54 protein-coding genes and 1 pseudogene (2 of these 55 only partly in view) are annotated in these 57,671 nt (G+C 49.1%); 34 read left to right on the top strand and 21 right to left on the bottom strand.

Annotation, left to right across the window (positions count from 1 at the left end; all coding sequences use genetic code 11):
• Positions 1-64, top strand: the final stretch of a protein-coding gene (locus COW20_04615) for a hypothetical protein (GenBank protein ID PIW49937.1). 1,967 nt of this gene lie to the left of the window's left edge; the window shows 64 of its 2,031 coding nt (coding positions 1,968-2,031); its start codon lies beyond the left edge, outside the window; its stop codon occupies positions 62-64.
• 46 nt (positions 65-110) lie between these two features.
• Positions 111-1,043 (top strand): hypothetical protein, encoded by a 933-nt coding sequence (locus COW20_04610; GenBank protein ID PIW49936.1) that lies wholly within the window; start codon positions 111-113, stop codon positions 1,041-1,043.
• A gap of 24 nt (positions 1,044-1,067) precedes the next feature.
• Here COW20_04610 and COW20_04605 read toward each other — a convergent pair whose 3' ends face one another.
• On the bottom strand, positions 1,068-3,689 hold the full coding sequence (locus tag COW20_04605; protein ID PIW49935.1) for a hypothetical protein: 2,622 nt from the start codon (positions 3,687-3,689) through the stop codon (positions 1,068-1,070).
• A gap of 187 nt (positions 3,690-3,876) precedes the next feature.
• A complete protein-coding gene (locus tag COW20_04600; GenBank protein PIW49934.1) occupies positions 3,877-5,337 on the bottom strand; it encodes a hypothetical protein in 1,461 nt (486 codons plus the stop codon).
• A 15-nt stretch (positions 5,338-5,352) separates the two neighbouring features.
• On the opposite strand from COW20_04600, the gene COW20_04595 reads away from it, so the two are divergent.
• Together COW20_04595 and COW20_04590 are read left to right on the top strand one after the other, a co-directional pair.
• Positions 5,353-7,605: a hypothetical protein gene (locus tag COW20_04595; GenBank protein ID PIW49933.1), complete on the top strand. Its 2,253-nt coding sequence runs from the start codon at positions 5,353-5,355 to the stop codon at positions 7,603-7,605.
• 160 nt (positions 7,606-7,765) lie between these two features.
• Positions 7,766-9,367 (top strand): hypothetical protein, encoded by a 1,602-nt coding sequence (locus COW20_04590; GenBank protein ID PIW49932.1) that lies wholly within the window; start codon positions 7,766-7,768, stop codon positions 9,365-9,367.
• Here COW20_04590 and COW20_04585 read toward each other — a convergent pair.
• Complete coding sequence (locus COW20_04585; protein PIW49931.1) at positions 9,334-10,107, bottom strand: hypothetical protein; 774 nt, start codon at positions 10,105-10,107, stop codon at positions 9,334-9,336. The two genes, COW20_04590 and COW20_04585, sit on opposite strands and share 34 nt — an antisense overlap.
• Entirely contained in the window at positions 10,100-10,549 is a 450-nt protein-coding gene (locus tag COW20_04580) for a bleomycin resistance protein (GenBank protein PIW49930.1), read from the bottom strand. Before COW20_04580 ends, COW20_04585 begins: the two co-directional genes overlap by 8 nt.
• 60 nt (positions 10,550-10,609) lie before the next feature.
• Here COW20_04580 and COW20_04575 point away from each other — a divergent pair, with 60 nt between their 5' ends.
• From COW20_04575 to COW20_04545, 7 genes are all read left to right on the top strand, one after another.
• Complete coding sequence (locus COW20_04575) at positions 10,610-10,795, top strand: hypothetical protein (GenBank protein ID PIW49929.1); 186 nt, start codon at positions 10,610-10,612, stop codon at positions 10,793-10,795.
• Positions 10,796-10,797: 2 nt separating this feature from the next.
• Complete coding sequence (locus COW20_04570; protein ID PIW49928.1) at positions 10,798-11,409, top strand: RNA polymerase subunit sigma; 612 nt, start codon at positions 10,798-10,800, stop codon at positions 11,407-11,409.
• Entirely contained in the window at positions 11,409-12,395 is a 987-nt protein-coding gene (locus COW20_04565) for a hypothetical protein (protein ID PIW49927.1), read from the top strand. Before COW20_04570 ends, COW20_04565 begins: the two co-directional genes overlap by 1 nt.
• Positions 12,396-12,405: 10 nt before the next feature.
• Complete coding sequence (locus tag COW20_04560) at positions 12,406-12,837, top strand: hypothetical protein (protein PIW49926.1); 432 nt, start codon at positions 12,406-12,408, stop codon at positions 12,835-12,837.
• A gap of 194 nt (positions 12,838-13,031) precedes the next feature.
• Complete coding sequence (locus COW20_04555; GenBank protein PIW49925.1) at positions 13,032-13,874, top strand: hypothetical protein; 843 nt, start codon at positions 13,032-13,034, stop codon at positions 13,872-13,874.
• Complete coding sequence (locus tag COW20_04550) at positions 13,871-14,350, top strand: hypothetical protein (protein ID PIW49924.1); 480 nt, start codon at positions 13,871-13,873, stop codon at positions 14,348-14,350. The genes COW20_04555 and COW20_04550 overlap by 4 nt, the downstream gene beginning before the upstream one ends.
• Positions 14,229-14,921, top strand: a complete 693-nt coding sequence (locus tag COW20_04545; protein PIW49923.1) for an RNA 2',3'-cyclic phosphodiesterase — start codon at positions 14,229-14,231, stop codon at positions 14,919-14,921. The genes COW20_04550 and COW20_04545 overlap by 122 nt, the downstream gene beginning before the upstream one ends.
• Here COW20_04545 and COW20_04540 read toward each other — a convergent pair.
• The 8 genes from COW20_04540 to COW20_04505 all read right to left on the bottom strand — a co-directional run bounded on the left by COW20_04540 (position 14,918) and on the right by COW20_04505 (position 26,142).
• Positions 14,918-15,400, bottom strand: coding sequence for a hypothetical protein (locus COW20_04540; GenBank protein PIW49922.1), 483 nt, complete (start codon positions 15,398-15,400; stop codon positions 14,918-14,920). The genes COW20_04545 and COW20_04540 overlap by 4 nt on opposite strands.
• Before the next feature lie 50 nt (positions 15,401-15,450).
• A complete protein-coding gene (locus COW20_04535) occupies positions 15,451-16,182 on the bottom strand; it encodes a hypothetical protein (GenBank protein ID PIW49921.1) in 732 nt (243 codons plus the stop codon).
• Positions 16,183-18,768 (bottom strand): hypothetical protein, encoded by a 2,586-nt coding sequence (locus COW20_04530; GenBank protein PIW49920.1) that lies wholly within the window; start codon positions 18,766-18,768, stop codon positions 16,183-16,185.
• The gene (locus tag COW20_04525) at positions 18,761-19,705 is read right to left on the bottom strand and encodes a hypothetical protein (GenBank protein PIW49919.1); all 945 of its coding nucleotides are present in this window, start codon (positions 19,703-19,705) and stop codon (positions 18,761-18,763) included. Before COW20_04525 ends, COW20_04530 begins: the two co-directional genes overlap by 8 nt.
• Before the next feature lie 2 nt (positions 19,706-19,707).
• Complete coding sequence (locus COW20_04520; protein PIW49918.1) at positions 19,708-20,595, bottom strand: hypothetical protein; 888 nt, start codon at positions 20,593-20,595, stop codon at positions 19,708-19,710.
• Positions 20,596-20,725: 130 nt separating this feature from the next.
• Positions 20,726-21,934, bottom strand: a complete 1,209-nt coding sequence (locus tag COW20_04515) for a methionine adenosyltransferase (protein ID PIW49917.1) — start codon at positions 21,932-21,934, stop codon at positions 20,726-20,728.
• A gap of 159 nt (positions 21,935-22,093) precedes the next feature.
• Positions 22,094-24,712 (bottom strand): hypothetical protein, encoded by a 2,619-nt coding sequence (locus tag COW20_04510; protein ID PIW49916.1) that lies wholly within the window; start codon positions 24,710-24,712, stop codon positions 22,094-22,096.
• Between the two features lie 116 nt (positions 24,713-24,828).
• A complete protein-coding gene (locus COW20_04505; protein PIW49915.1) occupies positions 24,829-26,142 on the bottom strand; it encodes an AAA family ATPase in 1,314 nt (437 codons plus the stop codon).
• 155 nt (positions 26,143-26,297) lie between these two features.
• Between COW20_04505 and COW20_04500 the strand changes: the two genes are divergently transcribed.
• From COW20_04500 to COW20_04490, 3 genes are all read left to right on the top strand, one after another.
• Complete coding sequence (locus tag COW20_04500; GenBank protein PIW49914.1) at positions 26,298-27,053, top strand: electron transfer flavoprotein subunit beta; 756 nt, start codon at positions 26,298-26,300, stop codon at positions 27,051-27,053.
• A gap of 20 nt (positions 27,054-27,073) precedes the next feature.
• A complete protein-coding gene (locus COW20_04495; protein PIW49913.1) occupies positions 27,074-28,048 on the top strand; it encodes an electron transfer flavoprotein subunit alpha in 975 nt (324 codons plus the stop codon).
• 134 nt (positions 28,049-28,182) lie between these two features.
• Positions 28,183-28,848 carry a hypothetical protein gene (locus tag COW20_04490; GenBank protein ID PIW49912.1) on the top strand — a complete coding sequence of 222 codons (666 nt, stop codon included), beginning with the start codon at positions 28,183-28,185 and terminating at the stop codon, positions 28,846-28,848.
• Between the two features lie 105 nt (positions 28,849-28,953).
• Here the strand turns inward: COW20_04490 and COW20_04485 are convergent, their stop codons facing one another.
• Both COW20_04485 and COW20_04480 read right to left on the bottom strand, forming a co-directional pair.
• Positions 28,954-29,628: a uracil-DNA glycosylase gene (locus tag COW20_04485; GenBank protein PIW49948.1), complete on the bottom strand. Its 675-nt coding sequence runs from the start codon at positions 29,626-29,628 to the stop codon at positions 28,954-28,956.
• A 2-nt stretch (positions 29,629-29,630) separates the two neighbouring features.
• Positions 29,631-30,674 (bottom strand): ferrochelatase, encoded by a 1,044-nt coding sequence (locus COW20_04480; protein ID PIW49911.1) that lies wholly within the window; start codon positions 30,672-30,674, stop codon positions 29,631-29,633.
• 123 nt (positions 30,675-30,797) lie between these two features.
• Here COW20_04480 and COW20_04475 point away from each other — a divergent pair, with 123 nt between their 5' ends.
• Positions 30,798-32,078 (top strand): hypothetical protein, encoded by a 1,281-nt coding sequence (locus tag COW20_04475; GenBank protein ID PIW49910.1) that lies wholly within the window; start codon positions 30,798-30,800, stop codon positions 32,076-32,078.
• A 51-nt stretch (positions 32,079-32,129) separates the two neighbouring features.
• Here COW20_04475 and COW20_04470 read toward each other — a convergent pair whose 3' ends face one another.
• Positions 32,130-33,215, bottom strand: a complete 1,086-nt coding sequence (locus COW20_04470) for a cytochrome-c peroxidase (protein ID PIW49909.1) — start codon at positions 33,213-33,215, stop codon at positions 32,130-32,132.
• Entirely contained in the window at positions 33,212-33,781 is a 570-nt protein-coding gene (locus COW20_04465) for a hypothetical protein (protein ID PIW49908.1), read from the bottom strand. The genes COW20_04470 and COW20_04465 overlap by 4 nt, the downstream gene beginning before the upstream one ends.
• Positions 33,782-34,028: 247 nt before the next feature.
• Here COW20_04465 and rpiB point away from each other — a divergent pair, with 247 nt between their 5' ends.
• From rpiB to COW20_04395, 14 genes are all read left to right on the top strand, one after another.
• A complete protein-coding gene (gene rpiB / locus COW20_04460; GenBank protein PIW49907.1) occupies positions 34,029-34,487 on the top strand; it encodes a ribose 5-phosphate isomerase B in 459 nt (152 codons plus the stop codon).
• Positions 34,488-35,207: 720 nt separating this feature from the next.
• The gene (gene deoC / locus COW20_04455) at positions 35,208-35,891 is read left to right on the top strand and encodes a deoxyribose-phosphate aldolase (GenBank protein PIW49947.1); all 684 of its coding nucleotides are present in this window, start codon (positions 35,208-35,210) and stop codon (positions 35,889-35,891) included.
• Positions 35,891-36,388 (top strand): hypothetical protein, encoded by a 498-nt coding sequence (locus COW20_04450; protein ID PIW49906.1) that lies wholly within the window; start codon positions 35,891-35,893, stop codon positions 36,386-36,388. The genes deoC and COW20_04450 overlap by 1 nt, the downstream gene beginning before the upstream one ends.
• Positions 36,378-37,154, top strand: coding sequence for a 23S rRNA (guanosine(2251)-2'-O)-methyltransferase RlmB (locus COW20_04445; GenBank protein PIW49905.1), 777 nt, complete (start codon positions 36,378-36,380; stop codon positions 37,152-37,154). The genes COW20_04450 and COW20_04445 overlap by 11 nt, the downstream gene beginning before the upstream one ends.
• 74 nt (positions 37,155-37,228) lie before the next feature.
• The gene (locus COW20_04440) at positions 37,229-39,166 is read left to right on the top strand and encodes a hypothetical protein (GenBank protein ID PIW49904.1); all 1,938 of its coding nucleotides are present in this window, start codon (positions 37,229-37,231) and stop codon (positions 39,164-39,166) included.
• A 144-nt stretch (positions 39,167-39,310) separates the two neighbouring features.
• Positions 39,311-41,248 carry a hypothetical protein gene (locus COW20_04435; protein PIW49903.1) on the top strand — a complete coding sequence of 646 codons (1,938 nt, stop codon included), beginning with the start codon at positions 39,311-39,313 and terminating at the stop codon, positions 41,246-41,248.
• Between the two features lie 199 nt (positions 41,249-41,447).
• A complete protein-coding gene (locus COW20_04430) occupies positions 41,448-41,915 on the top strand; it encodes a hypothetical protein (GenBank protein PIW49902.1) in 468 nt (155 codons plus the stop codon).
• A complete protein-coding gene (locus tag COW20_04425; GenBank protein PIW49901.1) occupies positions 41,912-42,400 on the top strand; it encodes a hypothetical protein in 489 nt (162 codons plus the stop codon). The genes COW20_04430 and COW20_04425 overlap by 4 nt, the downstream gene beginning before the upstream one ends.
• On the top strand, positions 42,397-42,930 hold the full coding sequence (locus tag COW20_04420; protein PIW49900.1) for a hypothetical protein: 534 nt from the start codon (positions 42,397-42,399) through the stop codon (positions 42,928-42,930). The genes COW20_04425 and COW20_04420 overlap by 4 nt, the downstream gene beginning before the upstream one ends.
• A 37-nt stretch (positions 42,931-42,967) precedes the next feature.
• The gene (locus tag COW20_04415; protein PIW49899.1) at positions 42,968-44,482 is read left to right on the top strand and encodes a F0F1 ATP synthase subunit alpha; all 1,515 of its coding nucleotides are present in this window, start codon (positions 42,968-42,970) and stop codon (positions 44,480-44,482) included.
• A gap of 9 nt (positions 44,483-44,491) precedes the next feature.
• The gene (locus tag COW20_04410) at positions 44,492-45,361 is read left to right on the top strand and encodes a F0F1 ATP synthase subunit gamma (GenBank protein ID PIW49898.1); all 870 of its coding nucleotides are present in this window, start codon (positions 44,492-44,494) and stop codon (positions 45,359-45,361) included.
• A gap of 29 nt (positions 45,362-45,390) precedes the next feature.
• Complete coding sequence (gene atpD, locus COW20_04405) at positions 45,391-46,806, top strand: F0F1 ATP synthase subunit beta (GenBank protein PIW49897.1); 1,416 nt, start codon at positions 45,391-45,393, stop codon at positions 46,804-46,806.
• A gap of 11 nt (positions 46,807-46,817) precedes the next feature.
• Positions 46,818-47,258 carry an ATP synthase F1 subunit epsilon gene (gene atpC, locus COW20_04400; protein ID PIW49896.1) on the top strand — a complete coding sequence of 147 codons (441 nt, stop codon included), beginning with the start codon at positions 46,818-46,820 and terminating at the stop codon, positions 47,256-47,258.
• Positions 47,258-47,782, top strand: a complete 525-nt coding sequence (locus COW20_04395) for a hypothetical protein (protein ID PIW49895.1) — start codon at positions 47,258-47,260, stop codon at positions 47,780-47,782. The genes atpC and COW20_04395 overlap by 1 nt, the downstream gene beginning before the upstream one ends.
• A gap of 363 nt (positions 47,783-48,145) precedes the next feature.
• Here the strand turns inward: COW20_04395 and COW20_04390 are convergent, their stop codons facing one another.
• The 5 genes from COW20_04390 to COW20_04370 form a co-directional block, all read right to left on the bottom strand.
• Positions 48,146-51,325, bottom strand: a complete 3,180-nt coding sequence (locus tag COW20_04390; GenBank protein ID PIW49894.1) for a hypothetical protein — start codon at positions 51,323-51,325, stop codon at positions 48,146-48,148.
• A gap of 387 nt (positions 51,326-51,712) precedes the next feature.
• Positions 51,713-52,021: a hypothetical protein gene (locus COW20_04385; protein PIW49893.1), complete on the bottom strand. Its 309-nt coding sequence runs from the start codon at positions 52,019-52,021 to the stop codon at positions 51,713-51,715.
• Positions 52,022-52,045: 24 nt separating this feature from the next.
• The gene (locus COW20_04380) at positions 52,046-52,270 is read right to left on the bottom strand and encodes a hypothetical protein (GenBank protein ID PIW49892.1); all 225 of its coding nucleotides are present in this window, start codon (positions 52,268-52,270) and stop codon (positions 52,046-52,048) included.
• 183 nt (positions 52,271-52,453) lie between these two features.
• Positions 52,454-53,596 (bottom strand): hypothetical protein, encoded by a 1,143-nt coding sequence (locus COW20_04375; GenBank protein ID PIW49891.1) that lies wholly within the window; start codon positions 53,594-53,596, stop codon positions 52,454-52,456.
• Positions 53,593-54,102, bottom strand: coding sequence for a hypothetical protein (locus COW20_04370; protein PIW49890.1), 510 nt, complete (start codon positions 54,100-54,102; stop codon positions 53,593-53,595). Before COW20_04370 ends, COW20_04375 begins: the two co-directional genes overlap by 4 nt.
• Positions 54,103-54,275: 173 nt before the next feature.
• Between COW20_04370 and COW20_04365 the strand changes: the two genes are divergently transcribed.
• From COW20_04365 to COW20_04345, 5 genes and pseudogenes are all read left to right on the top strand, one after another.
• Positions 54,276-55,088, top strand: a complete 813-nt coding sequence (locus COW20_04365; GenBank protein PIW49889.1) for a mechanosensitive ion channel protein MscS — start codon at positions 54,276-54,278, stop codon at positions 55,086-55,088.
• Between the two features lie 78 nt (positions 55,089-55,166).
• The gene (locus COW20_04360; protein PIW49888.1) at positions 55,167-55,664 is read left to right on the top strand and encodes a hypothetical protein; all 498 of its coding nucleotides are present in this window, start codon (positions 55,167-55,169) and stop codon (positions 55,662-55,664) included.
• A gap of 91 nt (positions 55,665-55,755) precedes the next feature.
• Positions 55,756-56,331, top strand: a complete 576-nt coding sequence (gene def, locus COW20_04355) for a peptide deformylase (protein ID PIW49887.1) — start codon at positions 55,756-55,758, stop codon at positions 56,329-56,331.
• 17 nt (positions 56,332-56,348) lie between these two features.
• Positions 56,349-57,296 carry a methionyl-tRNA formyltransferase gene (locus COW20_04350; GenBank protein PIW49946.1) on the top strand — a complete coding sequence of 316 codons (948 nt, stop codon included), beginning with the start codon at positions 56,349-56,351 and terminating at the stop codon, positions 57,294-57,296.
• Between the two features lie 233 nt (positions 57,297-57,529).
• A pseudogene (locus COW20_04345) lies at positions 57,530-57,671 on the top strand (translation initiation factor IF-2) (it continues 338 nt past the right edge of the window).

The following is a 57,671-nucleotide window of genomic DNA, read 5'->3' as shown; positions in this document are numbered from 1 at the left end:
TTTACGCGACTTAGAGCAAATTTTACAAGTGGAATTAAGCAAAAAATACGCAAGTTTTTGTTAAATGGTTTCTATATTCAGGTTAAGCTAAAGTAAAATCGAGGTGTCTCATGGCTGACCTGCGTGTTCATGGATCCAATCCCTTCAATTCAGTTCCTTCTTCACGTCCTTCTTCCCGTCCCATTATTCCAGATGCTCCTGCTCACAACGCAGATCCGTTCCGTGACAGTTTCAAGAGTGATTCCCGCCGGGGTTCAGTTCCTTCGCAGGGCGTTCAATTTGGCTCTGATCCCTTTAGTAAGCCCAGTCAGAAACCTGATTTCAGTCAGCCCGTGATTCCCAACGATCGTCCCTGGGGCAATGATCCTTTCAATAAACCCCACCAGCCCAACTATCCTGGCAATACGATCGGCCATGACCCTTTCAATAAACCTCATCAGCCTGTCTATCCCAAACCTCCTGTCATGCCCCATGACCCCTTTGGCCACGACCCCTTTAATAATCACAATCCCTATGGCCAAGATCCCTTTGACCAGGATCCCTTTGACAACCACAACTCCCTTCCCTGGGGCAGTGATCCCTATCATTCAGGGGATTGGGAAGTTCGCGAAGCCTATAGCCGTTTGCTGAGTGCTGAAGCCGATAGTATTGATGCCCGTCAGAATCTTGAGCTGATCCGTTCTGCCCGCCGCTCTGGCGAATCGCTCTCTGAAGTCACCGATGCCTTTTTACAGGTTTTGCGTGCAGAAGGCGGTCGGGGCCGATCCTATGAGGCCCGTACCAGTTTCAATATGATTGATAACAGTCTGCGTCGCAATGAATCGCGCAGCAATGCCACAGATACCTATGTGAATCTTCTGCGGGCTGAAAGAGACAGTACCCAGGATGCGCGCAGTGATTACCGTTTGATTGACAATCTGATGAAACCCTACGACAGTCGCTGGTCAGAAACTGAAACCTTTACCCGTCTTTTGCGTTCTGAGGGGGGAAGTTCTTATACCTCTGACGCTCAGCGCGCCTACCGCCGTCTGAAAGACTGGTAAGAACTGTCAGTCGCTGGCAAGAGCCTAAGGCAGGCCCCCGATCTTCAAAGAGAGGGGGCCTGTATTGCGTTTGCGGATCCAATGTTTTTTTGCCAAAGGCAACCACTTTAAAGCTTCTTCATGCTGTGGATCTTTTTCAAGCACTTTTTCAAAGGCGCTGATGGCGCCCTGCCAGTCTTCCTGGCTATAGCAGAGATGACCCAACCAATAATAGGTATTTGAGCAATCGGGCTCGCAGGCGATGGCTTCTTTGCAATGTTGCAGGGCTTCTTCAGTATTGCCCATATCAAAGCAGGTATATGATAAATTCAAATGCACGACGCAATACTCAGGGTCCAGTGAAAGTGCCTTTTGAAAGGCGGCAATGGCTTTGGCATGATACCCCAGTGATCTGAAGATACTGCCCATATAGTTATAGGCTCCAGCGTGATCGGGGTTTAGACTGATCACCTCCTGGAATAACTCCAGGGCTTGCCGCCAGCGGTCCTGGCGAAAATTCAAGAGGGCAACTTGATACAGAATTTCGGGGTCATTGCGTTGAATTTTTAAGGCCATGCGACTGTATTTTTGACTTTTTTCAGCTTCGCCCTTGAGATGATAGGCATTGGCCAGCGCGATATAGGCGTGGGCGGCCTGCAGATCAGAGGCGATTACATCGCGGTAACAGGCAATGGCTTTGTCGAGTTCCTGGCGGTTCAACCAGAGATTGCCCAAATGCAGGGAGGCGTCACTGTGGGTTTGATCAGGTGCATGCGCTATCGCGGCTTCAAAGGCTTCGATGGCTTTGTCACTTTTGCTTTGATTGCTAAGATAGGCCAGCCCGATCAGATAATACAGTTCACTGGCTTCCTGGGGCAATTGTTTCAGCGCCAGGCGATAGGTGGCAATGGCATCATCCAATTTGCGGGCGCGGGCATAGGCCAGTCCAAGAATGACATAGAGGCTGGGGGTTTGACCTGATTTATCGAGGGCCTGACGGTAACAGGCAATCGCCTTGTCCAGCAGATTGAGGTTATCGTAGGTAAAACCCAGATTGATATAGGCTTCGATATGCTCAGGGTCATGTTCGAGGGTTTTTTGATACCATTTCAAGGCCTGTTTAAAGTCGCGCTGTTCGGTAAAAACCAGCGCGAGATTGTACATGGCGCGGGTATAGGTCGGGGACAGCGCCAAGGCCCGATAATAAAACTTGATAGCTTTGAGATATTCTTTGCGGTTTTGCCAGACATAGCCCAAGGCATTATAAACCGGGTAAAAATCGGGCTTAATTTCCAGTGCCTGGCGGTAGGCATCCAGAGCCTGATCCAATTGATTCAACTGATGAGAAGCCAGCCCGAGATAGTAATAGACCTTTTCGCTTTGATAGCCCTGCTTGAGGATCTTTTGATAACTCTCAGCTGCAGCTTGTGCTTCACCCTGTTCAAAATAGAGATGGGCTTGGGTGAGTTGGGCGTTGAGAAAATCAGGTTTGGCTTTGAGAGCTGTTTCGCAGGCTTGCAAGGCTTGGGGATAATTTTTCATGGCGTGCAGGGTCAAGGCCTGATTGTGGTGAATTTCAGCTGTCAGATCAGCATTCTCAGAGCTTTCCTCGGTGCCCTTCAGGGCCCGTTGATAGCTCGCAAGGGCTTTTTCAAACTGTTGCTGGTGACTTAAAACCAAGCCCAGATGGTTGTGAGCCAAACTGTTTTCTGGATTGAGATCCAAGCTTTTTTGTAAACAGCGACGCGCTTCATCCAGATTTTGCTGGCGCAGATTGAGAAGCCCAAGATTGTACCAGGCATCGGCGCAGTAGGGGAAATATTTCAGATAATTGCGGTAAGAAACAAGGGCGTCCTTTTCCTGGGCACCGTCTTCCTGGGCCAGGGCCAGGCTGAAATAGAGGTCTACCTGGGAAGGGTCTGTTTTGAGGGCTTTTTGGAACCATTCAATGGCCTGCGTATAATTTTTTTGTGCATAGAGACTGGTGGCAATACTGGCCATATAACTGCTGTTGTCGGGCTCTAGCGCCAGTGCTGCTTGATAATATTCAAGTGATTTCGTGGTATTTCCCTGACTGTAATAAGAAAAACCCAAAGCGTAGTAGGGTTTGCTATAACCCGGATCCATGGCGATGGCCGTGCGAAAAAACTGATGGGCTTCGCGTGGGCGCTGCAGGGCGGCCAGGGTCAGGCCCAGATTATACAGAATTTGAAGATCTTCAGGGGCTTTATCAAAGAGAAATTGATAGTGTTGCAGCGCTTTTGCATAACTTTCTCTCACATAATAAAGCTGGGCCAGGGCCAGGTGGGCGGGGATATAATCGGGAAACTCTTTCAAGCATTTGCGCAAATACTTCAGCGCTTCTTTGTGGTCACCCATTTGCAGGGCGACCTGGCCTTGGCCATACCAACCGTCTACTTGATTGGGAAAGTGTTTGCCCAGCAGTTGATAAAAACGCATGGCGGCAGGAAAATCTTCTTTTTCAAGATGTTCAAGAGCTTGTTGGCGAAGCTCGTCAAACCAGAATGTGCGCAAAGAACGCTGACAGATAAACCAATAGCGGTTGACTTTCTGAGCATTGAGTTGATTGTTGTGAATCAGCCGATAAATTTTACTGACGGCACATTGGAGGTAATCGGCAGCCTGTTCGACTTTGATTACATCCATATTGCATTTACGCAGTACGTGTTTTTAAAAGATAAATAGCTCTCCTGTACGCTCACTTATCCCGTTCCCTGCTTTTTTCTTGCTGCACTCTGATTCTTCGATTCTACAAAAACGGAGCCTTGAAAAGCAAGCAGTCTGAATGAATTCATATGTTTTGAACAAGATTTATATGCTTGTCCAACCCATTTTAAATACCTGAAATAGAGGAGCAAACAGGGATCACTTTGGGGCGGGGGTAATAGCCCAGGCCCTTTTGACCAAAGAGCAGGGTGATATTGATGCGTCGATTCAAATAGCCGGATTGAAACTGGATTTCGTCACTGGTGTGAAACAAGCGGGACTTAAACAAGACCGCCCGATTACAGCGGTAGGGAATCCGTACTGGTTCTTGCGGATGGGCTTTCAGCCAGGTCTCAATCCCTGCCTGATCCATGCGCAGGGTTTCAAAATCCCATTCTTGAGGGGGTTCCTGGGGGTAAATCAGCAGGCCCCCTGTTTCAGGATTGAGATTGGCGCTGTCGGGTGTAATCCAAAAATTGAGATTGATACTGGCGCTGTCATTGTGAAGGGCAACGCCTTGCCCTCTGCTGTCGCATTTAAAAGCCCAGAGATAAACCAGGGGATAGGCCTTTAGCAGTTCAGGAAAACGATGGCGAAGTTCATCGGCAATTTGAAAAAGCAAGGGACACTGAAAGCCATCATCTACTGTGCTGGCCAGATATCCCGCCTGGCGGCTGCCATCATGCCAGAACGTGCTTTCCCAGCAAAATCTTTGCAGTTCTGCCAGGCTGGCGGGGCTTAAAAAATCATCCCACCAAATCTGCTGGTTGGCTTGAAAATTTTGGCTGAGGCTTTGCCAGTTTTGGACTTTCAGACAGGGGCTTGACTGCCGGGGAGGCAGATAGAGGTGCAGATTGTGCCCCCAGTTTTTGAGCAAAGGATCTTCGGGTGTGAGCTGCACAAAGACCGGTGCTGTGGGATCTGCTTCCAGTTTTGTGAGCCAATTTCTGAGGTGAAGCCATTGAGTAGTGAAGCTTTCAGGCAAGTGCTGCTGCTCCAGCAGATAATGCAACTGTTCTTCTTCATGGTTTAATTTTAAGCGGTTGAAGCGGGGGAGAGACTGACTTTGTTCCCAGTCAATTTCGGCTGCTCCCTGCTGTTTGGGGTCTCCTCGCCGAATCTGATAGGCCTTTTGAAAGGCGTGACCTGCTTCCTGGTATTTTTCTTCAGCCAAATAACAGAAACCCAGACCGTTCCAAGCTTCAATCTGATTGCTAACCTGTTGAAGCACTCTTTGGTAATGGTCTTTGGCTTTGGGCCAATTTCCCTGATCGGCGTATAAATGGGCAAGGGCCAGCAGGCAGGGTGAATACCAGGGGTTGAGCTTGTGTGCAAGGCTCAGATACTTCAGGGCTGTTTGGATTTGTGCCGCATAGGCGTAAGCTTTGCCCTTTTGAGTATAACCATTGACAAATCCTTTCCAGGCCAGATAGAGCAAGGCCCCTGCCAGCAGCCAGATTTCTGAATGCGTCCATAAAATAAACAGAGCGGCTCCTGTGCCTACCCAGCCCAGAGTAAGCGGCCAAGAATGTTTGGGGGCCAAAGTGGGTGTTTCTGACTGAAAATCGATGAGGGTTGAAGTACGCATTGTTTTCAGGTTAGCATGGCAAAACCGATGCTGGCTTTCATGCCTTTCATGCTCTGGGTTACAATTCTAATTATAATTTGTGAATATGCAGGCAAACCAAACATGAATCAAGTGACTCCTCCCAGGCCCAGTTTTAAATTGGGTGAATTGTTGGTCAAAGAAGGCTATCTCACGACAGATGCTTTGGCGAAGGTTTTGGAAATTCAAAAAGAGCAGAAATTTATTTCTCAATCCGGCAAAACCTATAAACCTTTTGGTCAGATTTGTGTGGAGCTGAAACTGATCAGCCCTGAAGAGCTTCAGCGCTTTTTGCGCAAATACAATAAGCGGATTCTTTTGGGTGAACTTTTGGTCAATATGAAAGTGGTACGGCCCGCGCATGTGGAGCAAGCCGTTCAAATTCAGGAAAAAATCAAAGGCAAAAAACTGGGTCAGATTTTGCTTGAAATGCAGGCCTTGAATGAAAATCAATTGGTGGATGCGCTGAGCGTTCAATTGGACGTGCCCCGCATTATACCCTCTTTGGAATTGATTGATTTGTCTCTTTTAGAGAAGTTGGAGCTTCAGTTCCTGACCGAGAAAAGTGTTCTGCCCGTGCATATGCAGGATGAACGCATGACCGTGGTCATGGAAGACCCCTTGGATGAAGCCACGATTCGCCACATAGAAAAACAGTTCCGCTGTCGTGTTTTGCCTGCCATCGCCCCTGCTTCAGCTTTGCAGGGCACTTTACAGGAATATCTGCTGCGCAAACAGCCTGTCGCTGCTCCACCGCCCCCTCCCGAACCGCCTCCGATTCAGGCTGAATTGCCTGAAAACCATGCGCCTTCTCCCTTGGCCAGCATCAGTCTCTATGATGCAGAAGTGCCTGACCTGTATGATACTGAAACCTCAGAAAAAACAGTTTCAGCACCGGCAGCACCTGTTTCGTCTCCACCCGCTGCGGGGGTAGATTCAAGTGCTGAATCTACGCTGACCGTGGGCGGTGTTAGCCTCTATGCCAGCGATGCCCAGCGCCGCCAGGAAGAAACCGTCGTTAATTTTCTGTTTAAAAACGCGCTCAAGGATCGGGCTTCCGATATCCATATTGAACCCCAGGAGAAATATCTGCGCATTCGCTACCGGATTGACGGGGTTTTGCACCATAAAACAGATTTGCCGCAGGAATTGGCGGGCCCAATGATGACTCGCTTGAAACAACTCTGCGCCCTGAATCCTCAGAATGTTCTGACCCATCAACGCAACCGGGTCAAAGCCACTTTGATGGATAAACAGTTGGAGCTGGGGGTGGCGACCTATCCCAGCCTCTGGGGAGAAACCATGGTGCTGAATCTTCAAGAGCGTCAGGGAACACAGCAGGAATTGCTCCTGAACCTTGAGCGCACAGGCTTTTCTCCGCTTTGCCTGCACCGTTACCAAAAGCTTTTGAATACACCAGGTGGCTTGATTATTCTCACCGGGCCTGCGCGTTCAGGCAAAACCTCTACGCTTTATGCTTCTATGAATTATCTCAATGAGCAGAACCGTTCGATTATTACTGCTGAAAACCCAATTGAGCTTACGGTTCCTGGAACCGTACAAGGCGGTTGGAGTCAGGAGCGAGGTGACAGTTTTGCTGAAATGATTCGCTCCATGAGCTATCTGGATCCCGATATCCTGATGGTTAGTGAATTGGATGCTCCTGAAACCTTGGCTGCAACCGTAGAACTGGCCTTGAGCGGTGCCAAGGTCTTGACCTCCTATGCGGCCTTTGATGCCACAGGCGCGCTTTTGCGCTTGGCCTCGCAGGGTTTAGAGGCCTATTTGATTGCCTCCAGCCATGTGGCTGTGCTGTCACAACGTTTGGTGCGCCGTTTGTGCCCCCATTGTAAACAATCTGAAGTGCCCACCCGTGAAACCTTGGATTTGCTTGGCTTGGTAACTGTTGAACCCGATGCGCTTCCGCTTTGGAAGCCTGTCGGCTGTGCTGAGTGTAGTCAGCATGGCTATAAAGGCCAGGTGGCTATTCATGAGCTGATGGTGATTAACGAAGCCATTCGTGAAGCTGTATTAGAGCGCAAACCGGCGGCGACAATTCGAGGCATTGCCCGAACCGAAGCCAAACTGGTTTCTATGGCTGAGGATGGCTATTTTAAAGCTACGCAAGGCTTGACTTCGCTGGCGGAGGTCAAACGGGTGGCCTTTGTGAATGAATACGATTCACAAACTCCCTGGGAAGCAGAAGAAATTCTGGCCATCGCCCGGGGCGAAGAAAGCGAATTTCTCTAGTTCGCTATCTCGCCCCAAGGGAACTTTTTTCATCAGCGTTACGACTTAAAAAACGTAACGTATCTTGTAAAGCATAAGGAGCCTTGCTGACGCCAGCCATGAAAATCGCACGCTAAAACCAGAGTTTTTATGAATACCTATTCTGGAGCGTGATGTATTAATGACTGCGAGTATCTTGACTCTTTCTGAACTTTCTTTTACTTGGCCAGGTTCAACGGACTGGCTTTTTCAGGGACTTCATCTTGAAGTGTTTGCGGGTTCCCGGATGGGAATTGTGGGGGTAAACGGCGCGGGAAAATCGACGCTGTTTCAGCTTTTGCGAGGGGAACTCGAAGCAGATCTGGGTGAGATCACTGTTTCTGGCGTATCCTATCTTGTTCCTCAAACCTCACCGCTTGAGTCTGACACCCCTTTGCTTGTTTATCTTTTGGCAGACCAGGAAGCGTGTCTTTGGCTGGCCATTTGCCAGGCTGAAGCCGCTGGATTTCCTGAGCCTCTGGCCTATGCTGAAAATTTGGCAGACTTTGTTGCCTTGGATGGTTATACCAAATTGGCCCAGGCTCAGGTGATGGCAGAAGTCTTTGGTTTTCAGCCTGAAGACTATGAGCGACCTTTTCATTCCTTTTCGGGAGGAGAGAAGCGTTTGCTGGTTTTGGCAAAGGCCTTTGTTTCTGGGGCTGACTTGCTGCTCTTGGATGAACCCACCCATGATCTCGATCAGGTGGGCTTAAACTATCTTTTGAATGCCTTGGCGCTCAGCAGGGCTGCTGTTTGCGTGATTTCGCACGACCGTTGGTTTTTGGATCAGGCCGTGAATCAAATTTTCTATCTGGAAAGGGGAGCGGGCAAACTTTATGCTGGCAATTATTCCTGTTTTTCAGCCACCCGCCAAGCGGAGTTTTTGGAGCGTCTACGCGAGAAGCAAAGGATCGAGCGGGAACTTGAGCATTTAAAAAGCTTGCGCCGGAATTATCGGGATTGGGGGGCTGAGCGTGAGCGGGGGAAACATGCCGCTGTAGATTCTGGCTTTGAAGGGGCTCGTGCAGCCCGCTTGCAGAAACGAGCTGTGCAGGCCCGTGAGCGGATGGACACCCGCATAGAAAGACTACAGGAAGTCAAGCCCTGGGTTGATAAAACCTATCGCATGCATTTTCCCGAGCCCCGTAAACTTCAGGGCGTTTGCCTGGACGTGCGCGAACTGATCTTAGCTCACAGTGATTTTGCTCCCCTTTCCTTCCAAATTTTGGGCGGGCAAAAATGGGCCTTGCAAGCGCCCAATGGTGCAGGCAAGAGCACCTTGCTCAAAACGCTGAGTGGAGAGCTGAAACCGCTGTCCGGGCAGATTTATCGCGCCAGAGGTTTGCGTTTGGGTTATTTGCCCCAACAGTTTTCTGCTGAGCAATTGTCGCTTGCTCCGCGCGAAATTTTTAAGCAGGAACAGGCAGCTGAAGCGCGCAGGCTTTTGGGCGCGTGGGGAATCAGCGGTGATTATTACGCGCAGGCGCTGGGCTTACTCAGCGAAGGGCAACAACGCAAGCTTTGGTTGATTCATCTTCTGCTTCAAGCTCCTGACCTTTTGCTTTTGGATGAACCTTCCAACCATTTGGATTATGAGGCCATTGAAGCCTTGGAAATGCTCATCTCTCAGTATGCCGGCAGTGTTTTACTGACCAGTCATGATCAGCGTTTGCTTGAAAAATTTGCAGATTCTGTCTGGCACTTGCCTTTTCAGGGCAAGAATCGACCATCTCGCCGGATTTGAGCGCGAGAAACAGGCAGGTGGGGATCTTGGGGGCGAAGGGTTTCGCGTGGGCTTGATTTCTCAATCAATTCGATGGCCTTGACCAAGCTGGAAGCCAATTCATACCCATTGGCCGGCTGATCTCCCTGAAAGCGCCCTTGGCTATTGAGAGTGAGGATCCCCTGTTCTAAGAGGCTTTCAACCGCGGGTCGTGCCCAATGCTGAGCTGGGATATCTGTGGCGAATGGAGGCAGGGCAGAGGTTTCTGTTTTCAGGGGCTCTAAATTGAGCCAGTTTAAAAAACGGTAAATTTGTGCTGCCAGGGCATAGCGGTTGACTTTGAGCGGGCCTTGGAATTTATTGTCTTCAGCACTGATCAAACCATGGGCGAAAAGTTCTTGAATTGCTCCAATCGCCCAATGGCGTTTGGGCAGGTCGCCCCCGTTTTCCTGCAAAAGAATGCGGTAGGCGCCGAACTGAAGCAAGGGGGTTTCAATTTGAATTTTTTTGGATGCTTGCAAATAGCGCAACATTTGAAAACTGGCCTGAGCCAATTGGTAACGCGTAAATGGAGCTTCTCCCCGAAAGGTTTGATCGGGATAGGCTTCAAAAAGTTGATAGCGCTGGATGGCCTTTTGAACTGCCGGTGCAGCAGGATGCCCTTCAGGGAGATCCACCAGGTGCAGTGCTTGAACGGGCAAGCAAATCTGTACGAGCAGTGCCGTGCTGAGCGCTAAATTGAAAAGCTGGTTTCTAGGCATGGGCTTCTCTGCGAAGCATAATCATCTGGCCATAACTGATTTCTACCAGATTTTGATCGGGATCTTTCAGTGCGCAGATATATCCTACCACTGGGCCTGCATCTTGGGGTGGCAGGGCCAGAATACCCTCAGACTGTGCGATTTTTGCCAAATGATCGACATCATCTTTGCTGGCTACTTCAAATCCGAGGTGATGAAAACTCCCTTTGGGACAGCTCTCAGGTTGATTTTGCATCAGAACCAAGACAAAACCCGGTAGACGATCGGGATTTCCCAGCCAAATCACCTCTACATCTTCACCCATTTCCTGATCCATCCGTCGGTGTAAAATTTTGAGATTGCAATAACGGGTATAAAATGCAGCGCTTTGGGAGGGTGAGGCCGCGCGAAGTGCAATATGTGTTAGAGAAATTGTCTGAATGGGGCTGGCTGGATTTTGCATACTTCTATTGTGACGCTATTTTTGCTAAAAATCCAGAGAAATTGAGATCGAAATTTCAGTTTGTTTTTCTTTTCTGAGGCCAATTTGAGAACCCAAGACTTTGCTTTTGAAAACAGGGGTATTTTATGCTTAGATAGGGTCTTTGCGAGAAGCTGTCTTTTTTTTGTTAAAAAACTTGAGGAATACGGGAACCTTTCTGCCATGATCCACGTCACATTAAATACCAGAAAGGACATTGCGAAGTGAGTATGATAAACAGTGCCCTGAAGGAACAACAGGAACAGCTCATCCGGCAGTGCCAGGAGGGCGATCGCCAAGCCTTTATGGAATTGGTGAAAGCTTACCAAGGCATGGTGTTCGCCGTGCTTTACCGGCTCTTGCAGGATAAAGAAGAAATTGAAGACGTGGCCCAGGAAGTCTGGGTAAAGGTCTATCAATCAATTCGGAAGCTGAAGTCTCCTGCTGCCTTTCGGAGTTGGTTACATCGTATTGTCGTCAATGCTTTTCGGGATCGGATGCGCCAAAAAGGCAATCAGATTGCTTTTTCGTTGGATGATGATCTGCGTCTTGAAGACGGAGACAGTATTCAGATGGAAATGGAGGCCCCAGGTCTCTTGCCTGAAGAAGAACTCTTACGTACCGAGTGGCAGGAACATCTTGAAGATGCGATACGTGAATTGCCGCCTTCTCACCGCGCTGTGATTATTATGCGTGAGATTCAAGGCATGTCCTATGAAGAAATCGCCTATGCCATGGATATTTCTTTGGGTACGGTCAAGTCACGGATTGCCCGTGCACGTGAAAAATTGATTTCTAAATTGTCTGTTTATCTGAAAGAAAAGGAGGAAAGAAAAGTCTGATGTTAAACAACGATGGTTTGCCCTTTGATGATCTTTCCGCCTATCTGGATCAAGAACTGACTGGATCCCAGATTGAAGAGGTTCAGAATTGTTTAGGAGAGCACTTTCCTGCTCTGGTAGATGTACGCAATATGGAGTCGCTTTCACGGGCCTGTAAGAATCTTGCGACCCCCCCTATGGATTTTGAATCTGGAATCTTTGCCCGCCTCGATACCTTGGGGTGGGAACAGGAAGAGCCCAGCGAAGATTTTGAAAATCTTTCAGCCTTTTCTGACAGTGAGTGGGCTCCTGAAGAACCCGGTTTTTCTGAAACTGCTCAGACCCATCTTCACAATTTCACTGTTTTGTCTCAAGCGATTCAAGCTCTTCCAACTCCCGCAGATTTTTCTTCTGACTTTGTAACGCGCGTGATGTCTGCTCTACCAGAATCCGCTGAACCAGAAACTCAATCCGAAAGCTCTCATTTTGACAGTTTGTCGCGTGCACTGCAGGCTTTGCCTGTACCCGAAGCCTCTGAAACATTTTTCAGTGCGCTCGAAGCTCGCCTGGATCAGGTGGATGCGGTTACGGCTCAGAACGAAAAGGTTCTGGAACGTGCGCTGCAGGCCTTGCCTGTACCCGAAGCCTCTGAAACATTTTTCAGTGCGCTCGAAGCCCGTCTGGATCAAGCCGATATTCTGGTCTTTCCTCAGCCTGAGGAGATTCAGGTTCGTAAACAGAAAGTTTTTGCAATTCCGATGTTTTTACGCGGCCGTTATGCACGCATGGTGGCTGGGATTGCTTTCTTTGGTCTTTTGGTTTCTTTCTCCCAGCATATGCTGGATACTCAAACGTCTTCCACTCAGGAAGCAGGAATTTCAGCAGTCGTTCCCACAGATCATGTGATTCAATTGGAAAATCAGCCGGAAGATATATTATTTGCAAATTCCGATGATTCTCTGGATAATTTGAGCGTTGACGACTATACTAATTTAATAGGAGGGTAGGTGAGAGGTTATGAACAATACAAAATTGTCCTCAAGAATTCTGGCTTTTGCTGCCAGTCTTGTTTTCGGCCTCGGGGTGTTTGCCGCGCCATCTTTGGCGAAAGATGCATCCGATAAACCTGCTGCAGTTCCTTCTACCATTGATTGGAAGTCTTTGGATCTGAGTTCAGAGCAAATCAAAAAGATCAATATTCTGCGTCTTGAGTTTAACAAAAAGGCAATTGTTCTGAAGGCAGAAGCTCAACAAAAACAGGAAGAGATTCAACGGCTTTTAATGTCGCCCGCTTCTAATCCCAATTTGGTGCGCAGATTGCTTCAAGAAAAACTGGCCCTGGAGTCGAAGCTGAAAGCTGAGTCTCTTGACCATTTCTTGGCGATTCGCAAACTATTGAGTCCTGAACAACTGGTGCTTTTGAAACAACAGTTGGTTTCTCTCAAATAAGTTGAAAATTGACTTTTTAAATAGACCAGGCTTGATTTCGGGCCTGGTTTATTTTTTATGTGTCAATACGCTCAAATTTAAGCGTGAGGTTGAGAAAACTGGCATCAGGCTTGGCTTATCCATGCTTCGCATAGTACCATTAAAAGTAGAGATTATGATGTGTCCGTAAAACGGATCGACAGGGAGGATTTCACGTGGCAGGGTTAAAAGATATGCTTCGCAGGGTTTTAGGTGGACGCAATCCTGAGGAGGCTTTGGCTGAGTTCAAAGAAAAACTTCATCATTCGATCAATGAGTTCAAAAACAATCCTGAAAGCAGACAAAAGCTGCAACGTAATTTACAGTCGATTGTCATGCCTGTGCGCTATTTCAATGCAACGATCGTTCGGCCTCATCTTGAAAACAAAGAGCAGCTTAAAAGTTTGGCGCAGCAGTTGAATATGCACAAAATTGAGCTGAAAAGGGTATTTAAACTTTCGCTTGAACTGGAAGAGAAGCTGGGACAGTATTTTGGCAATGAATTGGATGTTGAGCAATTGGCAGTGACCCTGCGCAAGGTGGTCAATGTTTTGGATGAGCAGATTCTCAGTGACGTGATTGAAGTGGTGGACCACAATATCGATTTTGGCAAGATCGAACGGGCCCAACTGGATTATCAGGAGGCCGTGCAAAAGGCCTATAATGTAGATGGTCTGAACCGTGAACTCAATGGAATTTTGGGCTCCTTTCTCGGCAATATGCGCGATGTGTTTTCTGGCCAGCAGAAAGCAACAACCAAACCCCGGCCATCGGATCGCCAGACCGAAGTCAAAATGCTGGAACCTCAATACCAGAATACCTATGATCACTACCGTGAAGAAGGTTATAGCCATGATGAGTCGATGGCCTTTGTAAAAGAAAAACAGGATCTGGATTCTTTGCCTCAGGAATATTTAGATGCCTATCGGGTTTTACGTCAGGAAGGCCGGGCCCATGATGAATCCATCGATTATATTCGCAGTCTGACCCATAAATCCAAGCAAGAGGAGCAGACATGAGCATCGATGAACAGCAAAAACAACTGATCCTGCAAAAACTTCAAGATTTGAAATCGCTCAAAATCTTTTCTCAGATGAGTGAACGTGAAATCTTTGAAGTGATGAAGCGCGCAGATATTCTGAAATATGAACCCGAAGATCTGGTTTTCAGTGAAGGCGATGAAGAGGAACATCTTTACGTGATTATTCAGGGCGCCTTTCAGGTTTCTTCTACCAGCCGCAGTGGCGAAGATTTAACCTTTTTTGTGGCCGGTCCGGGTTTGATCTTTGGGGAAATGTCGTTTTTGGATCGTCAACCCCGTTCTGCTTCTATCACGGCCCGTGAGGCTGGTGAGGTGTTTCGGCTGACCCGCGATGATTATGAGGATATGTTGCAGAAAGACCCCACCACTGCCGCAAAATTTATGTTTGGGGTTTCAGAAATTCTCAGCCGTCGGATGCGTGGAGCCAATCAGCGCATCAAATATGCCACCTGATAAGCAAACGCTTTTACGTCTTTTTTTGGGAATTCCTTTGCCTGAGGAATTGCTTGAGCAGGCTCTTGCTGCTCAAGCGCTTTTAAAATCTTTGAACCCCGGTATACGCACTTCATGGGTGCGCCCGGTGCAAATGCATCTCACTCTCAAATTTTTAGGTGATACTTCTTTGAATCGAATGCAGCGCATGGTTCCCAAACTTGAGCGCGTGTTTGCCCAGTTTCAGCCCTTGGGATTGAATTTATCTGAACCCGGTGTTTTTCCTAAACCTGAATCAGCACAGGTTGTCTTTTGGGGGCTTACACCTGAAGTGGAACTCTTGGCTATGCATAAAGAACTGGAAAAGGTTCTTGAAACTTTGGGGTTTGCCCGTGAAAAAAGAGCCTATCACCCCCATCTGACCTTGGGGCGAATTCGCCAAAAATTAGAAGCTCCGTATCGCTTGCCTGCATTTTTTTCAAGCGAAAGACCAGCCTCTGTTTGGGAGGCTGGCCAGATTGAATTGCTGCAATCAGAATTATCATCAGAGGGTTCCCGTTATACCTGTTTGCACAGATTTAGACTGGGTTAGTCCAGACGAAAATCTGGGGGATGCGTTGGTTTGAGCGGACGTGGAATAGGGTTGAACTCTACATCTGGGCGTGAATCCAGTTCGCGATTGACGGTTTTAAGTAAGACACCCAAAAACTGATCGTCTTTATTATCGGGAGAGGCCATTAGATCAATCAGATAGTTGCGGGCAAAGGCCAGTTCTTTTTTATCCATCTGATCGAGTTCTTTTTGAAAACCCAGGAGCAGTTGATCACGCGCAGGCCCTCTGGCATTGCGCAATTGATCGATGGTTTCACGGGGATTGGATTCGAAGATTTTGAAGATTCCACTCCCTTTGTCCATGCCGATCCTGATTTTTTGATGGTCCTTAGACAGGGTAGGGGGGGCTTCTGCTGCAGGAGGGGAAGCACCAGGGGGGGCTTCGGGAATACCTTGGGCAGGACGGGCGGTGATACCTTTCAGCCATTCTTGGGGATTGGGAGGTTGGTTTACTTGCATCCGGTTTTCTCCTTGTTTCGCTCAATACTTTCTTTATACCCAAAAAACCATTAAATATGCAAATTCAGTCGAATACGTTTGAGCTTTCTCAGTGACTTGGCTTCAAATTCTGCGCGACCATGCAGGTTTTGTTTATTGTTCAGTATCCAGCAATCCCCCGTCTGGAGCTGAAAAACCTCTCTCAGCTCCCGCATTTTCTGATCCAATTGGTTCAATAATCTTTCCTGCTCCCCCACTTCTTGGGAAAGGGACTGGCGATGAATTTCCTGATACAGACGATTGTAGCGGATCTGCCAGCCAGAAGTTGTAGATGATAAAATCGGAAATTTTTGATTGCGAAAATGAAAATCTGGTTTCTGAAGCGCGCTGCGTTCATCCTCTGAAAGATGGGCCAAAAGGGTGGAAAGACGTAGAAAATAACTTTCACCGCCGGTTTCTGATTTTTGCTCGCATTGTAAAACGACGGTATCAGGCGGGGTTTGCTGGTCTGCACAATCGGTATGCAGTTCAAATTCAAAGGGGGTATTGGCGTAAGCTGGATAGGGGGTGCTTTGATCGACTTCAATCAGGCAAAGCATTCCGCCCTGAAGATTGTGGGCTTCATGAAGTGGGTTGCCCAGGTCTTGTGCAAATAGCTCCAATTGTGAATGGCTGCTTTCAAGGGGGAAGTTTTTCAGCAGGATTGCTCCTTCTGTCTGCAGCGCCTGAATAAGCTCCTGCCGCCTGGTCTCTGGTTGTTCAAAATACCAGGCGGCAGGAAAGCTGGGGAAAGATACGGGCAATCAGCTCTCCGAACGGACTTTCTTTTTCTTGCCCTTTTCAGCGGCATCATCAGCTGCTGTGGGCACGCGGAAAGCCATTTCAAAGCGATTGACTGAATGCACGATCAAGGTAATGGCATCGCCAACACCTGATTCGCCAGGTACCAGGCCTGAATTGACAATCGGGCCACTGAGTTTGGATTTGCCATGCAGAGCTTTCCACCCCCCTTTTTTCGTGCGCTCTTCAAGCAGGGTGGCTTCGACCCGGTCGCCAGCTTGAAGGGGTTTGGGTGCTGCTGGTCGTGTGGGTTTGAGGGGCATGTCTTTCCGGGGACGGAAAGGCTTATCATCTGAGCGCTCAGGGCGGGCAAAACGACGTGGCGCAGCTTCACTGCCTTCAGCACGTGGGAGTCTGGGTTTAAACTCACGACGCGGGGGCCGGTTTTCGCTTGATTCGCCGCTTTCGCCACTGGGTTTTGTAAAACTTGGCCTTCTTGCCGGACGCAGATCTTTTCTCCCGCTTGGGCTTCTGCGTTCATCAAGATTGAGACGCAGTTCGGGCTCTAAGGGCCAGGTTTCGATTTGTTGGCGCATTTCATGCAGAATATGCTGACAGAATTCTTCCAGAAGCTTTTGGCTGCTGGCCGTGTCAGGCAGATGTTTACTTGGAAAGGCCACCAGACGCAGGATCAAACGGTTGGTTTCGGCCTGCCGTGAAAAATGCATAAACAGAGGAGAAGCATGGCGTTCTTTAACCGGAGCGAGGGCTGTAAATTCACCCTGTACGGGTTCCCCGATCATGCGTGGCAGTCCCAGACCTTGTTTGAGCGCCTGGTGTTTGTGTTTTTGCATGAAACTTTGGTAGGCAATGCCCAATTGATGCAAGGCAAACCATTCGTTTTTCCAGGGGGTAAGCAGCTCTTCAGGTTCAATTCTTTGAACCAAAGAAGGTGTTTCACACTGTTCCTCCTGAAACTGCGTATTGAACCCGCAGTGTTCACGCAATTGTTCAGCGTTTTCTAACCAATGGTTGAGCGACTCATTCAATTCAATGGGAGTTTGAAAGTTTCCCAAGCCTTTGCGCATTCTTTGTCCACTGCCGCCATAGTGACTGAGCAGCCAAAGAGCCGCTTTGGCCTGTTCCAGAACCATTTCAGCGGGAATCTGAAGCTTGTGTTTTTCGGCATTGCCCAATAAATAGGCGGTATCGCAGCTCAGTTTTATTTGCCACTGGGTTCCAGCAGCCAAATAATAGGCCCGTTCCTGATGTTCTCCCGTGCCATAGGTCAGATAGCTCAGGCCTGGTTTTGTTTTGGGGTGATCAGGTGCAGGAAGCTGGCGCACCAAATCATGTTCATGAAAGCGCCGGGCCTGACTGGGGCCCGTTGGAACGATTTCCAGGCGAATGGCTGCTTTTTTGCCTCTGTTTCCCCAGAGTGCGTTTTCGAGCAGAAGCAAGGAGCGTTGGGGAAGGAAGCCACTGTGAAGGGAGCGCCACCACCAACGCAAAAGTCCACGCAGACTGGAGGGACGCAATTGACAGTCTTCAGAGCGGGCTGAACTTCCACGGTAAAAACCAGGTGTATTCAGACTGAGCTGTGTGCTGAACTGGGTTCCCTGAGCTTCTGAGGGTGTGCTGCCAGCAGCTTTCATCAGCCCATAACCTGAAGCGCTGCCACTTCCATAACCCACAACACTTAAGGCTTCTTTTAGCCAGGTTTCGGCCAATTCCACATGCTCTGTTTGATCTGGGCGATGGCTGGAGAGTGCGAAACTGAAACGGGCTCCTCCTCTTAAACTGAGGAAGTAGCGGGGATCAGGTGTTTGCCAGTCTCCGGCAGCGTCTCTGCGCTGATAATAGGGACGGTGATGACAGGCGCTAAGATCCGTTTGAACGTTGGGCCAGTTTTCTGGCCAAGCATCATGAATGACCAGACTGCCTGAGTCGCCCCCTTTGCGGGTGGGATGCCCTAAAAGTGACTGGATTTGGGCTTGGGCTTCTGCCTGATTTGCTTGCTGAGGCAGCCAATGGGTTTCTGCATAACGCCGAATGAGGCCTTTGAGGCGGGCCGAAGGCAAATAGGGAAATCCATAGAGTGGATGGAGATCCAAACCCGTTTGCCCCAAGGCTTGGCGGGTTTCAACCCAAAGAGAGGATTGCGTCTGCAGTGTAAAAACACGCGCATTCAGTGCGGTCAATACGGTTTGACGTTTTTGCTTCTGGGTTTCCCATTCCTGTTTCAGTTCGGGGGTATTGTTCAGCGTGTGCGCTGTTTTTTGCCAGATTTTTTTAAGTTGCTCAGGATTCGAATCAAATTCCAGTTTGCGGTTTACCATGGTCAAGAGGCTGGCATGGGCTCCTGCTTGCAGGCCGGGATGTGTACAGCCTTTTTTCTTGAGCAATTGGCTGGTGCTGATCGGGAGTGCGATAAAAGGCAAGGTTCTTACCGGTGCTGTGGGCAAGGGCTTCTGTTCTTCAGCATGTTCGGGTTTTGATTCAGGTGCTGCTTCAAGAGGCGCTTGTGCCTCACTTGCAGGCATTTCTGGGCTTAAACTTGAAGTTGCTTCCTGGGTTTCTGTGGTAAGTGTGTCTTGATCTTCAAGCATGGTTGACGGTACTCCTGGATTCTTCTTCAGTTTGAACAGGTTCGTTGGATTGAACGGGTTCGTTGGCTTGAACAGGTTCGTTGGTTTGAACGGGTTCAGTGGCTTGAACGGGTTCGTTGGTTTGAACAGGTTCGTTGGTTTGAACAGGTTCGTTGGATTGAACAGGTTCGTTGGCTTGAACAGGTTCGTTGGCTTGAACGGGTTCGTTGGCTTGAACAGGTTCGTTGGATTGAACGGGTTCGTTGGATTGAACAGGTTCGTTGGATTGAACAGGTTCGTTGGATTGAACGGGTTCAGTGGTTTGAACGGGTTTGTGTGGCTTTGAAGTTTTTGCGCGCAAGCTGTCCTGTTCAGAGGTTTCTAAAATTTCCTGCAGAAAATCCAGACTGGCTTCAGTGGCACGCATCAAATAGAAAGAATCTCCATAGATTACGCTTTCTATCAGACTGCGATTGTTTTTGCCTTTTATTTTCCGCTCTTTGAGGAGCCATTTGGACAGATCCCAATACAAGCGTTGTTTGCGTTTGGTTTGAGGGTCTGAAAGCAATAGCGCAAGGCTTGAACCCAAACCCCACTGGCGAATTTGCAGGTAAAGGAGGCGGGCATCTTCAAGATAGGCTTGTAAAATACCAGGTTTTTGCTGAAGGCGTTTCAAGATTTCGCCGATTTGATAAGAAATCATGGCTGGAGGTGTTTGCTTCTTCGCGCCAGCAGCGGGTGGGCGGTTTTTATTGGGACGGTGTTTTGAGCGGTTTGGTTTTTGTTTTGAAGTCGCTGTTTCGGCCTCTGTTTGCACGCTTTCTGAGACTTCAGCTTGGCTGACTTCAGCTTGAGCGGGCATTGCATTCTGATTGGATTCTAAAGATTCCAAAGTTTCAGAATGGGGCTGTTCTTGAGTTTGGTTGCTATCTTCCAGCGGAAGTTCGGTGTGTGTCATGGTTAATTTTCTCCTTGGGGGCTCAGCAGGGTGACGGCGCAAAGACCTTTACCCAGGGTTTGATAGGCCCCCAAACTGATATATGCAGGACAATGTTCTGATAGGTTCTTGAGTGCAGGGTGGTGTTCTGCGGTCTTAATGGGACTGTACAGAATACTTTCTGCGGGTAAAAACTCAACTTCTTGGGCCTGTTTCTGGGTGCCTGGAAAATCCATAATTTCAGTTTTACTTTGCGCAAGCATTTTTAAACACGGATCACTGACCAGTACCATGCGGTTCATCACTGTGCGGACAGATCCTTCGGGGAGTGTTTTTTCTAACCAGGTCAAACCTTCTGCCCAGTCTCCTTTGACCTGAAACTCCAAATCTTCAATTACCAGACTGTTGGGCTCAAGCAACAAAGGACTTTTCTGAGCACAGAAAACCTGATTCTTTTCGGGAACAGGCAAAGCGGGAAGTTCCTGGCCCAAACTCTGGGCAAAAGCCTGGAGGGTTGAGGGAGAGCATACCAGACACCAAATATTTTTGGCGCTGCGTAAGGCCAGAGCTAATAGTTGTGCAGATTGAAATTCTACTCCAGCCGACTCAGGTTCTTCTTTTACGCCAAAAATACTGATCAGGCGTGAGTCTTGATTTGCTGCGCTTTTCCAGTTCTCCTGGGCTTGTAGTTCGGGATAAAAATTGTCGCGTATTTTTTTGCGCAAAGCACCCTTGACGGTTGATGCTGAAATCTGAGGCAGACCGGTGTCTGAATCTCGTAAGAGTGAATTTAAAAGGGTGGCCTGTGTTTTCCCTGAACCTGCGTGCAGGCTGGTCAGGGTTTGCAGGAGCAGTGTGTGCTGCTCGGACATGGTGGGATTCCTTTCTATGCGCACTGGAAGCAGTGTCATTTCCGGCAAGGTTTTAATTCTCGTTAGAACGCTTTAGAGCCGGTATCGCTATTGTGCTTCAGTGTAACACGTTCAAGGCCCTGACGGTTTTGCTCCATCAGGGCCTTTTCAATTCGAGCAGGTTAAAATTTTAGAGTAAAGCCTGGGCTAAAATCTCTGCTTTATTGGTATGCTCCCAGGGAAGATCCAGGTCATCACGGCCAAAGTGTCCGTAACTGGCGGTCTGGCGATAAATTGGGCGGCGCAGATTCAGGGTATGAATAATACCGGCTGGGCGCAACTCAAAGTGTTCATTGACCAATTCCTGAATTTTTTCTTCAGAGATGCGGCCTGTGCCAAAAGTGTCTACTCTGACTGACACAGGGTGAGCCACTCCAATGGCGTAGCTCAATTGAATTTGGCAATGGCTTGCCAAGCCTGCTGCAACGATGTTTTTGGCGACATAACGTGCGGCGTAGCTGGCAGAGCGATCGACTTTGGTGGGATCTTTGCCTGAGAATGCTCCGCCCCCATGCGGGGCATAGCCCCCATAGGTATCGACAATGATTTTACGTCCCGTTAAACCCGCGTCCCCTACAGGACCGCCGATCACAAAACGGCCTGAGGGATTGATCAAAATCCGGCTGTTGACGAGAAGGTGCTCAGGCACAACCCAGGGAATCACATGTTCTTTCAGGTCTTGAGCAATCTTTTCTTGAATGGCTTCAGTATCTGTAATTCCCTCAATTTCAGGGGCATGTTGGGTAGAGATCACAATGGTATCTACCCGATGGGGTTTGCCGTCTTTGTATTCAACCGTCACCTGAGATTTTGCATCAGGACGCAGATAGGTCAAGGTGCCTTGTTTGCGCAGATGGCTGACTCTTTGCATCAATTTATGCGAAAGGGTAATCGGCATAGGCATTAATTCAGGGGTTTCGTTACAGGCATAACCAAACATTAGACCTTGATCTCCTGCACCGATCCGGTCAAACTCATGATCAAGGCTTTTTCCCCGGACTTCAAGGGCCGTATCTACAGCAGAGGCGATATCAGGGGATTGGCGGTTAATGGCAGTAATAATACTGCAATCGTCTGCATCAAATCCCATGCCTTTGCCTGTATAGCCAATATCTCTGATGACATTGCGTACCAGTTCTGGGATATCGACATAGGTGGTGGTTGTGATTTCACCGGAGACCATGACCAGGCCTGTTGTGGTGAGACATTCACAGGCCACACGTCCTGTGGGGTCTGCTTGAAGAATAGCGTCGAGTACCGCATCAGAGATTTGGTCACACATTTTGTCAGGATGACCCTCGCTGACGGATTCGGAAGTAAACAGGCCGTTTTGAATCATGAGATTTATCCTAGCTATTTGATCTGTAATTTTAATTTGAAAATAGCTTACCATATTTCCGGCAGGTAAAAGCAGAATTAATTGTCTGATTTTAGTCATCGTCAAAAGACCTGTGCCAAAATTTGGCTCAGGTCTTAGATTCTGGCTTGAATTATTGCCTCAATGGCTGGGTGTTACTGGGTTAAAACAGGCTGCATTCGGTGTTGATGCGCAGGTTCCCAATTTAAAAGCCTGTTTTTTGGTTACCGTCCCGCCTACCGGTACCAGTTTGATATCTCCACTGCGGGGGGTGAGAATCAGGACATCTTTTTTAATGGCTGGGGTGGTAATGGTATAGGGGATATAGTGGATTGCTCCATTTTGGGGGGTACCTTTGACGGGCGTTCCGGTATTGGGCAGGTTGGTCAAGGGGACTGTGAATTTCAGTTGAAAGCCCGAACCCGTGTTGCCTGTTACAGCATTGACTGTACGCAATACGGGGGTGGCACCATCGTTGACTTTGACGATGTCGCCAACACGAATATTGACACTGCCCCCTGCGCAGGGATCTGTTTGGACAGGGTCTGTGCTTCCTCCCTTGCCAGTATTGCTGGTGGCTACGGTGCAGTTGACGAAATCAATATTGAATTTCACATCTGTTGCAGTCGGTGTTCCTGAAGAGACAAAACTGAAGATCTGATTGTCACGACCGCCCCAAAATTGTTCTGTTGCAGATAACCCGGTGGGCAGGGTACTGGCCATGGTGACCACTTCGGTATTGCCGGAACCGGTATTGCTGCTTGAAAAGCTCATCAGAGCAAAGGGATTGTCAAGATTGATGCCGTTGGCAGTAGTCACCGTCACTGTGCGAATCTGAGCGTTGCCTGGCTGGCTTATTGATTTTGCCTCCAGTTTGACCAGATCATTGACAAAGAAGGTATTGTTGGCAGGTGTGCTGGGGGCTCCTGCCGGTACGATAATATTGTTGGTCGTATTTTGTGCATCGGCGACGCCACTGCCTTTATTGGCTGCATCTGCGTCGCGTTTGACCGGAGCTTCCAGCATGATGCTGTTGGTGTTTAAAGACGTAATTTGGTGCAATTCACCACGAATTTTAACCTTGGCGCTGCTGGCGAAATTCGTGGTGGCATCGACCACAATCGCCCCTTGTAATGCACCATCCCCGCTGTTGCTGCTGCTGATGATGGCTTTGGGAGGATTGATGGGCAATTGAGTGGAACTTGGTGTGCTGGTTACGGTCGTGCTAAAGCGTGCTCCACTCAGGGCATCATGTACCACAACTGAATTTCCGTTCGCGAAGACCGTGCCATTGATCACCGTGAGGCCTGAGCTGTCACCTGGATCTACATTTCCTGTGCTGATATTCGTTGTGGTATTGGTGATGTCTAAGGCATTGCCTGTCCAGAGCGCAGTGGGCGTTGCGCCTGTTGCGAGGCTGGCATTGGCTCCTGCTGCGACATTTCCATAGGACATATAACTCAAGATTGAAGTGTTGGTACAGGGGTTGGTTTTGCACAGAAAAACCTCTGAAACACTGGTTGCACTGTAATTGAGAGGGGGGTAACCCAAGGTGCCTGTATAAATATTGCTGGCTGTATTGGTTCCATTTTGATTGAGCCAAACAATCAGACTTCCCCCCGCAGCGACAGACGAGGTGACGGGAACGCTGAACTGTTTTAAGGTGCCTGTATTATCGGTATAAAAGAGGCTTAAACCACTGGGGTCGACAGCCGTTGTGCCCGTATTTTTAAGCTCAATATACTGAGCACTGACTTTGTCATAGACCGGAAAAACCTCTGCAATTTTCAAGTTCTCAACCTGGGTATTGACTGTAAAGGTTGCGCTTGAAGCACTGGCAGAGCCCGTACTGAGGCTGATGGTGCCTGTGGTGGCATTGGCGGGCACGGTTGTGGTGATTTGGGTATCGCTGACAATTGTGAACAGGGCGGGGGTGCCGTTAAAAGCGACGCCACTGACTTTGTTGAAATTGGTGCCTGTCAGCGTGACTGTGGCGCCGACCAAGCCAGAGGTGGGGGTAAAGCTGCTGACGGTGGGAACAACGGGTGAATCCGCCACGCTTGAGCTGGAGGAGCTTGATGAGGAACTGCTGCTGGTTGTGGTGGTTGTATCGGTAAGTGGGGGATTGATCGGGACAGGATTGGTGACCAGAGGGGGGGCACTGGGCGGAGCGGATGCGGGTTGCTGGGTGGGAGCCGTTGGGCTGCTGGTGTCCGTTGGCGTGGTTGGGCTTTGCGGGATGGGCAGTAAGCCTGTCGGAGCGGTTGGATTGGTGGGCGTGCCTGAGGTGGGGGTGGAGCCGGGGAGCGTAGGTTGTAAGCTCGGTTCTGGGCTGGATATGCCCAAGGGCTGAATATTGGTTTCTATTCTTTGAACCTGTCCTCCCATGATAATTACACTGCGTACATCAATCGCTATAACCTTCCCTGCTTTGTCCAGCGCTTCGATCTTGACGACCTTTTTGCCAACAGGAACGTCAATCCGCACGCTGTCACGGATTTCTCCTGCCTCTCGCGTCAGAATTGTGATCAAGGGAGTTTTCAGACCTTCACCTTCAATGCTGATACGAATCTGTTCGGTGTTTTCGGGAATGGCTTTGAGGGAGAACCCTGTTGAACTCGTTTTTTTAGGCCACTCGACACTGAAACTGAGGCCTCCTTTGCTACTGGAAGTCAATGAATTTCCGTCCTGACAGGCTGTGGTCAGCATGATTGCTGCTCCAGCAAGAGCAGTCATAAGGGGGCGATAGCTATTTTTCATGAAGATTTCCTCTGGCCAGCGTGATATCGAGTTCATTATATGTGATTTTTGTCCGGGTGAGTGTGCCCCTGAGCACGCTGAAATTGTTTCCAGGATCGCGTTCTAAAACCGTGTATTTAAGCGTTTTCTGGCTCTGGATAACGATTTGGCCAGAGATGTTCCAACTGACGCTTTAAAGTTTTTTCTTTGCCCAATTCTGTGGGGTGATAATAAACTTTTTGTTTGAGCCGATCTGGCAGGTATTGCTGCTCGACAAAATGATCGGGATGATCATGACTGTAATGGTAATGGCTGCCGTAGCCGAGTTCTTTCATCAGGCCTGTGGGAGCATTGCGCAGATGTAGGGGTACCGGCAAATTCTGAAAGCGTTTGACATCTGCTCGGGCGGCTTCAATCGCCAGATAGGCCGCATTGCTTTTGGGGCAACTGGCCAGATAGGTCGTGACCTGGGCCAGTAAAATCCGAGCTTCGGGCATGCCAATCACATGCACGGACTGAAAACAGGCTTGTGCCAATGAGAGTGCGTAGGGTTCGGCATTGCCAATGTCTTCACTTGCCAGAATCAGCAAGCGGCGGGCAATAAAAAGGGGATCTTCTCCCCCTTCGAGCATGCGTGCTAACCAATACACAGCCCCATCAGGATCAGAGCCTCTGACGCTCTTGATCAGGGCGGAGATCAAATTGTAATGTTCTTCGCCATTGTGATCATATTTCAGGGTGGGGGCCTGAAACACCCGTTTCAGCAGGGCATTGTCGAGAAAAATCTGTGTTTGACCTGAGCGCGCCGCAATTTTCAGAGCCATCTCAAAGCGGTTCAGCATAATGCGGGCGTCTCCTCCCGCATATTGATAGAGTAAATCGGGTTCTTCGAGTTGAATTTGAAACTGCTTGAGCCAGGCATCACTCTGTATGGCCTGTTGGAGGATGGTTTCGAGTTCTGCTGGGGTATGGGGCTGCAGGGTATAGACCTGACAGCGCGACAAAAGGGCAGGATTGACTTCAAAGGAAGGATTTTCTGTGGTGGCCCCAATCAAGAGCACTTCACCCGTCTCGACACTGTGTAGCAGTGCGTCCTGCTGGGCCTTGTTGAAACGATGAATCTCATCAATAAAGAGCAGGGTGGGGCGGGCAAACAGACCTTTCAAGTTTTCTTGGGCCTGTTCGATCACCTGACGAATATCTTTAACGCCTGCTGAAACGGCGCTGAGTTCATAAAAATCCGCCTCCAATTGTTTTGCAATCAGGCGGGCCAGGGTGGTCTTTCCACAGCCAGGTGGGCCCCAAAGAATGAGGGAGCTGATTTGACCGCTGCTGAGCATTTCTTGTAGGGGAGCTTGTTCTGCCATTAGGTGGCTTTGCCCGATAAAGGTTTGAGCTTGTTTCGGGCGCATGCGTTCAGCCAGGGGGATGGGAGGTGGCGGTAAACTCATGATGGACTCCAGGTCTGTATGTGAGCGTATTTTAACATGAAATTCAGGTATCAGAAATTTCTGCTTATTTTTTTCAAAAACGCATAAAAGATAAGATTGTCTTAAACTTAATTTAATGGTATGATGCACTGTGTATATCGCAAGGAGGATACTTAATGGATATCATCGTTTGCATCAAACAAGTTCCCGACACTACCACGGTCATTCAGATCGACCCTTCTGGGAAAGATATTGTCCGTGATGGCATTACCTATATCGTCAGTCCCTATGACGAATTTGCAATTGAAGAAGCTTTAAAACTCAAAGAAGCCCAGGATGGAACCGTTACTGTTCTGACCGTGGGTCCCGAAAGCGCGAAGGAAGCTTTGCGTACAGGCTTGGCCATGGGTGCTGATGAAGCCATTCACGTGGTTTATGAAGGCTCCCCCATGCAGTTGGATTCAATGACAACTGCCCGCTTGATTGCCAAAGCACTGGAAGGCAAAAAATACGACCTCGTTCTCTGTGGCCGTCAGGCCATTGATGACGATGCGCAGCAAATGGGTTCTCTGGTTGCTGAGTTCCTGGATATTCCCCAGATTTCTCTGGTGATTAAACTGGATATTGCTGGTGATCAAGTGAAAGCTTCCCGTACCATCGAAGGGGGTACACAGATTGTAGAATCTCGTCTGCCCGTTTTGATTACCGCTCAAAAGGGCTTAAATGAGCCCCGTTATCCCTCTATGAAGGGGATTCTCAAAGCGCGTAAAAAAGAAATTACTGAACTCAAAGCCGCTGAAATGGGTGTAGATTTAGCACCTGCTGTGGTTCTGGAAGAGCTGAAAATGCCTCCCGCCCGTCCAGCCGGCAAAATTGTAGCCAGTGTTGACGAACTCGTCAAAGCGCTGCATGAAGAAATCAAGGTCATTTAAGGGAAAGGAGAGATAAAAGAATGAATATTTTAGTCATTGCCGAAACAAAAGACGGAAATCTCCGTAAAACAAGTTTGGAACTTCTTTCCCAAGCCAAGGCCCTGAATGCCTCCTCTGTCACAGCAGTTCTGTTGGGCAAGGGTGTTGCTGGTCTGGCTGCCCGCTTGGGCCATTATGGCGCCCACAAGGTGCTGGTGGCTGAGCATGACCTGCTTGAAAACTATTCAACCGATGGTTATACCAAGGCCATTCATCAGATTGCCGATCAAATTCAGCCTGATCTGATTCTTTTTGCGGCTTCTTCAAACGGCAAGGACCTGGCTCCCCGTTTGGCTGCCCGTTTGAATACAGGTCTCGTTTCAGACGCCTTGGAATTGAGCCATGATGGCTCCAAGTTCGTGGCTGTGCGTCCGATGTTTGCCGGTAAAGCCTATGCCAAGGTTTCTGTTCAGGGCAAAGCGCTGGTCAGCCTGCGCCCCAACGTGACCCCTGTTGCGGCTGCCGATGAATCCCGTGCTGCTGAAGTCATGAACTTTGCCGTCAATCTGAGTGATTCAGATATTCGCGCCAAGGTTGTGGCGGTTGAAAAAGCTGATTCAGGCAAATTGGACGTAGCTGAAGCCGATATCGTCGTCAGCGGCGGTCGTGGTTTTAAAGGACCTGAAAACTTCCATCTCGTGGAAAGCCTGGCAGGTGCCTTAGGCGGTGCCGTGGGCGCTTCCCGTGCTGTCGTTGATGCCGGCTGGCGTCCACATGGTGAACAGGTTGGACAGACTGGTAAAACCGTCAGCCCCACCCTCTATGTGGCCTGTGCCGTTTCTGGCGCGATGCAGCATTTGGCGGGCATGTCCTCTTCAAAATACATTGTGGCTGTGAATACTGATCCGGAAGCCCCGATTTTTAAAGTGGCAACCTATGGTCTGGTGGGTGATGTCTTTGAGGTTCTGCCTCAATTGACGGAAGCTGTCAATCGTATCAAAGCCAGTAACAATTGATTTATTAAGCACTTGTTATAAAACGGGCCGTTTCATTAAATGTAAATTAAATATGAAACGGCCCGCACAAGTATGCAATCTTTTCTCGCGACAACTCGAAACGGATACGTATATCTGAATGAGGTAGATACACCATGGCAACCCTTTCTGTCGGCAACCTTCTGCTCGCTATCGGCGTCGGTTTTGATTCTCAGCTGAAAGCAGCAGACAACCTTTTCTTCTCTACGGCAATTGACCTTGATGACCCCACCCGCCCCATGTTTGGCGGTGCTGTTGGCAATACCAATGGTTTGGCCCGGCGGATAACAGATGCGGATGCTGAAGGTTATGTCAGTTTAAACAATGGTATTGACGGCGATCCTGTTGCTGTCAAACAGATTTCTACCGCCGATGGCCCCCGTTATGTGGTAACCAATGGTTCAGGCAAAGAAATTATGATTGAAGATCCCAGTGCCGGTGGCTCTGCTCAATTGCAATCCACCCCCCGTTTTATCGTCAAATCTGATGGGGTTGTCTATGACTCACTGGTTCACTCCCAAGCAGGGGGTACAGGTCAATGGCGTGTGGCCGACCCTGCTCAGCCTTTTGGTGGCACAGGTCTGGCTTCTGTTCCCAGCCCGATTGCGATTACGCACTATGCCCGTCCTGTGGGCCGTATTACCTTCAAAGCCAAAGAAGGTGCAACCTTGGCCCGTGCGCAGGATGAACTCAGCCGTATTGGCAGTTCTGTGCAGTTGTTGACGCGTCTGCTGGAATCCATTCAGGATGAAAGCCGCAGCTTTACGAGTATTATTCGTTAAATCCAAGTTATCGCTCACAAACCAACGGTGAAGCCCCCTCGTGGGGCTTTTTCTTTTGCCCTGATCAGGTTTGGTTATTCTTCAGGACAAGCTTTGGTTTTCCTTTTAACGGAGTGGGTTCCAGTCTATTTCAGCCAAATGCTGGGTTTTGAGCCATTGATTGATGTTTGAAAAGGGACGTGAACCAAAGAAACCATGGCGGGCCGAGAGCGGCGAGGGGTGTGCGCTTTCGAGAATCAGGTGCTGGGGATTTTGCAATAGCTTTTTCTTGGCCCGAGAGGGGTTGCCCCAAAGTACAAAGGCCAGGGGTTCAGGGCGTGCATCCAGCGCTGTTAATATCTGATCGGTGAATTTTTCCCAGCCCTGGTTGCGGTGAGAAAGGCTTTGCCCGGCCTGAACTGTGAGAATTGTATTCAACAGCAGAACGCCCTGCTGGGCCCAGGCTTCGAGATGCCCCTGTGCAGCGGGGGGAATGCCGAGATCACTTTCCAGTTCTTTGTAGATATTTTTGAGTGAGCGGGGAATGGCGATCCCTTTTTGCACCGAAAAGCTCAGACCATGGGCCTGGTTTGCACCGGGATAGGGGTCTTGCCCCAAAATCACGACCCGCACCCTGTTATAGGGTGTGGCGTGCAGGGCGTGAAACAAATTGGGTCGGGGGGGGTAAACGGTTTGGCTGGCATAGGCCTTTTCGACAAAACTGGAAAGCGACTGCCACCAGGGTTCTGCAAAACAGGCGTTGAGTTTCTCCCGCCAATCGGAAGGCAGTTCTTGTTCCAGGCTCATGGTACGACCGGGTTCACTTTCTCTTGGGCAAAGGCCTCTACCCACTCGCCCAAAACCTCAAGCCAAAGCGGATGGGTATTCAGGCAGGGAATCAATTGCAAATCTTCGCCCCCGGCGGCCAAGAAGCTTTCTTTGCCACGCATTGCAATTTCTTCGAGGGTTTCGAGGCAATCCGAAACAAAGGCTGGGCACATGACCCGGATCCGTTTAAAACCTTGCGCAGGCCAGACTTCGAGTTCCAAATCGGTATAGGGTTGCAGCCAGGGCGTGCGTCCCAGGCGGGATTGAAAGGTTACGCGGTATTTGTCTTGGGGAATATTCGCCGCTTTGACAAAGGCTTCTGTCGTTCTTAAAATCTGTGCGCGGTAACAGGTTTTGTGGGCCTCAGAGGGGGTATTGCAGCAATCAGGAACTTTCTGGCAGTGCTTGCCGCTGGCGTCGGCCTTGACCAGATGCCTGACGGGAATGCCATGGTAGCTGAAAACCAGCAGATCGTAAGGTTCCTCGAGCCAAGGGCGGGTATTTTCGACCAAGGCCTCGATATAGCGGGGGTGATTGTAAAAGGGGGGAAAGACTTTAAGTGTGGGGGTGTAGTTGAGAGCCTTGAGTTCGGCTTTTACTTTTTCCACCACGGTTTCAAAACTCGACATGGCGTAATGGGGGTAAAGAGGAATCAGCAGCAGGCGGTTGACGCCCTGTTGCTGGAGTTTTTCAAGGCCCTGGCGAATGCTGGGGCGGCCATAGCGCATGGCCAATTCAACCGGGATGGTGCTTTGAGTTTGAACGCTCTGCTGTACCTGCTCACTGATATGCACCAGGGGGGAGCCTGCTTCGGTCCAGATTTTGGCGTAGGCTTCGGCAGATTTGGCAGGACGGGTATTGAGAATAATGCCTTTCACGAGCAACGCTCTTAAGGGCCAGGGAATATCGATCACCCGTTCATCCATCAGGAATTCATCCAGATAGCGGCGAACATCGGGCACCTGGGGAGAATCGGGCGAACCGAGATTGACGAGTAAAACACCGGGTTTGTCTTGCATACTGCTTACCTCCAAAAGAAGTATCTTAGCATCGGATGAGGGTTTGAGGCAGGGGGTTTCCTCGGGCTTGACGTTTATTGGATGGGCCTGTCATAGTTTGAACCTGAGAATGAGAGGTTTGGGATGGCCTTCACAGAAAAAAATGCTGCACTTGAAACACAAATCCAGGCTTTAGAGCCTGAGATTCTTGCTTTGCATGCCTCCCCCTGGCATGGCGTGCTTGAAGAAGTCGGAACAGGGGGCTGGATTCAAACGCTTTTGCAGACCGTTTCCGGTGCCTCTCAAACGCTTTGGGCAGGGCGTTGTTCCTATGCCAAAGAAATCCAAGTCACTTTTTATGGAGAACAGAGTCGCTCGATTGCCCAAAGCACGGTTGAGAGCTGGGCGCGTAAGAATTTAAGCACAGCCGATAAATTTTTCTCTCTGGCCATCAGTGGCGCGGTTCGTTCAGGCATGGCACAGGGAGATTGCCATGCCTGGTTGGCTTTGGCGCTTTCTGACGGTCGTGGCTGGACCTTGCATCTGCGCTTGAAACAAGCTGAGCGTTTGGAACAACAATTCGCGCTGGGGGTTTTGGGCGTGCATTTACTGGCCCAGTTGGCGCAAGAGGATGGGCTGGTACTGGAGACGCTTGAGATACCTGTGGGGCTTGAGCTTGATGTGTGGCTGGCCTGGCATGAATCACCCTTTCAAACCTATCTGCAAGCAGGTCAGTTGATGCAGAAACAGCCACATGGCCTGCTCTTGTTTTTACCCCAAGCCGGGCGCTTGCTGCCTATGCGTCCGCTTGAGTTTCTGCGCGGTAAAAACATTCTGCTTCACAAGGGTTCCTTTAACCCTGTCACTTTGGCGCATCTGGCCATGCCACAGGCCGTTTTGAGCGAGCAGCCAGAGCTTTTGCCTGTGCTTGAGATCAGTCTCAACAATGCGGATAAAGGGACTGCCGCGCTTGATAATCTGGCGCACCGCTTGAGCATGTTGGCTTTTCAAAACTGGCCGGTTGCCTTGACGCGCACACCGGCACTTTACCAGACCGCTGAATTGTTCAGGGCTGAGGGTCAGATCACCCAGCTTGATTTTGTCTGTGGAGAAGACCTCTACTACCGGGTGTTTGAACCCCGCTATTACCAAAGTTTAAGCGGCGGGCTCAGCGAAGGGCTTGAGCGGCTTTTTGCAGAGGGAACCCAGTTGTGGGTTTGCGGGCGCAAAAATTCGCTGGGGTTTGGGCCTGAGGCCGCTCAAGCGGCTGAGACTTGGAAAGAACACTGTCACTTTCTAGCCTTTGATCAACCCATCGCCTCGACACAGATCCGTGAAGCCCTGCAAACAGGGCAATCGGGTTGGCAGAAATCGGTGCTGCCTGAGGTTGCCGAATATCTTCAAAATCACCCCCTTTATGCCTGACTCAGGAAGCTGATTGTGTGGCCTTGGGGCGCAGCTTTTCTGGCTTGTGATTTATGGGGGCAAAACAGGCGCTGCTTTGGCTTCTGCAGGCACAAGGCCACTCAGGCTTTTCAGAAACGTGACCAGTTCTTCAATTTGGGCTTCGCTATAGTCATCCCCAAATTCAGTTTTGGCCATGATCCGCACAGCTTCTTTGAGATCGGCGATTTTCCCATCGTGAAAATAGGGCTGGGTATGTTCAATATTGCGAAGTAAAGGCACTTTGAACAGATAGCGATCTTTTTCAAGTTTACTCACTTCATAGCGCCCAGGATCGGTCTGGTGGGGATAGGGGGCAATTACTCCAAATTTCTGAAAACTTTCGCCGCCCAGGCCTGGGCCATTGTGGCAGGCGACGCAACCCTTGTTCATAAACGCTTTGAGCCCTTTTTTTTCTGCGTCGTTCAGGGCTTTTCCATCTCCCTGCAGAAATTGATCAAAGCGTCCTGGCGTAATCAGGGTTTCTTCGAAACGGGCAAGGGCCAGGCTCAGATTGGCATAGGTCAGTGCATTTTCCTGACCTGGAAAGGCCTTTTGAAAGGAGTCGCGGTAACCTGAGATCTTTGACAGTTTTTGAATCACTGCATTTTCACTGGGCATGGCCATTTCCAAGGGGTTTAAAATCGGTTGTCCGGCCTGATCTTGCAGATCTTTGGCGCGGCCATCCCAGAACTGGGTTTTATTGTAGACGGCGTTTAAAACCGTGGGGGCATTGCGGGTTCCGGTTTGTGAAACATGGCCCAGGGAAGTGGCGCGGTTGTCGACACCAAAGCTCTCAAGATTGTGGCAGGATTTGCAGCTGATCTTATTGTTGATTGACAAGCGGGGATCGTAAAAGAGCATTTTTCCCAATGCTACTTGATCTGGGTTGGGCGTGGTTTTGGCTGTTAAAGCCTGAAAATGAAGATTGGCCTCCGTGATCAGCGCCAAATCTTCCGAAGAAATGGGCGGCAGACTGGCACTGGCACTGGCACTGGCACTGGCGCTTGCACTGGCTGAAGCCGAGGCCTGGGGGCTGGGTTGGCTTTGTTTCTCAAGCGGATTGGGAGTACAGGCCAAAAGCCCCAGGCAAGAGAGCAGAGTGAATTGTTTTTTCATGGGATATACCTCTCAGAATGAGGTTTGGCGAATTGCAAAAGTTTGGCTCGGTTCTCAATGCTCAGGCGTTCATAATTGGGCCAATCAATGGCTTGCATCAGATCCGGGGCCCACGGCGGGGGCATCACCCCTCTTTCAAGCATGATATAAAAACCACCTGGAATGCCACCAAACAAATGCATGAGTTCTTCTTGGCCACTGCTGAACCCGAGAGCTTCTCCTTTGTCCTGACGGTCTTTTAAGCCTTCGAGTTCAGCCAGAACACGCAAACGGTCTTCGCCATCGACGGTATCAAAATGCGCAGCCTTGACCCTTTCGATGACCTGGGGCAAGGTCTTGCGGTTATGGCAGGGCAGGCAACTGAAATAGGTAATTCTGAAAACTTCACTGTAAGCAATGGCTGGACTGGGAGAAGCTGTGGGGGTTGCAGAGGTTTGGGTTCCCGCCGTTGCTGTGGCAGCTGGAGCGGTTGCTGAAGGGGTTGGCTTGACTTCTTCAGGGCTATTGCAACCCCAAAGCAAAACGGTGATCAGGAACCATCCCAGGATGAGGTTTTTAGGGGGCATACCTTGTCTCAAAAACTTTTTGCCTGCTCTTTTATTATATTCATTAATTATGATATTTTTTATTCAATTATGCTAGCTTATTTTATCGCTTTCAAGCGATAAGTTTTCAAAATTTCAGGATCGATGCTTTCAAGTTTTTCCAAACTTGGTTTTGATGCCGGGAGCGTGACGCAAGCCCGGTTCCGTGCTAAGATACCCTGCGGCAGGCCGGGTCTGGCCCGCCTATCTCAAGCGCAGGTTACAGAGCATGAAACTGGCAATTGGCAGTGACCATGGCGGTTACGAACTGAAAGAAAAACTCAAGCAATATATTAAAGATACCTTTCATTATGAAGTGGTAGATTTTGGCACGCACAGTACCGAGGCGGTAGATTATCCGGATTTCGCCTTTCTGGTGGCAGCGGCCGTGGCCGAGGGGCAATTCCCTTTGGGCATTATTGTAGATGGTGCAGGCATTGGCAGTGCGATTGTCGCGAATAAACTGCCGGGTGTGCGGGCTGGAAACTGCAATGATATTTATATGGCGCGCAACAGCCGTGCGCACAACCAGGCCAATATTTTGACCCTGGGTTCACAGGTGGTTGGGCCCGGATTGGCCCAGGAAATCGTGAAAGTCTGGCTCGAGACAAGTTTTGAACAGCGCCATCAGAAACGAATCGACAAAATTCTTCATCTTGAAAAGCAAATTTATGGATTCGGGAAATAAACTATGAATATTGAAAAAATTGCTGAAGAAGTAACCCGTGAATTGCTCGCAGAACTCTATCTGGGGCAGGCTCCTCATTCTCCTGCGATTCCCTACAGCCGGGTGCTGATCGTTTTTTCCCGATCAGATCTGGATCTGCAACCTGTTCTGGCCAAATTGGGAAAATGGAAATCCCGTGCCCACTTACAGCTTTTGGCACCCAAATGGGCCCAGGGCCTGTGGACCGGAGCGCCCTTTGCGGCCCAGGGCTTGGAAGTGAGCTTTGTTTCGCCTGAAGCCCGTCCTGGCCAGGCCAAAGCCCTGCTCGACAGTGTCGACCGTGTGGCGATTGTTGGGGCCAACCGAACCTTGATGCAGCAGATCAGCCGCATGAACCGTGAAAATCTTGTTTCTGCTTTGGTGGTCGAGGCCCTGAGCCGCAGCAAGACAGCTTTGTTGCTTGACGATTTTCTGTTGGAGCATGAGGCTGATTTGGGCAAAAAATTGAGCACCCTGGGTGTTAAATTGGGACGTCTGACCGATCTTGAACATATTTTGCCTTTGCCTCCTTTGCCCTTGAATATTTCTCAGCCGCTTGCCGGTGCAGGTGTGAAGGCCGCTCCTGCTTTACCCGCCAATTGCCAAGGCTGTGAATTGCATGGAAATTGTGCGACGGCCTGTACAGACCGGGTGCGTAGTCTGGTTCAGGCCGGAGCCCAGCGTGTGGCAACCAGTTTGGGAATGCATCCGGTTCCCGCTGATTTGGCCCCCTTGATCGATCATACCCTCTTGAAAGCTGAAGCTACCGAAGCCCAGGTGCGACAGCTCTGTGCCGAAGCCAAAGAATACAGTTTTGCTTCGGTCTGTGTGAACCCGACCTGGGTTTCGCTCTGTGCACAATTGCTGAAAGGCACGCCTGTTAAGGTCTGTACAGTGATCGGTTTCCCCTTGGGTGCGACTGATTCCCAGACCAAAGCCGATGAAACCCGACATGCGGTAGCCAATGGTGCTCAGGAAATTGACATGGTCATCAATGTGGGGGCCCTCAAGAGTGGCAAAGAGAAGTTGGTCGAAGAAGATATTCGTGCAGTGGTTCAGGCTGCTTCAGGCAATACGGTTAAGGTGATCTTTGAAACCGCACTGCTGAGTGATTCAGAAAAAGTCATTGCCTGCCAGCTTTCTGAAAAGGCCGGTGCCCATTTTGTCAAAACCTCAACAGGTTTTGGCCCAGGCGGTGCGACCGAGCAGGATGTGGCCCTGATGCGCAGAACGATTCGACCCGATATGGAAGTCAAAGCTTCGGGTGGCATTCGCGATCGTGAAACCGCGATTAAAATGGTTCAGGCCGGAGCGACCCGAATTGGCGCCAGTGCCAGTATTGCGATTGCAACGGGCACCAAAGCCAGTGGCGGGGGCAAGTATTAATGCCTGTCTTTAAACACCACCACAGTCTCTATGACTTGGATGGCAAGTGGCAGGATCAGCAGTTTCTCTTTAGCGCTGAGGCAGAATCACAGACGGTGTCGGTTCAGGAATTAGAGGCCGGGACCTTTTTGGTTCGCCAGGGCAGTCAGGTTTCGTTGGTGCATGCCGTACAAGAAGGCAATCATCTGCTCTTGAGCTTTCAAGGCCAGACCTATCTGCTCGAACGTCAGAAAAAGGCTTCAGCACATCAGCCCGAAGATCCGGTTTCTAATCATTTGGAAGCCCCGCTCACGGGCAAGGTGCTTCAGGTTCAGGTTGAAGAGGGGCAAACACTTGAGGCCGGTGTTTCTGCCGTGATTTTGGAGTCTATGAAAATGGAGACTGCTTTGATGACGCCTTTTGCTGCACGGGTGATGAAAATTCACTGTGCAGCGGGTGATTCAGTCAGTACTGGCCAGGTTTTGGTAGAATTGGAGCCGCTTGAAGATGACGTATGAAGAGAATGAAACAAATGAAGCCCAGATTTCACGTATTTATGGCAAGCACCCTGTTCGTTCAGCTTTAAAAAGTGAGCGGCCAGTTTATAAACTTTGGTTGGCCAATAATCTTGAGCCCCGCATGCTCAAAGAATTTCAGATTTTAGCCCGTGAGCGCAGTACGCCGGTGCAGGTGGTGCCCCCTGAAAAAATTCAAAAATTGTGTCCGGGCGTTCAGGCCCAGGGCATTGTGGCGGACACAGGGTCTTATGAATATCTCGATTGGGAAGCCTTTTGTCAGCTCTTGAAAGACAAAGACGGAGATCCCTTTGTCATTCTGCTCGACCAAGTTCAGGACCCTCACAATCTGGGCGCCATTTTGCGAACCGCAGAAGCCGCAGGCGCAGATGGGGTGGTTATTCCCCGGCACGGGGGAGCGGGTTTGACCGAGGGGGTTGCCAAGGCCTCTGCTGGCGCAATTGAAAATATTCCCGTGGTGCAGGTCACCAACCTCAGTCGGGCGCTTGAAGATTTACAGGAACTGAATATCTGGAGTACAGGCTTTGCGCTTGATGCCAAAGAAAGTTATTTTGACGCGGATTTGACCGGACCCGTGGCTTTGGTGGTGGGCAGTGAGCACAAAGGCTTAAGGCCCAATGTGGGCAATCATTGTGATCGTCTTGTGCATATCCCCATGCAGGGGGATCGCTCCTTGAATGCTTCGGTTGCTGCTTCCCTGGCCATGTATGAAGTGGTTCGCCAACGTCTGCGTGCGGCAAAAGCCTGAGCCAAACTGGATTGCTTTATTTTCGCTCCTTGACTAATATTATAAAATATTGAATTTTTGCAGGCAGGTGATGTATGTCGCTCTCCCAGGTAGGTGTTCGCTCGCTTTTAGCGGTTAACTCCTGGATAGGCTTAATCAATTCCAACCTTCAAGGGGCCTCTCGTACAGGTTTTAAAACCGTGCGTCCGATTCTTTCCGATGGTTTGGGGCAGTTAACTGCTGTAAGAGGGGTTGAATCTCCCCCCTCAACCCTGAATGTACAGGCCACCTCTTTGGAATGGGGCCAGGGTGCGATCGTCAATTCTGAACAATCCAGTCATTTTGCTTTACAGGGTGAAGGATTTTTTGTGGTGGCGGATCAGTTTGGCCGTTATTATCTGACACGAGATGGTGAGTTTCATTGGGATGGCAATGGCTATTTGACCAACAGTGCGGGCTTAAAAGTGATTTCCAGCGGGCAGGATTTTATCCGCCTGGCCAAACAGGACCGTTCAGATCTTTTTCAACCGGATGGGGCTTCTCAGGAGCTGCTGCGCTATGGCGATAAATCACTTTTGATTGTGGATGTAGCGAATCGTGATGGCCTGCAGATGAGCCAGTATGGATCGACCGTCTTTTCGATTGATGGCCAATTGCCCCTGCGGATTCGCAACGACATGACCGAAACCACCGATGGACTGACCCTGCTCTATGATGACCCCGATCAATTGCCCTCTGTAGATGCGCCGGGATTTGTCACGATTCCCCCCTTCCCAGCGGGTTCCAATACGGATTTTTCGATTGATTTTGGCGACAATGGCTTTATGAATTTTCGCGATTATAACCCTTTGGCGGGTGGCCCTTTTCCCAGTGCCACGCCTTTGGATTTTAATCCGGCCACCAATACGATTCAACATATTTTGAATGCGATTAATACCTATGGAGCCACTGTTGGCGGAAGAGTTTCTGCTGCTTTTGACCCCAATACCGATCAGTTGATTATTCGCAATGAGCAAAATATAGGCGGTGGGGTAGTCAATACGCAGATTGCTTTTTATGGCCCCAATGCCACACCTTTGCGCAAATTTTTTCAAATTGGCCAAAACCTGGCAACCAATCCCATCGATGATGCTGATCTGGATGGCAACCTTGAATCGATGATGCAGAGTGATAAAGATATTGATAACAGTGCCAAACGCTTGGCCCTGGATTTGGTTGCCGCAGATGTAAATGCCAGTATCCAATCTCTCAGTCAGTCTCCCCGTTTTCCTGCGACTTATTTTCATGACAAAGCCAATGGTTTTTTGCAGTCGGATGCTTCGGTGGCGGGCCGTGGCGCGATGGTGATTGGTGAGTCTCAGGAGACCAATCAGTTTGATGTGATTTTGGATATGAAGGCTTCGGCCGGATTTCTGACCTTCAGTTTTGGTCAGAATGATCCCCACCAGCTTTTTTCTACGGGTTTTCGTGTGGTCTATGATACTTCGGTGGGTACGCTTACCTTGCTTGAAAACCCAAAAGATGCCAATGGTACCAGTATTGTTTTGCAAACTCTGGCCCTGCCTCCGATGGCTTCAGCGGGTTCTCCCCCTACAGCTGCAGACCCCCTGCGACGGCTGGTTTTTTCGATGAGCCCGGAGCATATTTTAACAGTCAGTATGAATGGCAATACCGCTGTTTTTGATCTTTCGGGGGCTGCCGATGATATTGGGGGCTATCTTACCATTCGCAACACGGCCAATGTCATGCAGATCTACAATTTACAGGCCGATTTTCATCAACCCTATAATGTCTCTCGCACCGGAGACATCGTCAGTATGAGCCAAACCAATATTGCCAATGTCGAAATCGTGGAGCGTTGGCAGGAACGTCAGCGTACACGGGTGGTTCAATCTTCTTTGGAAACCTCCACGGCTTCTTTGACGGAATATGTGCCGATGTTGGCCTTGGCACAAAAAGTTTTTGCTTCGATTTCGAAGGTGATTTCTACGCATAATGCAATGATCGATGACCTGAATTCCTTGTTGAGATAGATTTTAAATTTTTGTTAAAAATTGCATTTGTTTTTTTTTTGTGTTTAAATTCCTGATAAGTAATCAACTTCTATCAGGTGCGAAACGCTAAAATGATACTAGGGTTTTTCTGCTCCTATTTTCAGTATTTGAAAGGCAACACACATGTCTCTTGATAAAATTGGCGTCAATTCACTGCTTGCGGTCAACTCCTGGATCGGCATGATTAACTCGAATATGGAAGGTACTTCGCGTACGGGTTTTAAGCCTACCCGTATCAGTCTGTCAGATGGCTTGGGTCAGTTAACCACTACCAATAAAGTTCTCGACGCTCCTCCTTCTACCCTCTCAGTTCAGGCCACGACGATTGAATGGGGCCAGGGCTCGATTGTTAATTCTGAATCTTCTTCTCATTTTGCGATTCAAGGTGAAGGCTTTTTCGTCTTGGCGGATAATTTTGGACGCTACTTTTTAAGCCGAGATGGTGAGTTTCACTGGGATCAGAACGGTTTTCTGGTCAACAGCGCGGGCTTGAAAGTGGTTTCAAGTGGTGAAGAGTTTATTCGCAAAGATGTTTCAGATCGTTCCGATATTTTCAGTGTTGATGGCTATTCAAAAGAATTGCTGAAACATGGCGATAAATCTTTTATGTTGGTCAGTGTGGCCAATCGTGACGGACTTTTGATGTCTCAATATGGCTCTACGGTTTTTCAGGTGGATGGTGATCTGCCTTTGCGGGTGCAAAACTCCTTTGAATCGACCACCGATGGGGTGACTTATATTTACGATGACCCCGATATCCTGGCTTCGGTCAATGACCCCAATTTTGTCACGGTTCCTCCCTCTCCTGTGGGGACCAATACTGATTTTTCGATTGATTTGGGTGTGAATGGGCTTTTTAATTTTAATCTCTTCAACCCGTTGGGGGTGGGGACACAATTTAACCCCACCACCAATTCGATCGACCATATTGTGACTGCGATCAATGCCTATGGAGCCACGGTTGGGGGGCGCGTCAGTGCCTATTTTGATCAGGTGGCCGACCATTTGGTGATTCGCAATGAACAGATTGCGGTGGGTGACAATACCAATATTATATTGGGTGGAGCGAATGGCAATGCCTTGCGTCGGTTTTTCCAAATCGACTTTAACAAAGCTTCAAACCCCATTAACGATACCAATGGCAATGGGGTTCTTGAAACCCTTTTAGAGAGTGGACGGGATATTGATAACAGCACCAATGCCAAATTTGATGTGCTGGATATTGGCGGGGGAACCTATACCACGGCGATGCCCATCAGCCAATTGATTACCCCCGTACCCACCTATTTTCATGACAAGGTCAATGGCTTTATCCGGTCTCAAAACATTACAGGTTCTGCCGGTATGGTCTTGGGCGAAAGTCGCCAGACCACGCAGTTTGAAATGGAGATGAATGTAAAGGTCTCCAATGAAGCAGGTTCTCAAATTGTGATTGGTTTTGGTCAAAAAGATTCCCATGATTTACGCTCGGGTGGTTTCAGCCTGCGTTATGATCCTGTTGCGGGTACCGTGCGCCTCTTTCAGCAGGCCGATGGCTACAATCCCCCTGCTACCTCTTTTCAGATCGCTGGCCCTGTGGCCATGCCTGTGATTGCTACCGTTGGCTCTGGAGCTGCTTTGTCGGCATTGCCAAATACTGCCAGAATTGCTGTCTCTTTGAGTGCTGAAAAGGTCGTTACTTTTTCTGTCAATGGCACGCTCGCAACCTTTGATTTGGGCGGTGCGGGTGACGACCTCAGCGGCTATTTGAGTGTTCGCAACCAGTTCAATGAGCTTCAGGTTCATGACATGACCTTTGATCTCAAAGGCAAATACAACCAGCTCAGAGCGGGTGATTTGTTCAGTGTAGGTGTTTTGAAAAATGCTGCTGTTGAGATTAAAAATCTTTGGCAAGAGCGTCAATCTTCACGGGTGGTGCAATCTTCACTTGAAACCTCAACCGCTTCACTGACTGAATACGTGCCGATGTTGGGCTTGGCGCAGAAAGTCTTTGCTGCGATTTCTAAAATTATCAGTACCCACAATGCGATTGTGGATGATATTAATACACTTTTTAGATAAAGAGCGCTTGATAGCCGGTTTATTTTTTGCTGGCTTTTGACACTTTCAGAAAAAAAAGATTGAATTCAAATTTGAATCCAGTCTTTTTTTTTATGGAATCTGAAGCAAAGAATTTATGCCAAGCCTGAGACTCACGCTTTCATTCTCTGGCTGATCCCGGATAAAGGGTGTTATAATTCACCATCAACAACTGTAGCAGATTTGGAGTAGATCATACGTGGTTGAATTCGATGCAACAATCTTAATCCAGGCATTTAATTTTGTCTTTTTATTAGCTATTCTTAACTTAATCTTTTTTCAGCCGATTATTCGTATTCAGAATGAACGTCGTGAAGCTGTCGACAGTGCGCGCAAATCCGCAGATAGTCGCATGCATGAATTGAAAACCATGCGTGAAGGTTATCAGCAGAAATTAGATTCTGCCCGCCAAGAGGCCTTTGAATTGGTCTCTTCCAAAGTGGCTGCTGCCACACAGGAACGTGAAGCTCAGATGAGCAAGATCAGCGCTGAAATGGATGCGCGCATGAATGAAGCCCGTGAGCAGATTACGGCTCAGGAAAATTCGCTTCGTGATGCGCTTGGCAAAGAAGTCAGTGTACTGGCTGATGCCATCTTTACCCGGCTGACCAGCCTTGAAACCAAGCATGAAGCGAGTATTGGCTCATGATAATCCTGATCATCTGTTCTTTACTGAATTTCGGAATTCTCTTATTTTTGCTTATGAAATTTGTGGTGCCTCGTTTTTCTGAGGCCATGGATAAAAAGCAAGAGAGCATTTCCCGTACCGTTGAAGAAGCCGAAAAGAGTTTGGCGGATATCAACCGTGAGTTAGAGTCTCACACCCACAAAATGGCGGAAGTAGAAGCGCAAATCGCTGATATCCGCCAGGAAGCGGAAGTTCGTGGCGAAGCTGCGGCCCGTAAAATCAAAGAAGATACCACCCGTGAGATCGAGGCTTTGCGCGTGCGCGTTGACCGTCAGATTGACCAGGAGTTTCATAACCTGAAACTGCGTCTGCGTGCTGAATTGGTGAACCAAGTCACGCTGGCAGCCCAGGAGTTGGCTTCCGAGCGACTTGATAAATCAGGTCATGCCAGCCTTGTTGAGAGCTTTGCCTTCTCGCTCAAGGATTTCAAGGAGTTTAAATCATGAAGCAGAAAGTCATTTCTGAGCGCTATGCAGAGGCCTTGTTTGGCTTGGCGCATGAATTGAAAAAAGAAGATGAATTTGGCGCAACCTTGCATGAGATTGTGGCTTTGATTCAAGAAAATGTTGATTTAAGTCGCATTCTCTTGCATCCTGTGATCAAAAAAGCGGATAAGCACGCTGTGCTGAAAAATCTTTTCGCCGCCAAAGTCCCTGCTGAAATGCTTCATTTTCTTTTCCTTTTGGTAGATAAAAAGCGTGAAAACTATCTGGCAGAAATTGCTGATGAATATCAGCGCCTGCTCAATCAGTTGCACAAAAAAGTGGTGACAGAGGTGATTACCGCTGTTCCACTGGTAGACAAAACCGAGAAGATTCTCAAAAAAGAACTGGAAGCCTATCTGGGTCAAACCGTTGAAATGCGCTGTGAAACCGATCCCTCTATTTTGGGCGGAGTGCGTATTAAAATCGGAGATCGCATGATCGATGGCTCGCTCAAAACCCAACTTGCTGGGCTCGCGCAGACGCTGGCCTAGTACACGTACGAACGAAAATGAACACCAAGGAGATCCTATGCTGAGCATTCAACCTGATGAGATTACCAGTATTCTCAAAGAACAAATTAAAAAATATGAACGTGAATTAACCGATACCTCAACCGGAACCGTATTGAGCGTAGGTGACGGGATTGCCCGTATTTATGGCCTGGAAGCTGCGAAAGCGGGCGAACTGCTTGACTTTGGCAATGGCATTGTCGGAATGGTATTTAACCTTGAGGAAGACAGTGTCGGCGCCGTAATTTTCGGCAATGGCCGCACCATCAAAGAAGGGGATACTGTTAAAACCACCGGTCGCGTGGTTGAAGTTCCCGTCGGTGAAGCCCTGTTGGGCCGTGTGGTTGACCCCTTGGGCAACCCCCTCGATGGCAAAGGCCCGATTGCTGCCAGCGGCACCCGTCTGGTAGAATCTCCCGCCCCTGGGATTATTCAACGTAAATCTGTTCATGAACCCCTGCAGACAGGCTTAACCGCGATTGACGCCATGACCCCCATTGGCCGTGGTCAGCGCGAGTTGATCATTGGGGACCGTCAGACAGGTAAAACCTCTGTTGCGATTGACGCAATTATCAACCAAAAAGGTTTGAACTGCCTTTGCGTTTATGTTGCCATCGGTCAGAAGGCTTCTACCGTAGCCAACGTGGTCAAGATTCTCGAAGATCATGATGCCATGTCCTATACCATCGTGGTTTCTGCGCCTGCCAACGCGGCTCCAGCTTTGCAGTTCCTGGCTCCCTATGCCGGTTGTGCCATGGGTGAGTATTTTATGTACAAAGGCCAGCACGTTTTGGCGGTCTACGATGACCTCACCAAACAGGCTTGGGCTTACCGTGAAATGTCGCTGCTGATGCGCCGTCCTCCTGGCCGTGAAGCCTATCCCGGTGACGTATTCTATCTTCACTCCCGTTTGCTGGAACGCGCCGCCAAATTGAGCGATGCGATGGGTGCCGGTTCTTTAACCGCTCTGCCGATTGTTGAAACCCAGGCGAATGACGTGACTGCGTATATTCCCACCAACGTTATTTCAATTACCGATGGTCAGATTTTCTTGGAAACCGACCTTTTCAACGCCGGTGTGCGTCCTGCGATCAACTCCGGGATTTCCGTTTCCCGTGTAGGGGGCGCAGCCCAAACCAAAGCCATGAAAAAGATTGCGGGTAAGATGCGTTTGGAATTGGCTCAGTTCCGTGAACTGGCAGCTTTTGCCCAGTTTGCTTCCGATTTGGATAAGGCCACCCAAGATCAGTTGGCCCAAGGTCAACGTTTGACTGAAACCCTGAAACAGCCTGTAAACGCTCCGTTCTCTCTGGGCAAAATGGTGCTTCAGATTTATATGGTCACGGGCGGTCTGGTCAGCGATATCGATGTGAAAGATTTGCAGCGTTTCCGTAAGGAACTCTTTGCCTATCTGGATACTTCTCATCCCGATCTTGAAACCACGATTTCTGAAACCGGTCAGTTGACTGATGATACCGAAGCCAAAATCAAGCAGGTGATCGGTGCCTTTAAATCCAGCGTGTTTAAGAAGTAGGATTTAAAAATGCCCAGTACACGCGATATACGCAACCGAATCAAAAGCCTGAAGGGAACCCAGCAGATTACCAAAGCCATGAAAATGGTGGCGGCTGCAAAGGTGAAACGTGCTCAGGAACGGGTCATGGCGACCCGACCTTACGCCCAGAAACTGAAAGAAATCTTTCAGTTTGTGGCTGATAAAATGGCCGATGAAGATTTGAACGAGCCTCTTTTGGAACACCGTGAAGTCAAAAATGTAGGACTTCTGATTGTGACTGCTGATAAGGGGCTTTGCGGAGGCTATAACTCGAATATGTTCCGTTTTGCTCTGCAGCAGATGCAGGAAATCAGTGCTGCGGGCCAAACCCCCAAGGCCTGGTTGGTGGGAAATAAAGCCATTTCATTCTTCCGTCGTGGTGAGTTTGAAATTTTAGGCCGTTACAGCCAATTGCCCGCCGTTCCGACTTATACAGAGGCTGAAATGCTGATGGAAGCCGTAACTTCTGCTTTTGTTGAGCAGAAGGTGGATAAGGTGGTTTTGCTTTATACCCATTTTGTTTCCATGCTGCAGTACCAGCCCACGGCCCTTGAGCTTTTGCCTGTGGTGCCTCCTGAAGATTTACCTCCTGTCAAAGGAGAGTATCTCTATGAGCCAGATCCTCTGACCTTGTTGCAGAGTATCTTGCCCCGTTATGTAGGACGTCAGATTTACCGTGCATTGCTGGAAAGCTCTGCCAGTGAACTGGCTGCCCGTATGACCGCGATGGATTCAGCGACCAAGAATGCGGATGACTTGCTGGCCGACTTGACCTTGCTCTATAACAAGGTGCGTCAGGCTTATATCACCAAGGAAATTCTCGAGGTGGTGGGCGGCGCTGAAGCCCTCTCTAAGTAAACTACGAAGCATAAAAAGGATAAGAAGTTATGACAGACACTGCAGTCAAAACTGAAAGAATCGGCACGATTTCTCAGATCATGGGCCCCGTTGTAGACGTCTCTTTTGCCGGTGGAGACCTGCCCGAAATTTATTCCGCCCTGCGTATTGTGCGTGGCAATGGCGAATCTGATTTGATTACCGAAGTGCAGCAACATTTGGGTGACAATGGCGTACGTACGGTTGCCATGTCTTCTACCGATGGTCTGCAACGTGGCATGAAGGTACACGATACAGGACACCCCATTTCAGTTCCCGTAGGGGATGCGACCCTGGGCCGGATCATGAACGTGATTGGTGAGCCTGTGGATGAAGCGGGTCCGATTTCAGCGGAAACCACTTCCTCGATCCACCGCGATGCCCCCGATATGGTCGATCTGACCGTTGAACCTGAGGTCTTTGAAACCGGTATTAAAGTTATCGATTTGCTCGCTCCCTATCCCAAAGGCGGTAAAATCGGTCTTTTCGGCGGGGCCGGTGTAGGCAAAACCGTATTGATTCAGGAATTGATTCACAATATCGCCAAACAGCACGGTGGGGTCTCTGTATTCGCCGGTGTAGGCGAACGCACCCGTGAAGGAAACGATCTTTACCATGAATTTAAGGACTCCAACGTTCTCGACAAGGTGGCCCTGGTTTACGGTCAGATGAACGAGCCTCCCGGAGCCCGTATGCGCGTTGCGCTGAGTGGTCTGACAGTTGCTGAGTATTTCCGTGATGTCCAAAATCAGGACGTATTGCTCTTCGTAGACAATATTTTCCGTTTCACCCAAGCAGGTTCTGAAGTCTCTGCGCTTTTGGGCCGTATGCCTTCAGCGGTAGGATACCAACCCACACTGGCAACTGAAATGGGAGCCCTGCAAGAGCGGATTACCTCTACCAAATCGGGTTCAATTACCTCGATTCAAGCCGTATACGTTCCTGCGGATGACTTGACTGACCCCGCCCCTGCTACCACTTTCGCGCACTTGGGTGCCACCACTGTACTTTCACGTAAGATTTCTGAGTTGGGAATTTATCCCGCCGTGGATCCCCTGGACTCCACTTCTCAGATTCTGAAGTCTGAAGTATTGGGTGAAGATCACTACAATACCGCCCGTGGTGTTCAGCAGGTTCTGCAGCGCTATAAAGAATTGCAGGATATTATTGCGATTCTGGGGATGGAAGAGCTTTCTGAAGAAGACAAACTGGCTGTGGCCCGTGCCCGTAAACTTCAGAAATTCTTGAGCCAACCTTTCCACGTTGCAGAAATCTTTACAGGTTTCCCTGGTGCCTATGTCAAACTCGAAGACACGGTTCGCAGCTTCAAGGAAATTCTGGAAGGCAAGCACGACGACCTGCCTGAGCAGGCTTTCTATATGGTGGGAACCATTGAAGAAGCACGTGAAAAAGCCAAGAGTCTGTAAGGCGGTTTAAGATGTCTAAACGTGAAATTCAACTGGATGTGATCACGCCGAGTGGACCCATTTTCAGTTCGCCTGTCGAGTTTCTCTCAATTATGGGGCCTGAAGGTTCGATCGGTGTTTTGCCGGGTCACGTTCCCGTCTTCATGAAAATTGACGTGGGTTTTGTGGAATACCAGCGCTCGGGTGAGCGTGATTTTATTACCACCATGGGTGGAATTCTGGAGTTTCACCATAACCACGCTACGATTCTGACTGAAAGTGCGGAACATGCGGCAGATATTGACGAATTCCGAGCAAAAGATTCATTGAAGCGTGCTGAGTCCAGCATGATGGAAAAAGCCGGTGAAAAGGCTTTGTCTACGGCTGATTCTTTGGCTGCTTTGCAAAGAGCGGCCACCCGCTTGCGCGTGGTTGAACTGCTCAAGAACCGTCAGACCCGCCGTCGCATCTGATGAAATTGATAGCCAGCCTGATTTTATTCAGTCTGGCCTGGGGGAGTACCTCTCTGGCCTGGAGCCAGGTAGGTACTCCTTTTTCAATGCAAAGTTTCAAACCCTTTCTGGAGCGCAATTACAATACGCTTTTGGGCTGGAAAGGCCAACCTGTCAGCCTTGATGATCCCCATCTCTATCTCTATGAATCCCAAACCAACCGGGTTGTGGCAGAGATTGAATTTGGCCTCACAGGCCAGAAAATTGAACAGATGCTGCTCAAAATTCCCAAAGCCTATGAGCAGTTTGGTTTTGTAGAACATCAGGAACTGCGCTGGTTTTTGGTGCTGGCGAGCAAGGCCCAAATTACACCTGCAGATGTCAAGCGGGCTTTTCAATTTCAAAAAAAATGCCGTACCCAGGAATACCGGATGGGTTTGAATCCTGAGCTTTATCTGACGGTGCTGAGTGATTATCAGACGACTTATCTGCGCGTTGCTTTGAAAGGTGCGGCGCAAGCCCCTCAACTGGGCGCTTGTCGCTAAGGCAGGGCTCAGCATTGATGCCTTCATTGACCTGAGCAGGGTGCCCAGTGATTTTCTCCAGGAAACAGAGGGAGAGCCAAGCCGCTAGAAAAATTGGAAGTTTTTTGTGAAGGAAGCTGCCTGATAGCCCTCTGTTTGCTGAAGAAACTTTGATCTTATCCTACTGATTTTAAGGCTGCTCTGTCAAGTTGGAGCTGAAATAGACCAGTGCCTCAGAATGAAAGTTGAAATAGACAAGCTTTGTTTGCCCTGTTTCTGTTTTTATCAGCTTGTGTGGAAATGTGTTCAAAGGGGTTTCTACCCTGGCATTCTGGGTCGCCTTAAGATGCCTGCCAAGGAAGTCGACTTGAAACACCAGCCGTTTTAAAGAAACGCTGAGATTAACTGATCCGTATCCCAGGGCGTGATGCCCTGATCCAAGGCAAAGATCGTTTCTGCCTCTGCACGTGTGGCCACCCTTTCTCCCCTTGCCTCTATATGCAGATTCAAAAGCTGGTAAAGAGAGGGCTTTTGTAATTCTGTCATGGCCTGACAGAGCAAAGACAGGTTTGAACGGTTGCCGTGCACATTGTTGACGTGGTTGGGGTTCTTTTTAAGCGCTAAATCAGTCCAGATCATTTCCCGTTTTTCAAGATCCAGGATCAGGGGCAGGGCGATTTTGGTATTGGCGCTTAAATCAAATTTGTTCAGCACGGTGCGGGGTTCATAAATTTCTCCGCTATTGGGTTCTGTTCGCAGCATAAACCCCGCAAAACATTCGGGTAAATCACAATAGGGCTGCTCTGTATATGAATTGACCACCATTAGGACATAGCGACAGCCTGTTTTCAGGAAGGTTTCAATTTCAAGATCAATGAATTCTGAGGCTCCCTCAGGGGCTGAGGTGATATCCCCACTGTGGCAGCCCCCCAATTCCTTGAGATTATAGTAGGAGAGCGTGGTTTGATAGGCAAAATCCTGATCCAGTGCCAGGGCACTTAAATCCAGATCCGTACGGTTTTTTCCGTCTTTCCACCAAATAAAAAAGCGCAGTGTGGAACCCGGCCCCAAGGGCACACGGCTGCCCCGCGCAACGGTACGCAGGGCTTTTGAGGCTGAGCGCAGGGCGAAGGGCACTTTGAAATTTTTCAAGTGAGGATCGAGATAAACTTTGCCCAGGCTGGGCCTTTGCTGGTATTGCGCAAGAAGCGCACTTTTACAGGCTTGAACCACTTCTGCACAAACTGCAGTAGAAAGGGGAGGCAAAAGCGTATCAAGCGCATGCAATTTTGCGACTTCGCCCTTGGGAAAAAAGACCCTGAGCGCAGGGGGATGGGGGCGGAACTCAAAATGGGCCATGACTTGGAGTAAAAGTGCGCTGGGAAGCCCCTTGGCCGCATGCTCAAACTGTTTTAAAACAGGCCCAGGATCTTGGCTGATGCGCAGAAGATGATCCAAGCGGCGGGCCAATTCACCAGGTCGGGGTGTTAAGACTTTCAGCGCTTGAGCGAGATTTTTCTCAGCCAAGGCCATTTCAAGTGCGCGTCCAAAGCAGGGCTGTTTTCTTCCCTGGCGTAGGGCTTGAAAGGCGGCAAAGGTTTGGGGATAGGCTTTTGCGTACTCACCTGGATGCAGGCGCTCTGCCAGGCGTTTGAAGATTTCAGGACGTTTTTGCAGTGCTTCTGTCAGATCTTGCATTCGCTCGAATTGAGCCAGTAAAAATCGGCGTTGGGCTTTTGAGAAACTGATAAACTTTGTCTTTTCAGCTAAGCTCACATCGCCCTTGGACAGAACGGTGGCGAGCCGTAAGACATCGGTGCTGTTGGTAAGATAAACCACCGCCTGTTCAGGTGCGTGAAGATGGGTGAGCAAAGCGGCTGCCAGCAAAGCGGCATTTTCGCGCAGGGGAATCTGTGCTTCCAGCAGCTTGAACAGGGTTTCTCTGCGGCTGAAGACAAACCACTCCAAGAGTTGTTTGTCTTCTGGACTGAGGGCAATTTTGGCCTTTTGCAGGCGCACAAAAATTTGGAGGAAATCTTCTGCATTTCCCAGATCGAGTTGTTTAAATGCCGAAGTCTCTGCCAGGGGTGGGCGTTCTTGCTTTGCATAATGCGGCATGATTCGCTGCCCGATGGCATCTCCCCAATAATGCCGCAGGGCATTGAAATGCAGTTCCCAATCGGGCATTTTCTGAACCTGATCTGGGAAATTGGGATACATAGGTTGAAAGACTTTGTGAGCCCCCACCGCTTTTTGAAGCAGGGGAATCAAATCGACATAGAAAGCCTTGAAGCTGCTTTCTGAAAGAGTCAAGATCCGCTCTGCAAGGGCAGGAGAAAGGATAAATCCCAGGCTCTCAATATTTTTTTGCAGTCCTACCAGAAAGGAGAGGGGCAATTCACTGCTGCCAGGCTCCACCATCAAGCGCATGGATTTTTGCAGATAAAAAGTGTTATCCACCCAGGTTTTGGCTGATTCGCCTTGAATTTGGGCTCCAGCCATGAGCAGCAGTCGGGCTATTTCGGGGCTCCCTGCTTTTTTTGCCAAAGCCAGGCTGGATTCACCTGGAGCCAGACAAAGATCAGGATTTTGCCAGCCTTTTAATAGCTTTTCGCTTAAGGGCAAATTTCCTTGCTGCAGGGCCTTGGCCAGGGCTGTTTGCCCTTGTGCATTGCGGGCCAGTGGGTTGGCTCCGTTTTTCAGCAGCCAGTCTACACCCAGTAACCAATTGGCTTCAGTGGCTAAATGGAGGGGTGTTTCCGCCTGAGGAGTAAAGGCATTGAGATCCGCTCCCTGTTTTTTGAGCAGATCAAGCAGGGGAGTATGCCCGGCCTTTAATGCCAAGAGAAGGGGGTGTTCAGGGCCCAGTGGGGTCTTGAGATCTTCAGGTTTGAGCAGGTAGGCCACCATTTCCACACGCAAATATTGGAGTGCAAGCTTGAGGGCTTGTAGACGTGTTTGTGCGGTATAGCGTCGAACCAGGGGGCGTAGATAGGCAAATATCTCGGGCTTGCTTTGAAAGACGGAACACAGCAGGGCATTTAGGCCCTGATTATTTTTTTTATTGGGATTGGCGCCTTTTTCAATCAGAAATTTAACCATTTGCAGGCTGCCTTGCATGGCTGTCTGGTGTAAGGGCGTTTGACCAAAATAGGTACGTTGGTTTATATGGCGGCCATCCCCCAGCAGGTTTTGAACTAAATCCAAATCTTGACGTGATGCAGCCAGGTGCAGCGGCGTTTCTCCCCAGGCATTTTTAATTTGGGTTTTGGCTCCCTGAGTGAGTAAAAACCGGGCAATTTCGTTTTGGCCATAGCGCAGGGCTTTAAACAGCGCTGTTTCCTGATAATTCGTATCGCGAATATCAATATCTGCGCCTTGATTCAGCAATTCGGTGATGATGGCTTTGCTGGGGTAACAGGCGGCCCAGTGTAAGGGGGGCTGGGATTGGTAAACCAGATTGGGGTTTGCTCCCAATTTGAGCAAAGCTTTGACACGATCGTTTTTTTGTAAAATGATGGCTTGGTGAAGTTCGGCATTCAGATCAGAAAGATTTTCAGTCATCGTGAGCCTCAGCGGTTTCTAAGACATTGTTACTGATTATACCTTATTTGTTGGAGTGCGCTTTTCACCAGGGTTTTCAAGCTGTATTTTTTCAATTGTCTGTTTTCGTGTTATCCTGCCAACAAGTGGTAGGGGCTTTGACAGGCCTCTCGCATAAATGTGGTCCTGTACTCTGGAACGGTAGCTGGCCCTGAGATGAAGAACTTTTTTTCAGGGAGAATGTTTTAGAGCGCCAAAGGCACTGCGCACCACTTACGCTAAAGTGCTTTTCTACAGGTCGTGGGTATCTCGCAGGCCCTATGGGTTCTTCTGTCGAGAATGTCGAAATTCAAAGATAAACCACTCTTTCGGAGGATTCGAACCATGAATAAAACTTTTTTTGCAATTTTAGCTGCAAGTGCTCTGCTGACAGGTGTTCAACCTGCTTTTGCAGACCATCATGGAGGGCAAGGCCAAGGTATGGGGATGCATTCCAAAATGACAGAAACCCAGATGATGGATGCCAAGAATTATGCTGACCGTTCCATGGATATGATGAAGGCCGGCAATATGATGATTGAAGAAGGCGCAAAGAAAAAAGACGCCAAAATGATGATGAAGGGTGCCCAGCTGCTTAAAAAAGGCATGATGATGCATCAGATGACCATGAAGGGCATGAAGATGATGATGGAAGAAATGAAACACAAAATCATGCATGCCAAGGTCGGCGATCTCCAAGTTTCAGACAAAGAGATGGCTGATATGGAAAAAATGATGAAGATGATGAAAGATGCCCAAAAAATGTACCAAGAGGGCTGTCACAAAGAAATGGCCATGATGCCCAATTCTTCTCATTTGATGATGACGATGGCCAATGAGATGATGATGAAAGCCATGAAAGATAAAAATGCCGATCAAATGATGATGGGCAGCGAAATGATGGAAATGGGCATGGCTTTGATGCATCCCCATGGCATGATGGGGGGCAATCACAGCGGTGATATGATGCGAGTAGAAAAGCGGATCATGATGCACGGCAATGGCATGATGTAGTCTGAAGAAGTCGAAGCAGAGAGGTGTAAGCCCTTTGACTGCTTGCTTTTAACAGGATAAGCCTGTTCAACCCCTGGCACAAAAGCCAGGGGTTTTTTAGTCTCCAATCATGACTTCTGAAAAGCCCTTGCCATTCCAAATCCAGGCCACTGCGGCTTTTCCCCAGAAGCTCAGACTGAGGGTCTCGTAGGTGGTTTGAAACGCTTCCTGGCGGTTAAAATCATACATTTCTGTTCCCGAGGGATAACGCCAAAGCGAAGCCGAGGCCCAAGGGTTCATGTCTTTTGCTGACACTTCCTGTAAAACTTCGGGCAGGTAGTGTCCTGAGGGCAGTAAACGCAGCATTAAGATGGCTTCGTGAGGGCCTTCTGAACCAGCAGGGTAACGAATTTGAACTGCGAGATCTTCGGTGCGATTGCCATCAAAATCTGCCTGAACCAGAAAAGGGGTAAACTCTGGTTTTTCCTGCCAATACTGTGATTGACCTATGGCGCTGAGTGCATTGGGAAATGCCCAGCCAGGATAGTGTTTGTCGAGTAGTTTACGGGCAGGTTCCGGCAGTCTGCTCAAGCTGGTCTGGCTGAGTTCACGGTTCTGAATGGCGAGCAGTTCGATAGCTTCAAGTGGCTCTTGAGAGAGTTCCAATTCCTGTGCCAGACGTTCAAGTTCCTGGCGTTTAAAATTGCCAGAGATCAAAAATTTGCCGTGGGGAATGATTTCTTTGACCAGAGGGGCAAAGAGCAATTTATCATCTAAAAAGAGGCCCAGCCTTTGCTCCTGTAAACCTGCGCTCAGACGCGCAAGCACCTCAGCGCTTTCAGGTTTAAGTTGAATCTCAAGCGTTTGGTCTGGTTGGAGTGTGATTTTTTCGATAATAGAACCCTGAAGACCCGTATGAGCCCAAAGATCGGGGTGTCCTTTAAGTGGCTGGCGAATTTCAAAAAAAATACGTTTTTGAATCAAGGCCAACTGGTTTTCAAGCGGATAGGTTTGATGAAAACAAATTTTGCCAAGCTTTTGCTCAGGATCAAAAATAAGCTGTGGCAGAGGTGTTTTTGTGGGCAGCCAGTTGTGAATTAGCGCCAGTCGTTTGTTCAGGGTTTGGGCTTGTAGGCTTCGTTCTGAGGGTGTTTCCGCTTTGAGTAACCAATAGCTTGAAATCCCTGTGCATTCCTGTTCTGCAGAGGCGGGAAGCACAGCAAAAATCAAAAGAAGTGAACTCAGTAAACTTTTTTTCATCTGGGTAGAGGTGGCTTGACCTGCGTTCCCGGTGGCTTGAGTGGTGGAATCTGCAATCCTATGCCTGGGGCTTGGGGAATAAACCATTCAGGAAAACGTCCCTGATCTCCTGGAGAAAAGTCCTTGTCAACAGCCAAAATACTGAAAACACGCCCACCTGACATGCGATAAGTAACCCGGGCCCCATCACTGTAAAACCAAGTCTGACCTAAAGTAGAGGCGCTGAAGCCACTGGGGCTACGCTGCATAATTGTATCTCGAATTTTATCTGCTTGGGTTTGGTTCCAGGGGCTTCCATCCGCTGACCAGTACTGTTTGTTGATTTTGCCTTGGCTATTGGCAAAAAGATGCACATAGGCTGGATGCATTTCTACGCGGAGTTTTGCATACTTTAAGAGTCGGGCTTCGTGTTCTTTTGTATATTTTTGGGGGTGATTATAATAGGTTTTGAGCATGAGATAATCTTCCCCCATAATGGCTTGGGCTGCAGGAGAAATCTGTAACATCAGGGCTGTTGATAATAGAAAAGCATTTAATCTCATGTGTGATATTGTAGCATTTTAGCTGAGAAAGGCAGTGATTCTCAACGCATTTCGAGGGGCCTTTTAGAATCTGAGCTTCAGTTTAACCTGATATACTGTTGTGCAATTCGATCCGAGTTTCGAGACAAGGTGGTTGTATGGAACCCTATTTAAAAAAATTCAATGAAATGGCCATGGGCTATGGTGCCCGGTTTTTCGGCGCACTCTTAATTCTGGCGATTGGCCTCTGGTTGAGTAAACGTCTGGCAAATTTGCTCAAGGATTTGCTGTCTAAAACACAATTGGAGCCCACTTTTATTTCTTTTTCGGGCAATATGTTGCGGGTGGTATTAACGGTTGTGGTGGCCTTGGCAGCTGTGAACAGTTTGGGGGTCCCCATGACTTCTGTGCTCGCGCTCTTGGGAACCATTGGCCTGGCAGTCGCCTTGGCTCTGAAAGATTCGCTTAACAATGTGGCTGCGGGTATTTCCCTCTTGATTCTGCGTCCTTTCAAGGTCGGAGAATATGTCGAAGTGGGCGGAGTCGGCGGCAGTGTTGTCGAGATCAATCTCTTTCACACCTTGCTGAATACCGCTGATAACCGTTGGATTGCCATGCCCAATGCCAAATTATTGGGTGATACGATCGTCAATTTCTCACGCAATACCAATCGCAGGATTGATCTCTTGGTCAACGTGAGTTATCGCGCAGATTTAAAGCGCACCAAAGAAGTGCTCTGGGAATTGATTGAAGCTGATTCACGTATTTTAAAAGAACCTATTCCTGTCGTGGGCGTAGCCGATCTTGCCAATAGCAGCGTTGATTTGGTGGTCAGGCCCTGGGTGCCTACCTCTGAATATTGGAATGTGCGCTTTGACTTGACACAGGCGATTAAAGAGCGTTTTGATCAAGAAGGTATTGAGATTCCCTTTCCTCAACGTGATGTGCATTTATACCAATATCAGGCTTAGGGTTTGAAACTTTTCGTTTTAAAACGGGTCTTTAGCTATAGAGTGAAATCATCAGTTTAGTTTCTGGGAGTGTGCAAAATGTCAAAATGGGTTCTTGCTTTGGGTTTGTTTCTCTGTGTGGGCGTGGCCTGTGCCGCTGCTCAGGATGCCGCTCAGGATTCCAACTCTGATGCTGCTTATTCCAGCGGCAGTCATGATTCTCAAGCGGGTCTGAAACCTCAGACAGGCATTTGGATTGATTGGAAAAAACGAGAAATCCATGCTTTGGGCAAAGGGCTTGGAAGAGAGGGAACGGAGGGCAGTCAGCAGTACCTCTTGGCCTTGCGGGCGGCTAAAGCGGATGCTTTGCGCCGTTTGGCAGGTGTTGTCTATGGACTGCGTCTGGAGTCAGGTATGTCCTTGGATGTCTGGGGACAGGAACATCTGGTTGAGCGCAAGAAAATTGAAGGCTTGATCAAAGGGGCCCAAGAAGTTGGCGAGCCCAAGCGCCAGGAGGATGGCAGTGTTGAAATTCGTTTGGTAATGCCAATGGAACCCTTGGAAGCGCTTTTGGCGAGCCAGCTTCCACGTCAGTAATGCATAGATTCTCAGAGCGGTTCTCTTCCAGGAAAGAGACCGCTTTATGCTATAATAGCCCTAAATCAGACTAAATTGTAGGATATCAGCGATGGCGATTCTTGACCTCAAATATTATGGCTCCTCTGTATTGACCCGGCCCGCAAAACCGATCAAACGGATTGATCGGGAGTTGATTAAATTGGCCGAAGACATGCTTGAAAGCATGTACTATTATCATGGTGTGGGTTTGGCGGCTCCTCAGGTGGGTGTTTCCAAGCGCTTTGTTATTGTCGATTGTGGTGATGAATATCAGGATAAACCCTATTTCCTGGTTAACCCAGAAGTGGTCAGCACCGAAGGCGAGCAGATTGGGCCTGAGGGATGTTTAAGCCTTCCTGATTTGCAGACAGATGTCAAGCGTCCTGAAAAGGCCGTGATTCGTGCTATGAACCTCCAAGGCGAGACCATTACTGTGACCGGAGAAGGGCTTTTGGCCCGTGCGCTTTTGCATGAAATAGATCATCTCAATGGTGTTTTGTTTACCGAATGGGTTGAGGATGAATTTGTATTACAGCGTGAAATTCCGCTTTTGAAAGATCGGATTCACAAAATCTTGATTGGTGAATTGCCTGCTGTACATGAGTACGAAGAAGATGAGGAAGAAGCGGCGGTCGCCCTGGCGTGAAACCTTCGCTCGTTTTTATGGGAACTCCAGAATTTGCGGTTCCCTGTTTACAGGCCTTGATTGAGGCGGGCTATCCGATTCGTTTGGTGGTCACTCAGCCCGATAAACCAGTCGGACGCAAACAGGTCTTGACGCCTCCCCCTGTTAAGCAATTGGCGCTTGCCCATGGGCTTGACGTTTTTCAGCCCGCTAAAATTCGCAATCAACCGGAAGTTCTTGAGCGATTGAAAGCAGCTGAAGCCGATTGTTTTGTGGTCGTGGCTTACGGCAAAATCCTGCCCCAGGAGGTTTTGGATTTGCCCGCGCGTGCCTGTATCAATGTTCATGCTTCACTTTTGCCCAAGTATCGGGGTTCTGCTCCGATTCAATGGAGCATTGTACATGGTGAAACAGAAACGGGAGTGACCACCATGTTGATGGATGTGGGCATGGATACGGGGGATATGCTCCAAAAACGTGCGATCCCGATAGACCCAGAGGATACTGGGGTGAGCCTGGCTGAAAAACTTTCACGTTTAGGCGCAGAGCTTTTACTTGAAACGCTTCCGCTTTATTTTCAGGGTGAGCTTCAACCTGAACCTCAAAACCATGCGGAAGCTACAACCATTCCCCTCTTGAAAAAAGAAGATGGTTTATTGAATTGGCAAGATTCTGCCAAATCACTTTATGATCGTGTTCGCGGTTTGAAACCTTGGCCTGAAACCTATACGTTTTTCAGAGACCGCCCACTCAAAATTAAAGCGGTTAAACTTTCAGACTTCCCCTGCGGTGAAGCTTTACCAGGGCAGGTTCTTGCGATTCAGAAACAAAGTCTTTTGATCGCAACAGGAGATGGCGTTCTTGAGATTTTGCGCCTACATCCAGCAGACAGCAAAGAAATGGCTGCGGGTGATTTTGCCCGAGGTCAGCGGGTTGTATTGGGCGAATCTTTGGGCGGCTCTGTTCAGATTCCTCTCAAAGCCTGATTAATATTCACTGTTTAGGGTATAATGGTATTACCAATCCCGGAGAGAAAGCCATGTCATACCAAGATCGTTCGTCTGAAAATGAATCCGGATATCAGGACTCCCAAGAAGAAGTAAATCAGAATCAAACCAGCCCGCGTTCAGAGGGTTATCGAACCTATTCATCCGCTGACAATTCCCAATACAAACGTGAGTCTTCCGATCCTCATTATCCACCCCGTGAAGGTAACTATAACCGGGACAACAATTATCGCCCCCGTGAAGGCGGCTATAATCGCGACAACAATTACCGCCCACGCGAAGGTGGCTATAACCGCGATAACAATTACCGCCCACGCGAAGGCGGCTATAACCGCGACAACAATTACCCCCCGC

It is taken from the genome of bacterium (Candidatus Blackallbacteria) CG13_big_fil_rev_8_21_14_2_50_49_14 (genome assembly GCA_002783405.1).
Taxonomy (GTDB): domain Bacteria; phylum Cyanobacteriota; class Sericytochromatia; order UBA7694; family UBA7694.
This window is presented reverse-complemented; position numbering and strand designations above follow the sequence as displayed.

What these genes read in the sequence shown, in the direction of transcription:
- COW20_04415 (PIW49899.1), top strand. Translation starts at nt 42,968, where the DNA reads ATGCTGAGCATTCAACCTGATGAGATTACCAGTATTCTCAAAGAACAA.
- COW20_04365 (PIW49889.1), top strand. Translation starts at nt 54,276, where the DNA reads ATGGAACCCTATTTAAAAAAATTCAATGAAATGGCCATGGGCTATGGT.
- COW20_04570 (PIW49928.1), top strand. Translation starts at nt 10,798, where the DNA reads ATGATAAACAGTGCCCTGAAGGAACAACAGGAACAGCTCATCCGGCAG.
- COW20_04605 (PIW49935.1), bottom strand. Translation starts at nt 3,689, where the DNA reads ATGGATGTAATCAAAGTCGAACAGGCTGCCGATTACCTCCAATGTGCC.
- COW20_04505 (PIW49915.1), bottom strand. Translation starts at nt 26,142, where the DNA reads ATGAGTTTACCGCCACCTCCCATCCCCCTGGCTGAACGCATGCGCCCG.
- deoC (PIW49947.1), top strand. Translation starts at nt 35,208, where the DNA reads ATGCATCCGGTTCCCGCTGATTTGGCCCCCTTGATCGATCATACCCTC.
- COW20_04445 (PIW49905.1), top strand. Translation starts at nt 36,378, where the DNA reads ATGACGTATGAAGAGAATGAAACAAATGAAGCCCAGATTTCACGTATT.
- COW20_04465 (PIW49908.1), bottom strand. Translation starts at nt 33,781, where the DNA reads ATGCCCCCTAAAAACCTCATCCTGGGATGGTTCCTGATCACCGTTTTG.
- COW20_04490 (PIW49912.1), top strand. Translation starts at nt 28,183, where the DNA reads ATGGCAACCCTTTCTGTCGGCAACCTTCTGCTCGCTATCGGCGTCGGT.
- COW20_04380 (PIW49892.1), bottom strand. Translation starts at nt 52,270, where the DNA reads ATGCATCAAAGCCATGCCCATTTCCATCATTTCGCTGCCCATCATCAT.
- COW20_04540 (PIW49922.1), bottom strand. Translation starts at nt 15,400, where the DNA reads ATGCAAGTAAACCAACCTCCCAATCCCCAAGAATGGCTGAAAGGTATC.
- COW20_04495 (PIW49913.1), top strand. Translation starts at nt 27,074, where the DNA reads ATGAATATTTTAGTCATTGCCGAAACAAAAGACGGAAATCTCCGTAAA.
- COW20_04480 (PIW49911.1), bottom strand. Translation starts at nt 30,674, where the DNA reads ATGCAAGACAAACCCGGTGTTTTACTCGTCAATCTCGGTTCGCCCGAT.
- atpC (PIW49896.1), top strand. Translation starts at nt 46,818, where the DNA reads ATGTCTAAACGTGAAATTCAACTGGATGTGATCACGCCGAGTGGACCC.
- COW20_04360 (PIW49888.1), top strand. Translation starts at nt 55,167, where the DNA reads ATGTCAAAATGGGTTCTTGCTTTGGGTTTGTTTCTCTGTGTGGGCGTG.
- COW20_04600 (PIW49934.1), bottom strand. Translation starts at nt 5,337, where the DNA reads ATGCGTACTTCAACCCTCATCGATTTTCAGTCAGAAACACCCACTTTG.
- COW20_04510 (PIW49916.1), bottom strand. Translation starts at nt 24,712, where the DNA reads ATGAAAAATAGCTATCGCCCCCTTATGACTGCTCTTGCTGGAGCAGCA.
- COW20_04390 (PIW49894.1), bottom strand. Translation starts at nt 51,325, where the DNA reads ATGACTGAAAATCTTTCTGATCTGAATGCCGAACTTCACCAAGCCATC.
- COW20_04425 (PIW49901.1), top strand. Translation starts at nt 41,912, where the DNA reads ATGATAATCCTGATCATCTGTTCTTTACTGAATTTCGGAATTCTCTTA.
- COW20_04610 (PIW49936.1), top strand. Translation starts at nt 111, where the DNA reads ATGGCTGACCTGCGTGTTCATGGATCCAATCCCTTCAATTCAGTTCCT.
- COW20_04450 (PIW49906.1), top strand. Translation starts at nt 35,891, where the DNA reads ATGCCTGTCTTTAAACACCACCACAGTCTCTATGACTTGGATGGCAAG.
- COW20_04470 (PIW49909.1), bottom strand. Translation starts at nt 33,215, where the DNA reads ATGAAAAAACAATTCACTCTGCTCTCTTGCCTGGGGCTTTTGGCCTGT.
- COW20_04580 (PIW49930.1), bottom strand. Translation starts at nt 10,549, where the DNA reads ATGCAAAATCCAGCCAGCCCCATTCAGACAATTTCTCTAACACATATT.
- COW20_04525 (PIW49919.1), bottom strand. Translation starts at nt 19,705, where the DNA reads ATGACACACACCGAACTTCCGCTGGAAGATAGCAACCAAACTCAAGAA.
- COW20_04585 (PIW49931.1), bottom strand. Translation starts at nt 10,107, where the DNA reads ATGCCTAGAAACCAGCTTTTCAATTTAGCGCTCAGCACGGCACTGCTC.
- COW20_04560 (PIW49926.1), top strand. Translation starts at nt 12,406, where the DNA reads ATGAACAATACAAAATTGTCCTCAAGAATTCTGGCTTTTGCTGCCAGT.
- COW20_04530 (PIW49920.1), bottom strand. Translation starts at nt 18,768, where the DNA reads ATGCTTGAAGATCAAGACACACTTACCACAGAAACCCAGGAAGCAACT.
- COW20_04440 (PIW49904.1), top strand. Translation starts at nt 37,229, where the DNA reads ATGTCGCTCTCCCAGGTAGGTGTTCGCTCGCTTTTAGCGGTTAACTCC.
- COW20_04435 (PIW49903.1), top strand. Translation starts at nt 39,311, where the DNA reads ATGTCTCTTGATAAAATTGGCGTCAATTCACTGCTTGCGGTCAACTCC.
- COW20_04500 (PIW49914.1), top strand. Translation starts at nt 26,298, where the DNA reads ATGGATATCATCGTTTGCATCAAACAAGTTCCCGACACTACCACGGTC.
- COW20_04385 (PIW49893.1), bottom strand. Translation starts at nt 52,021, where the DNA reads ATGCATGATTTTGTGTTTCATTTCTTCCATCATCATCTTCATGCCCTT.
- COW20_04550 (PIW49924.1), top strand. Translation starts at nt 13,871, where the DNA reads ATGAGCATCGATGAACAGCAAAAACAACTGATCCTGCAAAAACTTCAA.
- COW20_04350 (PIW49946.1), top strand. Translation starts at nt 56,349, where the DNA reads ATGGGAACTCCAGAATTTGCGGTTCCCTGTTTACAGGCCTTGATTGAG.
- def (PIW49887.1), top strand. Translation starts at nt 55,756, where the DNA reads ATGGCGATTCTTGACCTCAAATATTATGGCTCCTCTGTATTGACCCGG.
- COW20_04395 (PIW49895.1), top strand. Translation starts at nt 47,258, where the DNA reads ATGAAATTGATAGCCAGCCTGATTTTATTCAGTCTGGCCTGGGGGAGT.
- COW20_04375 (PIW49891.1), bottom strand. Translation starts at nt 53,596, where the DNA reads ATGAAAAAAAGTTTACTGAGTTCACTTCTTTTGATTTTTGCTGTGCTT.
- COW20_04515 (PIW49917.1), bottom strand. Translation starts at nt 21,934, where the DNA reads ATGATTCAAAACGGCCTGTTTACTTCCGAATCCGTCAGCGAGGGTCAT.
- rpiB (PIW49907.1), top strand. Translation starts at nt 34,029, where the DNA reads ATGAAACTGGCAATTGGCAGTGACCATGGCGGTTACGAACTGAAAGAA.
- atpD (PIW49897.1), top strand. Translation starts at nt 45,391, where the DNA reads ATGACAGACACTGCAGTCAAAACTGAAAGAATCGGCACGATTTCTCAG.
- COW20_04475 (PIW49910.1), top strand. Translation starts at nt 30,798, where the DNA reads ATGGCCTTCACAGAAAAAAATGCTGCACTTGAAACACAAATCCAGGCT.
- COW20_04410 (PIW49898.1), top strand. Translation starts at nt 44,492, where the DNA reads ATGCCCAGTACACGCGATATACGCAACCGAATCAAAAGCCTGAAGGGA.
- COW20_04370 (PIW49890.1), bottom strand. Translation starts at nt 54,102, where the DNA reads ATGTTACAGATTTCTCCTGCAGCCCAAGCCATTATGGGGGAAGATTAT.
- COW20_04565 (PIW49927.1), top strand. Translation starts at nt 11,409, where the DNA reads ATGTTAAACAACGATGGTTTGCCCTTTGATGATCTTTCCGCCTATCTG.
- COW20_04520 (PIW49918.1), bottom strand. Translation starts at nt 20,595, where the DNA reads ATGACACTGCTTCCAGTGCGCATAGAAAGGAATCCCACCATGTCCGAG.
- COW20_04420 (PIW49900.1), top strand. Translation starts at nt 42,397, where the DNA reads ATGAAGCAGAAAGTCATTTCTGAGCGCTATGCAGAGGCCTTGTTTGGC.
- COW20_04545 (PIW49923.1), top strand. Translation starts at nt 14,229, where the DNA reads ATGATTATGAGGATATGTTGCAGAAAGACCCCACCACTGCCGCAAAAT.
- COW20_04590 (PIW49932.1), top strand. Translation starts at nt 7,766, where the DNA reads ATGACTGCGAGTATCTTGACTCTTTCTGAACTTTCTTTTACTTGGCCA.
- COW20_04595 (PIW49933.1), top strand. Translation starts at nt 5,353, where the DNA reads ATGGCAAAACCGATGCTGGCTTTCATGCCTTTCATGCTCTGGGTTACA.